The following is a 57,671-nucleotide window of genomic DNA, read 5'->3' on the forward strand; positions in this document are numbered from 1 at the left end:
TACCTGCTCCGCCAGGACTGGGACGAGGGCTTCGCGACCTCGATCCATCTCGTCCTGGACCTGGACTCCGGCGACTACGAGCTCTACTCCGCGGGGCACCCGCCGGGCCTTCAGCTCAGCGCCGGCAGCGGCCGCTGGGAGGAGAAGGCGGCGGAGGGCCCGCTGCTGGGTGTGTACGACGGTGCCCAGTTCGACCCCGTGAAGGGCTCGCTGCGTCCGGGGGACGTGTTGATGCTGTTCACGGACGGTCTGGTGGAGACCTCGGACCGTGACATCGTCGAGGGCATCGACCGCCTCACCGGCGAGGCCGACCGCTATGTCTCGGGCGGTTTCCACGGCGCCGCCTGGCATCTGATCGAGGCGGTCGCGAAGGACGTCAACGACGACCGCGCGCTGCTGCTCATCTGCCGCGAGGGTCCCACGGTGACGGCGCAGGCGGGCGTGCACGCATGAACCTCTCCGTCATCGAGTCCACGGCCCGAGCCGCCCACGAGGGCCAGACCGACAAGGCGGGCCGCCCCTACGCCGAGCACCTGGCGGCGGTCGCCGCCGGAGTCCGCGCCCGCGGCGGCGACGAGGACCAGATCGCGGCGGCCTGGCTGCACGACGCGATCGAGGACGACGCCCTCTCCGAGCACTGGCTGCACGAGGCCGCGCTGAGCGACCGTACGAAGGCCATCGTCCTGGCCCTCACCAAGCGGCCGGGGGAGCCGCCGGAGGCGTACGCGGCGAGGATCCTCGCCACACCGGGCGCCCTGCTGGTGAAGGAGTCGGACCTGGCGCACAACGCGGATCCGGCGAGGCTGGCGGTGCTGGACGAGCCGACGCGCGGACGCCTGACCGAGAAGTACACGAGGATGCGCGCACTTCTCGGCCTGGACTCCGGCTGAACTAGACCCCGGCCTTCTGCCGTTCCCGTGCCAGCTCGGCCGCGTCCCGCCTGAAGGCCCACTTCATCTCGGGCTCCATCACGCACCGGAACACCCGCCGCACCGGCGCGGTGCACAGCAGGGTCACCCCCACCGCCGCGAGCACGGTGACGAAGACCTCCCCGAGCGGCCGATGCAGCCACCCCGGCTCGAACCAGCCGAGATAGTCCCCGGCCTTCACCACGAACCCGTGCAGCAGGTAGCCGTAGAGCGTGCCCGCGCCCAGCGCGGTGAACCACATCTGCCGCCGCGGCACCCACGCGAAGAAGCACGCCGTGAGCACCAGCGAGCAGCCGAACAGGGCGAGCAGCATGACGGGCCCGGTCCACCACGGCGCCCCCAGCTCCTGCGCGGAGTCGCGGTGGTAGAACCAGCCGGTGTTCATCCGCGGTACGGACCACCAGCCGACGGCCAGCGCCGCCGCGAACACCGGCACGGACAGCATCCGCACCGAGCGCCGGCGCGCCCAGTGGAAGTGCTCGGCCTTCATGCTGAGGCCCAGTACGAAGAACGGCAGGAACTGCAGCACCCGCTGGAGGTCGAGGTCGTCGCCGATCTCCGGGGTGACGGAGGCCAGCATCGCGATACCGAGCGCGACGGGCAGCGGCCACCGGATCAGCTTCCAGATCGGCGTGGTCAGCCGCCAGACGAACAGCGCGACCAGGAACCAGGTGAGGTACCAGGGATCGAGCAGGCTGATCTCCATGCCCGGGTCGTGGTCGATCACGCGCTTGAACAGGGGATAGGCGGTCTCGAAGACGATGTACGGCACCGCGACGCCGGTGATCAGCCGGCGCAGCCGGTCGGGGCGCATGTCGAAGCTGCGGGAGAAGTAGCCCGAGATGATGATGAACGCCGGCATGTGGAAGGCGTACACGACGGTGTACAGCCCCTCCAGGATCCGGCTGTCGCCCTTCAGCGGCTCCCAGGAGTGGCCGATGGCCACCAGCACGATCGCCAGGAACTTGGCGTTGTCGAAGAAGGCGTCGCGCTGCTTGCCGGCGGGGGTGTTCGGTCTCTGCTGTTTCTGCGGCGAGCGCGGACTCGGCACGGTGAGGGACGAGGCAGCGTGGAACATCTGAGGCACCCTAGCGGCGGCTGTGCGTATTCGTAAAACGAGCGACGTCATTAGCGCTTATACGAGATGAACGAGCCACTACGACACTCGACTTACGTCCGGCTTGTCCCGAAGAATCCCTACTAAATGGGGCATAGGGTCAGGTTTGGCGGGTAGGAGAGGGCACCCTGTGATGACAATTCGAAATGCCCGCGAACGAGTTGTGTGGACGTGGAAACGATCACGTCGAATTCCCCGTACGGGGGTGGGTTCGAATTACCGTGCGGGGCGCGCTGGATGGTCGCCCGCGCGGACCGGTACCGCCTGCACCGGACCGAGTTGTGGCCACTGATGCCCCACCCGCCGCATACGGCGGGCCCGTTGGTGGCACGATGGTTCTGGCGGGGGTGTGCGGGGATGGCGCCCCTGGGCCGGGAGAGCGGACCGACCGAGGGTGTGATCAGTTGTGGCCATTTCGCTGTCAGTGGTGCTGCTGTTGGCGATCATCATGGTGGTGTTGATCCGTGGCGGCTCCCTCAAGGCCGGCCCCGCCGTCGTCGCCGTGCTCTTCGGCTTCTTCCTCGCCTCGACCGGCATGGCCGACGACATCCAGCGGTTCCTGGACTCGATAGCCGAGACGATCAACTCGATCCAGTTCTAGGCCTGCGTCCGCAAACCGGTTGCCGCGCACCGCGGGCGCCCGCGCATACTGCGCCATGAGCAGATTCGCGCAGGTCGTGGTGCTGGCCTTGTACGCAGGCGAGGTCATGGAGCCGCTCACGCGGGATGACGACACGCGCACCTGGCGTGGCCGGTTCGTCCCGATCGAGAGTCAGTGGGGCCGCTCTTTCGGGGTCGGCTGGGCGACGGAGTTCGAGCGCATGGGGTCGCGCACCGGCCTGCTGCGACACCTGGAGTCCCTGCCCTGGCCATACCCCGAGAGCGTCCAGGTCCTGATCCACGACCAGGATGACGACTGCTTCGGCCTCTGGATGATCCACGACGGCAGGCTGGTCGAGGTGCCGCTGCCGCGCACGGAGCGCTTCCACCAGCCGGCCCCGCCCACGGAGGAGTTCGCGCCCGACCCCGGAGAGCTGCTCCGCACGGATCTGGGCCGCCCCCTGCCGGACCGGACCCCTGTCGAGCACCAGGACCCCCGACCGTCCTGGTGACGGCCCCCGGAAACGATCAGGGCCAGGCGGAGGAATCTTCCTCTGACCTGGCCCTGAGCCATACAGAGCGGGCGACGGGAATCGAACCCGCGTAGCTAGTTTGGAAGACTAGGGCTCTACCATTGAGCTACGCCCGCACAGGACGCGCCGCAGGTCAGGTGACCGCGGCACTGGAGGCATCGTAGCGGGTCGGCGCCCCTCGGCGCACACCCCATAAATGCGGCAACCCCACTGCCTGCGGCCATGTACCCTACGTGTCGCACCAGACGGGGTGTGGCGCAGCTTGGTAGCGCGTCCGCTTTGGGAGCGGAAGGCCGTGGGTTCAAATCCCGCCACCCCGACCACCTGCTCGATCGTCGGCGGTCGTCCCCAGTGATCGCCTTTGGGTCGTTCAGCGCCTGCGGTTACTATGCAAGCTGCGCGCCCGTGTGTCTCTCACTCCCTGAAGTCCTCCGGGCGGCGAATTTGCCGGACCAGTCTGGCTCCGGCAGAAACCAAGAAGTCAGCCACAAGGAGACCGAACCGTGAAGAGCGCCGTGGAGACCCTGAACCCGACCCGGGTTCGGCTCACTGTCGAGGTGCCCTTCGAGGAGCTCAAGGACAGCCTCGACGCGGCGTACAAGAAGATCAACCAGCAGGTCACGGTGAAGGGCTTCCGCAAGGGCAAGATCCCCGCCCGGGTCATCGACCAGCGGTTCGGCCGTGGCGCCGTGCTGGAGGAGGCCGTCAACGACGCGCTTCCGAAGTTCTACACGGAGGCGGTCAACGAGGCCGAGCTCAACGTCCTGGGCCAGCCCGAGGTCGACATCACGGAGCTGAAGGACGGCGAGACGCTGAACTTCACCGCCGAGGTCGACGTCCGCCCGACCATCGAGATCCCGGACTACTCCGGCATCGAGGTCGAGGTCGACGCCGTCGAGGTCACCGACGAGGACATCGACAAGTCGGTCGAGCAGCTCCGCGAGCGCTTCGCGTCCACCTCCCCGGTGGAGCGCGCCGCCGAGGACGGCGACGTCGTCACCATCGACCTGGAGGCCAAGGTCGACGGCGAGGTCCTGGAGGACGGCGTCGCCGCCGGCGTCTCCTACACCATCGGCTCCGGTGAGCTGCTGGACGGCATCGACGACGCCGTGAAGGGCCTGGAGGCCGGGGCCGAGGCCACCTTCACCTCCGAGCTCAAGGGCGGCTCCGCGGCCGGCAAGGAGGCCGAGGTCACCGTCAAGGTCACCCAGGTCGCCGCCCGCGAACTCCCCGAGCTGGACGACGAGTTCGCGCAGCTTGCCTCCGAGTTCGACACCCTCGACGAGCTGAAGGCCGACAGCCGCAAGCGCCTCGAGAACATGAAGCAGTACGACCAGGCCACGCAGGCCCAGGAGCGCGTCCTGGAGAAGCTGCTCGAGCTGGTCGAGGTCCCGGTCCCCGAGAAGCTGCTCGAGGACGAGATCAACACCCGTAAGCACAACCTCGAGCACCACCAGCTCGGCCAGATGGGCCTCGACCTCGGGAAGTACCTGGAGATCCAGGGCAAGACCGAGGAAGAGTTCGACGCCGAGACCAAGGAAGCCGCGGTCAAGGGCATCAAGACGCAGTTCGTCCTCGACGAGCTCGTCAAGCAGGAGAAGCTCAACGTCAACCAGGAGGAGCTCACCGAGCACCTCATGCGGCGCGCGGCCTCCTCCGGCATGTCTCCCGACCAGTTCGCCCAGGCGGTCGTCGAGGGCGGCCAGGTTCCGCTCCTGGTCGGCGAGGTCGCCCGCGGCAAGGCCCTGGCCGTCGTGGTCGAGAAGGCCACGGTCAAGGACACCAACGGCGAGATCATCGACCTGGACGACGAGGACGAGGTCGAGGCCGCCACGGACGTCGCCGCCGAGGCCACCGAGGCCGACGCCACCGAGGCCGAGGCCGAGGAGAAGACCGAGGGCTGAGCGACGCCCTCGGCACCGGTAACGCCGTAGGAAGGGCCCTGGGGACACACTCCCCGGGGCCCTTTCCCGGTTTGCGGCCCCGCACTCGCCCGCACACCGGAAGTGACCACCGCGCTACGCCCCCGGCGAACACTCCCCACTCCGGGATTCCCCGAAGGGACCAGCGCGTTAGGGTCCATGAATAGGGAAACGTGAGACGGCCCGGCGCCGTCGTAAGACGAGCAGGTGGATACGTGACGAATCTGATGCCTTCAGCCGCCGGCGAGCCTTCCATCGGTGGTGGCCTCGGCGACCAGGTCTACAACCGGCTGCTCAACGAGCGGATCATCTTCCTCGGCCAGCCGGTCGACGACGACATCGCGAACAAGATCACCGCGCAGCTGCTGCTCCTTGCCGCGGACCCGGACAAGGACATCTACCTCTACATCAACAGCCCGGGCGGTTCGATCACGGCCGGTATGGCGATCTACGACACCATGCAGTTCATCAAGAACGACGTGGTGACCATCGCCATGGGCCTCGCCGCCTCGATGGGCCAGTTCCTGCTCAGCGCGGGCACGCCCGGCAAGCGCTTCGCGCTGCCGAACGCCGAGATCCTGATCCACCAGCCGTCCGCCGGCCTGGCGGGCTCGGCCTCGGACATCAAGATCCACGCCGAGCGGCTGCTGCACACCAAGAAGCGCATGGCCGAGCTCACGGCCCAGCACACCGGCCAGACCATTGAGCAGATCACCCGCGACTCGGACCGCGACCGTTGGTTCGACGCCATCGAGGCCAAGGAGTACGGCCTCATCGACGACGTCATTCCCACGGCCGCCGGTATGCCGGGCGGCGGCGGCACCGGGGCCTGAGCCCCGTCGCGGGGCCGGCGACAGCCCCGCTCAGCCCTTCAGCCGACCGCCTCAGCCCCTAGGAGACAGACAGTGAACGACTTCCCCGGCAGCGGCCTGTACGACCGCGCGCGCGCCGAGTACACGGGCCCGGCCGCCGAGTCCCGGTACGTCATCCCCCGCTTCGTCGAGCGCACCTCGCAGGGCATCCGCGAGTACGACCCGTACGCGAAGCTCTTCGAGGAGCGCGTGATCTTCCTCGGCGTGCAGATCGACGACGCCTCCGCCAACGACGTCATGGCGCAGCTGCTGTGCCTGGAGTCGATGGACCCCGACCGGGACATCTCGGTCTACATCAACAGCCCCGGCGGCTCCTTCACGGCGCTGACGGCCATCTACGACACGATGCAGTTCGTGAAGCCGGACATCCAGACGGTCTGCATGGGCCAGGCGGCCTCCGCCGCCGCCGTCCTGCTGGCCGCCGGTACGCCCGGCAAGCGCATGGCGCTGCCGAACGCCCGCGTCCTGATCCACCAGCCGTACAGCGAGACGGGCCGCGGTCAGGTGTCCGACCTGGAGATCGCCGCGAACGAGATCCTGCGGATGCGCTCGCAGCTGGAGGAGATGCTGGCCAAGCACTCCACCACGCCGATCGAGAAGATCCGCGAGGACATCGAGCGCGACAAGATCCTCACGGCCGAGGACGCCCTGTCGTACGGCCTGATCGACCAGATCATCTCCACCCGGAAGATGAACAACGCGGCCGTGCGCTGACGCGGAGGCTGTATCGTCGGCCGCTCCTTGGCACGGTGCACGACAAAGTGAACCGTGCCAAGGGGGGCCCGAACGAGGGCCCCGGCAAGGTACCGTCGGACATAAGGCAGCACCAGGAGCCGCTGGATTCGAAAGCGTCCAGTCGTCTCCCAGGCGAAGGGGAAGCACACCGTGGCACGCATCGGTGACGGCGGCGATCTGCTCAAGTGCTCGTTCTGCGGCAAGAGCCAGAAGCAGGTCAAGAAGCTCATCGCAGGGCCCGGTGTGTACATCTGCGACGAGTGCATCGACCTCTGCAACGAGATCATCGAGGAAGAGCTCGCGGAGACCAGCGAGGTGCGCTGGGAGGAGCTCCCGAAGCCTCGCGAGATCTACGAGTTCCTCGAGGGCTACGTGGTCGGCCAGGAGGCGGCCAAGAAGGCCCTCTCCGTCGCGGTGTACAACCACTACAAGCGGGTCCAGGCCGGTGAGAACGGCGGCGGTCAAAGCCGCGAGGACGCCATCGAGTTGGCGAAGTCGAACATCCTCCTGCTGGGCCCCACGGGCTCCGGGAAGACCCTGCTGGCCCAGACCCTGGCCCGGATGCTCAACGTCCCGTTCGCGATCGCCGACGCGACGGCGCTGACGGAGGCCGGCTATGTGGGCGAGGACGTCGAGAACATCCTGCTCAAGCTGATCCAGGCGGCGGACTACGACGTCAAGAAGGCCGAGACCGGGATCATCTACATCGATGAGATCGACAAGGTCGCCAGGAAGAGTGAAAACCCCTCCATCACCCGGGACGTGTCGGGCGAGGGCGTGCAGCAGGCGCTGCTGAAGATCCTGGAGGGCACGACCGCCTCGGTCCCGCCCCAGGGCGGCCGCAAGCACCCCCACCAGGAGTTCATCCAGATCGACACGACGAACGTGCTGTTCATCGTGGGCGGTGCCTTCGCGGGCCTGGAGAAGATCATCGAGTCCCGGGCCGGCGCCAAGGGCATCGGCTTCGGCGCGACGATCCGCTCCAAGCGGGAGCTGGAGGCGAAGGACCAGTTCGAGGACGTCATGCCCGAGGACCTGGTCAAGTTCGGCATGATCCCCGAGTTCATCGGCCGCCTCCCCGTCATCACCTCGGTCCACAACCTCGACCGCGAGGCCCTGCTCCAGATCCTGGTGGAGCCGCGTAACGCCCTGGTGAAGCAATACCAGCGGCTGTTCGAACTCGACGGTGTGGAACTGGACTTCGAGCGCGAGGCCCTGGAGGCCATCGCCGACCAGGCCATCCTCCGCCAGACCGGCGCCCGCGGCCTGCGCGCCATCATGGAGGAAGTCCTCATGTCGGTGATGTACGAGGTCCCCTCCCGCAAGGACGTAGCCCGAGTGGTCATCACGGCAGACGTCGTCCACTCCAACGTGAACCCGACCCTCATCCCGCGCGACGCCCGAGGGCGGGGCCCGGGGGAGCAGAAGACGGCGTAACAGCGCCAGCCGCACGAGAAGGGGCCCCGGTCGACCGACCGGGGCCCCTTTCGGCGTTGCTTCCGACGACGAGCGTCAGATCTTGACGCGGACTTCCTTGCGGAGGTCGGAGGTGATCTTGGCTACCTCCGTCGGGTCGGCGTCCTTGCCGGCCGCGATGTCGGCGAACTCCAGCGGCAGGACGAATCCGATCGTGCTGTAGTCGCCCCAGATGCAGTACGTCATGTTCATCTCGGTCGGCTCACCCGAACCCGCGGTGGCGTCCTCGTTCTTCATCACGGCCTGCTGGCACTTCAGGACGGTGCCGTCGAAGCCCTCGGGGGTGTACGCCTTCGGCTCGCCCTCGATGGTGACGCCGTCCTTCTCCGCGTCCTTCTTCATGTAGGCGAAGAGCCCGTCGACCGCCTTCTCGGGGTCCTCGATCTCGCCGTAGACACCGCCGAACGACAGCAGCTTGCCCGCCAGCGGGTTGTCCTCGTCCGCACCCGCCTCGTAGTCCCCGTTGACGTCCTTGGGGTTCTTGACGCCCCAGTCCTCGGCGTTCTCCAGGTCTTCCTTGGTCATCGCGCCGCCCGAGCCGTCGCTCTCGGACTTCTTGTACTCGGTGAGGACCGTGGCCGGCGCGGTGAGCTTGTGCGGGCCGTCGTCGCCGGCGTCCGTGCCGCTGCCGCCACCCCCGCCGATGACGAAGTACGCGCCCACCGCGATAGCCGCGACGACCGCGACCGCGCCGAGGATCAGGCCCGTCTTCTTCTTGCCGCCGCCGCCGCCCGGGGCCGGGGGGTGCGGGACGGAGCCGTAGGGGGGCTGCTGGCCGTAGCCCTGCTGGGGCGGCGGGGCCTGCTGCGGGTAGCCGTAACCCGGCTGGGGAGCCTGCGGCTGCTGGGGGTAGCCGTAGCCGGGCTGCGGAGCCTGCGGCTGCTGGCCGTACGGACCCGGCTGGCCGTACGGTCCGGGCTGCTGGGGCTGCCCGCCGTACGGGCCCGGCTGGTTGTAGCTCATTACTGGGTTCCCCTCCAGATGCTTATGTGTTCCTGACATCCTGGCGCAGACATGGCGACCGGAAGGCATCGGGGTCCCCACCGTTACAGAACAAAGGCGTTTCGGGACACGCCCGAGACACCCCTAAACTGAGCCCGTGACCGAGAACGCTCAGCAGCAGCCACCAGCGCCCGACACCGAACTGCCGACCCAGTACGCGCCGGCCGATGTAGAGGGGCCGCTGTACGAGCGCTGGGTAGAGCGCGGTTACTTCGAGGCCGACGCGAAGAGTGACAAGCCGGCCTACACGGTCGTCATCCCTCCGCCCAACGTCACCGGGTCCCTGCACCTCGGGCACGCCTTCGAGCACACCCTCATCGACGCCCTGACCCGCCGTAAGCGCATGCAGGGTCACGAGACGCTCTGGCAGCCCGGCATGGACCACGCCGGCATCGCCACCCAGAACGTCGTCGAGCGCGAGCTCGCGAAGGAGGGCAAGTCCCGTCACGACCTCGGCCGGGAGGCCTTCGTCGAGCGCGTCTGGCAGTGGAAGGGCGAGTCCGGCGGGCAGATCTCCGGGCAGATGCGCCGCCTCGGTGACGGCGTCGCCTGGTCGCGTGAGCGCTTCACCATGGACGAGGGGCTCTCGCAGGCCGTCCAGACCATCTTCAAGCGGCTCTACGACGACGAACTCATCTACCGCGCCGAGCGCATCATCAACTGGTGCCCGCGCTGTCTGACCGCCATCTCCGACATCGAGGTCGAGTACCAGGACGACGACGGCGAGCTGGTCTCCATCCGGTACGGCGAGGGTGACGACTCCATCGTCGTCGCCACCACCCGCGCCGAGACCATGCTCGGCGACACCGCCGTCGCCGTTCACCCCGAGGACGAGCGGTACAAGCACCTCGTCGGCCGCGAGATCGAACTGCCGCTCACCGGCCGCCGTATCCCCGTCGTCGCCGACGAGCACGTCGACCCCGAGTTCGGCACCGGTGCCGTCAAGGTCACCCCGGCGCACGACCCGAACGACTTCGAGATCGGCCAGCGGCACAACCTGCCCGCCGTCGCCGTGATGGACGAGCACGCCGTCATCACCGCCCACGGCCCCTTCCAGGGCCTGGACCGGCTCGAGGCGCGGTCGGCGATCGTCGCCGCCCTGCGCGCCGACGGCCGGATCGTCGCCGAGAAGCGGCCGTACGTCCACAGCGTCGGCCACTGCTCGCGCTGCAAGACCACCATCGAGCCCCGTCTGTCCATGCAGTGGTGGGTCAAGGTCGGCCCGCTGGCGAAGGCCGCCGGTGACGCGGTCCGCGAGGGCAAGGTCAAGATCCATCCGCAGGAGATGGAGAAGCGGTACTTCGACTGGGTCGACAACCTCCACGACTGGTGCATCTCGCGGCAGTTGTGGTGGGGTCACCGGATCCCGGTCTGGTACGGCCCGAACGGCGAGGTCGTCTGCGTCGGACCGGACGACGAGGCCCCCACCGGCGAGGGCTGGCACCAGGACACCGACGTCCTGGACACCTGGTTCTCCTCCGGCCTGTGGCCCTTCTCGACCCTCGGCTGGCCCGAACAGACCGAGTCGCTCGCGAAGTTCTACCCGAACTCCGTCCTGGTCACCGGCTACGACATCCTCTTCTTCTGGGTCGCCCGGATGATGATGTTCGGCCTGTACGCGATGGACGGCACCCCGCCGTTCCACACCATCGCCCTGCACGGCATGGTCCGCGACCAGTTCGGCAAGAAGATGTCGAAGTCCTTCGGCAACGCGGTCAACCCGCTGGACTGGATGGACAAGTACGGCTCCGACGCGCTCCGGTTCACCCTCGCGCGCGGCGCCAACCCCGGCGTCGACGTCCCGATCGGCGAGGACTGGGTCCAGGGCTCCCGCAACTTCGCCAACAAGATCTGGAACGCCACGCGCTTCGCGCTGATGAACGGCGCGACGGTCGACGGCGAACTGCCCGACGCCTCGCGCATGTCGGCGACGGACCGCTGGATCCTGTCCCGCCTCAACTCCGTCGTCGCCGAAGTCGACGCGCTGTACGAGGACTTCCAGTTCGCGAAGCTCTCCGACGCGCTGTTCCACTTCGCCTGGGACGAGGTCTTCGACTGGTACGTCGAGCTGTCCAAGACCACCTTCCAGGCGGGCGGCGAGCCGGCCGAGGTCAGCAAGCGGGTCCTCGGCGAGGTCCTCGACGTCACCCTGAAGCTGCTGCACCCCGTGGTCCCGTTCGTCACGGAGACCCTGTGGACCACCCTCACCGGTGGCGAGTCCGTCGTCATCGCCGAGTGGCCGACGGACAGCGGCTTCCGGGACGCGGCGGCCGAGCGCGAGATCGAGTCGCTCCAGTCCGTCATCACCGAGGTCCGCCGCTTCCGCGCCGACCAGGGCCTCCAGCCGGGGCAGCGGGTTCCGGCCCGGCTGTCCCTGGACGGCACGGCGCTCGCGCCGCACGAGGCCGCCATCCGCCAGCTGCTGCGCCTGCAGCCGGAGGGCGAGGACTTCACGGCGACGGCGACCCTGCCGGTCGCGGGCGCGGAGGTCGCGCTCGACCTCTCGGGCACGATCGACGTCGCGGCGGAGCGCAAGCGCCTTGCGAAGGACCTGGCGGCGGCCGAGAAGGAGAAGGCCCAGGCCACGGCCAAGCTCGGCAACGAGGCGTTCCTGGCGAAGGCCCCGGACAACGTGGTGGACAAGATCCGCGGCCGCCTGGCCAAGGCGGACGAGGACATCGCCCGGATCCAGGCCCAGCTGGACCGGCTGCCTTCTGTCTGACAGTTACGACGATGGCTCCCGGTGCTGTGGAAGCGCCGGGAGCCTCGGCAGGCCCAGGGGCTCGGGGAACCGCGCGACCAGCCACGCACGCGCCCGCACCCGCCGGACGAGACCAGCCACCCTCCCCCCTGGGCCCCGCCTTAGACTGACCCCGTGAGTGAAAGCGACCCGTTCGACGAGATCATCGCGGAAGAGACCGACCGCGACCCCGATCTCGCGGTCATCGAGGCCGGCAGCCGTACCCTCCGAACCCAGGGCGGCGCGCCGCAGGCAGACGTGCCCGGACGACCCGAGGACCCCGAGGTCGACAAGGCCCTGCGCGAGGTGGAGGCGGACCTCGCCACGCGGTGGGGCGAGACCAAGCTGGAGCCCTCGGTCAGCCGGATCGCCGCCCTGATGGACGTGCTGGGCGAGCCGCAGCGCTCGTACCCCTCGATCCACATCACCGGGACGAACGGCAAGACCTCCACCGCCCGCATGATCGAGGCGCTGCTCGGCGCCTTCGAACTGCGCACGGGCCGCTACACCTCGCCGCACGTGCAGTCCATCACCGAGCGCATCAGCCTCGACGGCGCTCCCATCGACGCTGAGCGGTTCATCGAGACGTACAACGACATCAAGCCGTACGTCGAGATGGTCGACGCGGCGCAGGAGTACCGGCTGTCCTTCTTCGAGGTGCTGACCGGCATGGCGTACGCGGCCTTCGCGGACGCCCCCGTCGACGTGGCCGTCGTCGAGGTCGGCATGGGCGGCTCGTGGGACGCGACGAACGTCATCGACGGTGACGTCGCCGTGGTCACCCCCATCGACCTGGACCACACCGACCGGCTCGGTGAGACGCCCGCCGAGATCGCCGTGGAGAAGTCCGGCATCGTCAAGCAGGACGCGACCGTCATCCTGGCCCAGCAGCCGGTGGACGCGGCGCAGGTGCTGCTGAAGAAGGCCGTCGAGGTCGACGCCACCGTCGCCCGTGAGGGCCTGGAGTTCGGGGTCGTCGCCCGGCAGGTCGCCGTCGGCGGACAACTGGTCACCCTGCGCGGACTCGGCGGCGAGTACCCCGAGGTCTACCTCCCGCTGCACGGCGCCCACCAGGCGCACAACGCCGCCGTGGCGCTCGCCGCGGTGGAGGCGTTCTTCGGCGTCGGCGCGATGCGCGCCGAGCCGCTCGACATCGACACCGTCCGCAAGGCCTTCGCGGCGGTCTCCTCGCCGGGCCGGATGGAGGTCGTACGCCGGTCGCCGACGATCGTGCTGGACGCCGCGCACAACCCGGCGGGCGCGCGGGTGACCGCCGAGGCGATCGGTGAGGCCTTCGACTTCAGCCGGCTGATCGGCGTGGTCGGGGCCAGCGGTGACAAGAACGTGCGCGGGCTGCTGGAGGCCTTCGAGCCGATCTTCGCCGAGGTCGTGATCACCCAGAACTCCAGCCACCGCGCGATGAACGCCGACGAACTGGCCGCCGTCGCCGTGGAAGTGTTCGGCGACGATCGGGTGCAGGTCGAGCCGCGGCTGCCGGACGCCCTGGAGGCCGCGATCACGCTGGCCGAGGAGGAGGGCGAGTTCACCGGTGGCGGGGTGCTCGTGACCGGTTCCGTCATCACGGTCGGCGAGGCACGACTGCTGCTCGGGAAGGGCTGAGGTTTTCGCATGCGTACGCTCTGTGCGTCGACGCTGATCGGCGAGTTCTTCGTGATCGGCTTCGCCGGTCTGGTCGCCATGAAGGATCCGGATCTGTCCATGTCGACCGTGTGGACGGTCAGCGGCATCGCCATGTTCCTGTGCCTGGTGCTGTGCGGCCTGGTCACCCGGCCGGGCGGCATCGCGATGGGCTGGGCGCTCCAGGCCGTGCTGATCGCCTCCGGCTTCGTCGTCCCGACGATGTTCGTCCTGGGCGCGGCCTTCGCGGCCCTGTGGTGGGCCTCGGTCCACTACGGCCGGCAGATCGACGAGTCCAAGGCGAGATTCGCGGCGCAGGCCGAGGCCTCCACCCCCGACGCGGCCTGACCCTCTACACCTGACGCTGCGTAACGCAGTCCCGGACACGCCGGGTAACCTTCGTCTTCCCGCACACCTTGATGTCTTAGGAGCCCGTCGTGACCCAGCGCACCCTCGTCCTCCTCAAGCCCGACGCCGTCCGTCGTGGCCTGACCGGCGAGATCATCAGCCGCATCGAGCGCAAGGCGGGCTGGCGGATCACCGCGCTGGAGCTGCGCACCCTGGACCAGGAGACCCTGGAGCAGCACTACGGCGAGCACAAGGGCAAGCCGTTCTACGAGCCGCTGGTGGAGTTCATGTCCTCCGGCCCGGTCGTGGCCCTGATCGTCGAGGGCGAGCGGGTCATCGAGGGTGTGCGCGCGCTGGCCGGCCCGACCGACCCGATCGCCGCCGCGCCCGGCTCCATCCGCGGCGACTACGGCGTGATCGTCCGCGAGAACCTCATCCACGCCTCGGACTCCGAGGAGTCCGCTGAACGCGAGGTGAAGATCTTCTTCCCCGGCCGCGCCTGAGCCGTAACGCCTGAAGCAGCAGACCGGAGAGCCCGGGGGCAAAGCCTCCGGACTTTCTGGCATATGCGGGGCGTTCGGGGGAACGAGAGTCCCCAAACGCTCGTCTCCAGGAGCGAACCCGCACATCATCTGCTGACAATGGCGAAGGACCCTCACGCCGTGTTCGCGAAGGCGCGTCTACGATGGAAGCCTTCACGTCACAGCACCCACCTCGCCGACCTGAAAAGCCCTCAAAAGCCAGCGGGAAGGCCAGACGAATCTCGATGGGGAACTCAATGTCGTTCATCGGCCGTGACATGGCTGTCGACCTCGGGACCGCCAACACGCTGGTGTACGTCAGGGGTCGCGGGATCGTACTCAACGAGCCGTCCGTCGTCGCCATCAACACCAACACCGGTGGCATCCTCGCGGTCGGCGCCGAAGCGAAGAAGATGATCGGGCGCACGCCCGGCAACATCGTTGCCGTGCGTCCGCTGAAGGACGGCGTGATCGCCGACTTCGAGATCACCGAGCGGATGCTCCGCTACTTCATCCTGAAGATCCACAAGCGGCGGTATCTGGCTCGCCCGCGGGTCGTCGTCTGTGTGCCCTCGGGCATCACCGGCGTCGAGCGCCGCGCCGTCATCGAGGCGTCGTCCCAGGCCGGCGCCCGTCAGGTGCACATCATCGAGGAGCCCATGGCCGCGGCCATCGGCTCCGGCCTGCCGGTCCACGAGGCCACGGGCAACATGGTGGTCGACATCGGCGGCGGCACCACGGAGGTCGCGGTCATCTCCCTCGGCGGCATCGTCACCGCCCAGTCCATCCGGGTCGCGGGCGACGAACTGGACAACGCGATCATCCAGCACATCAAGAAGGAGTACTCGCTCCTGCTGGGTGAGCGCACGGCCGAGCAGATCAAGATCACGATCGGTTCGGCGTACGACCTCGACTCCGACGAGCACACCGAAATCCGCGGCCGGGACCTCGTCTCCGGGCTGCCCAAGACCGTCGTCATCTCCGCCGCCGAAGTGCGCAAGGCGATCGAGGAACCCGTCAACGCCATCGTGGACGCGGTCAAGACGACCCTCGACAAGTGTCCGCCGGAGCTCTCCGGCGACATCATGGACCGGGGCATCGTCCTGACCGGCGGCGGCGCGTTGCTGCGCGGCCTCGACGAACGGCTGCGCCGGGAGACCGGCATGCCGATCCACATCGCGGAGGACCCGCTGGACAGCGTGGCGCTCGGCTCCGGCAAGTGCGTCGAGGAGTTCGAGGCGCTCCAGCAGGTCCTGGACGCCCAGCCGCGCAGATGACGTAACTCTTCGATTCCGCCGTACGAGACGATCTCCTCTCGTACGGCGGATCGTTGATATAGAGGCATAAGCTCCCACAAAGCAGCCCCTCGGGTTTCCCTGGGGCTCGAAGAATTCCTATGAGGAAGGGCACGGCCGCCGCACGTGAGGGACACACGAGAGAGCCGGCTGCTCCTGGTGCTGCTGATCGCCATCGCGTTCGCACTGATCACGGTGGACATCCGCGGCGGGGAGGACTCCCCGGTCGACGGTGCCCGGCAGGCCGCGGCGACGGTCTTCGGCCCGATCGAGAACGGCGTCTCGGCCGCGGTCGATCCGGTCGGCAACGCGGTCTCCGCGATCCGTGACTCCGGCGAACGCCACGACCGGATCGCCGAACTGGAGAAGGAGAACGCCGCCCTCAAGGCCAAGCTCGGCAGCGACGACCGCAACCGCAGCAGACTCAAGCAGCTCGACAAGATGCTCAAGATCGCGGGCGAGGGCCAGTACGGCATCAAGGGCGCTGAGGTCATCGCGATAGGAGCGGCCCAGGGCTTCTCCTGGACCATCACCATCGACGCCGGCGCCAACGACGGCCTCAAGCGCGACATGACGGTCCTCAACGGCGACGGTCTGGTCGGGCGGGTGACCACGGTCGGCCCGAACACCGCGACCGTACTGCTCGCCAGCGACCCCGACTTCACCGTCGGCACCCGCATGGAGGGCAACGACGAACTCGGCTTCGCCTCCGGACAGGGCGACGGACCGCTGCGCGTCGAACTCCTCAACGGCAAGGCGCAGATCAAGCGGGGCGACCGTCTCGTCACCTTCGGCTCGCAGGCGGACAAGCCCTTCGTGCCCGGCGTCCCGGTCGGTGTCGTGAGCCGCGTCGACCCCTCCGGCGGCGACCTCACCCGCACCCTCTACGTCACGCCGTACGTCAGCTTCACCAAGCTCGACATCGTCGGTGTCGTCGTCGAGGCCCCGAAGAAGGACCCGCGCGACACGGTGCTTCCCGCCAAGCCCAAGCCGACCCCCACGCCCACCGTGACGGTGACCGTCACCCCGTCCGGCCAGGCGCCGGTCGATGGTCAGTACCCGCAAGAAGAGCAGTAGGAGCTGAAGCCACATGCGCGTCAACCGGATCCTGCTCTCCTCCTCGTTGGTCGTCGTCGCCCTGGTGCTCCAGGTCAGCGTCCTCGCCCGGCTCCATCTCCCCGGCGCCGTCCCCGACCTGCTCCTGCTGACGGTCCTCGCGCTCGCCATGGTCTACGGCCATGTCGGCGGCGCCCTCATCGGCTTCGGCGCGGGTCTGCTCGCCGACCTCGCCCCGCCCGCCGACCACGCCGCCGGCCGCTACGCCCTGGTGCTGTGCGTCATCGGCTACCTCGCGGGCCTGATCAAGCCGGAGAACGGCCAGCTCAAGTCGGCCACCGGACCCATGGTCGTGGTGGTCGCGGCGGCCATCGGCTCCACCCTGCTCTACGCCGGTGTCGGCGCCCTCGTCGGCGACACCGCCGCCCGCCATGTCGGCCTCACCAGCCTGCTGTTCACGGCCGCGCTCTACGACCTGCTGCTCGCGCCGTTCGTCGTGCCGGGCCTGATGGCGCTGGCCAGACGCGCGGAGAACGATCCGCTCGCCGAGACCAGTTCCTCGGCGAAGACGGACATCTCCACCGGCTGGCTCTCCGGCGGCACCGGACTGCGCATCGGCAGCCAGCGCGGCGGGCTCGGGGGCCTGAAGGTGAAGGCGGCCCGGGTGCGCACCGCCCGCGCCGGGCGCATCAAGGGAGTCAAGCGGCTGTGAAGGCGCCTCAGTTCACCCGAACGGGTTCACGAACGCGGAACGCCGATTCACAGGTCGGCCGTTCATCATTCGTACGCGCACACACGCCCGCGCACTGAGAGGGGGAGGGCATGACCAACATTCCCGAGACGGGACGGACCCCACGGGTCCAGATCCGGCTCGTCGTCATCCAGATTCTCGTCCTCTCCCTCCTCGGCACCCTCGGCGGCAGGCTCTGGTACCTCCAGATCCGCGAGGGCGAGGCCTACGCCAAGGAGGCCTCCGGCAACCACGTCCAGCAGGTCGTCGACCCGGCCGTGCGCGGCTCGATCCTGGACGCCCGCGGAGTGGCCCTCGCCGACAACGAGACACGTCTGGTCGTCTCCGCCTCCCGCACCGACCTGCTGAAGATGAAGGACGACGGCAAGGCCGTCCTCACCAAGCTCGCCGGCGTCCTCGGCATGAAGCCCAAGGACGTGATGGAGAAGGTCCGGCTCTGTGACGCCGAGACCCCCCAGCCCTGCTGGAACGGCTCGCCGTACCAGCCGATCCCCATCACCGACGAGGCCACCGCCAAGCAGGCCCTGCAGATCCGCGAGCGCGCCGAGGACTTCCCCGGCATCACCGCCGAACCGCAGGCCGTCCGGCGGTACGCGGGCCCCGGCGGCTCCAACACCGCCCAGGTTCTCGGCTATCTCTCCCCGGTCACCGACGAGGAGATCACCAAGGCCCAGGACACCGACTCGCCGTATCTGCGCTCCGACCAGGTCGGCCGCTCCGGCCTCGAGCGCCAGTACGACAAGGAGCTGCGCGGCAAGGCCGGCGTCACCCGCTACGAGGTCGACAACCTCGGCCGGGTCATCGGCGAGGCCGAGGCGGACGCCGCCCAGCCCGGCTCCAACCTCGTCACGAGCATCGACGCCCGCGTCCAGCGCGTCGCGGAGTACGAGCTGAACGAGGCGATGAAGGACGCCCGCGACGTCTGGGACCGCAACACGGGCGAGAAGTACAAGGCCGACGCGGGCGCGGTCGTGGTGATGGAGGCCAAGACCGGCCGGATCGTCGCCATGGCCTCCAACCCGACCTACGACCCGAACGCCTGGGTGGGCGGCATCTCCGCCAAGGACTACAAGAGGCTCACCGGCAAGTCCTCCAACTACCCGCTGCTGAACCGCGCCATACAGGGTCAGGCGGCCCCCGGCTCGATCTTCAAGGTGGTCTCCACGGCCGCCGCGGTCCAGGCGGGCTACGACTTCGACGGACGCTACAACTGCTCCAGCTCCTACTCCGTCGGCGGCCAGGTCTTCAAGAACTTCGAGTCCCAGAACCACGGCGCCATCGACCTCGGCCGGGCCCTGGAGGTCTCCTGCGACACCGTCTACTACTCGCTGGCGCACAACGAGTGGAAGAAGGACGGCGGCATCAACCCCAAGAAGGGCCAGCCGAAGGACTACTTCTACAAGGCCGCCCACCAGTTCGGCCTCGGCGCCGAGACTGGCATCGACCTGCCCAACGAGGTGGCCGGCCGGGTGCCGGACCGCGAGTGGAAGCAGTCCTACTGGGAGGCCAACAAGGACGCCTGGTGCAAGACCGGCAAGAAGGACGGCGACTACGTCGAGAAGATCTCCTACGAGAACTGTCTCGAGGGCAACAAGATGCGCGCCGGTGACGAGATCAACTACTCCATCGGCCAGGGCGACACCCTGGTGACCCCGATCCAGATGGCCACCATCTACGCGGCCATCTCCAACGGCGGCACCCTGTACGACCCGACGGTCGGCAAGGCCGTCGTCAGCGCCGATGGCAAGCAGGTCTCCGAGATCAAACCCAAGGCGCACGGCAAGCTGCCGGTCAGCAAGCAGACCCTGGCCCAGATGGACGACGCCCTGGAGGGCGTCGCCACCCGCGGTACGGCCGCCTGGCGGTTCGGCGGCTGGCCGCAGGACGAGATCCCGATGCACGCCAAAACCGGTACCGCCGAGGTCTACGGCAAGCAGACGACGTCCTGGTTCGCCACGTACACCGAGGACTACGCGATCGTGATGACGATCTCCCAGGGTGGTACGGGCTCCGGCGCCTCCGGTCCCGCGGTCCGCAACATCTACGACGCGCTGTACGGCGTCTCGGACGACGGCGCCATCAACAAGAAGAACGCCCTGCTGCCGACCCCGCAGAAGAACCTGCCGAAGATCCAGGCGGACGGTTCGATCCTCGCCCCGAAGGTCGCCAAGGACCCGGCGAAGGAGCAGCGGGCCAGCCAGGAGGGCGTGCCCGAGGAGGACGGCCTGCAGCAGGCCGCGACGGTGGGCACACCGACGACGGAGAACCGTGAGACACGCCGCCGCCGACCGGGCCGCGGGCGGCGCCCGAGGAGGCTGACGTGACCGGCGCCAACAGCTTCCAGATCTCCGGGTACGGGCCCGAGCGGGCCGGCTGGACCCGCCTGTTCGCCCGCGACTCGCTCGCCCGCCGGCTGGACTGGCCGATACTGCTGTCCGCCCTCGCGCTGTCGCTGATCGGCTCGCTCCTGGTCTTCTCGGCGACCCGGAACCGCACCGAGATCAACCAGGGCGATCAGTACTACTTCCTGATCCGGCACATCCTGAACACCGGCATCGGCTTCGCGCTGATGATCGGCACGGTCTGGCTCGGCCACCGCACCCTGCGCACGGCGGTGCCGATCCTGTACGGCGTCTCGGTCTTCCTGATCCTGCTGGTGCTCACCCCGCTGGGCTCCACCATCAACGGCGCCCACTCCTGGATCAAGCTGCCCGGCGGATTCTCGCTCCAGCCCTCGGAGTTCGTGAAGGTCACGATCATCCTCGGCATGGCGATGCTGCTGGCGGCCAGAGTGGACGCGGGCGACAAGCCCTACCCCGACCATCGCACCGTGCTCCAGGCGCTGGGCCTGGCCACCGTGCCGATGCTGATCGTGATGCTCATGCCCGACCTCGGCTCGGTCATGGTGATGGTGGTCATCGTGCTCGGCGTGCTGCTGGCCTCCGGCGCCTCCAACCGCTGGGTGTTCGGACTGCTGTCGGCCGGGGCGCTCGGTGCGGTCGCCGTGTGGCAGCTGCACATCCTGGACGACTACCAGATCGCCCGCTTCGCCGCGTTCGCCAACCCCAGCCTCGACCCCGCCGGCGTCGGCTACAACACCAACCAGGCCAGGATCGCCATCGGTTCCGGCGGGCTGACGGGCTCCGGACTCTTCAACGGCTCCCAGACCACCGGCCAGTTCGTGCCGGAACAGCAGACCGACTTCGTCTTCACGGTGGCGGGGGAGGAGCTGGGCTTCGTCGGCGGCGGGCTCATCATCGTCCTGCTCGGCATCATGCTCTGGCGGGCCTGCCGGATCGCCCGGGAGACGACCGAGCTGTACGGCACCATCGTCGCGGCCGGGATCGTGGCCTGGTTCGCCTTCCAGTCCTTCGAGAACATCGGGATGACCCTCGGCATCATGCCGGTCACCGGTCTGCCGCTGCCGTTCGTGTCGTACGGCGGATCGTCGATGTTCGCAGTGTGGGTGGCGGTTGGTCTGCTGCAGTCGATCCGGGTGCAACGCCCGATGTCCGCATAGCCGCCGGTCACCCCCTGTTTCCGGCGGGTTCGCATCCAGTAGGCCCTGTTGTGCCGCCATGACTCCGATTAGATTCGGGTCATGGCGGACACGAAGCGTGAAATCGAGCGGAAGTACGAGTCCGACGACAGCGGGCTGCCCGACCTCACCGGCGTCGCCGGGGTCGCGGCCGTCATCGACAAGGGCGTCGCCGAACTGGACGCCACCTACTACGACACCGAGGACCAACGCCTGGCCGCGTCCTCGATCACCCTGCGCCGCCGCACCGGCGGATCCGACGCGGGCTGGCACCTGAAGTTCCCCGTGGCTCCCGGAGTCCGGGACGAGATCCACGCACCCCTGTCCGACACCGTGCCCTCCGACCTCACCGCCCTGATCCGCTCCCGCGTCCGCAACGCTGAACTGCGCCCCCTGGTCCGGCTGCGCTCCGACCGCGACGTGCGCCACCTCGTGGACGCCGACGGGCAGTTGCTCGCGGAGGTGTCCGTGGACGCCGTACGCGCCGAGCGGATCGGCACCGGGGCCGGCGCCCAGTGGACCGAGATCGAGGTGGAACTCGCCGACGGCGGCGACCCCGCCTTCCTCGACACGATGGACAAGCGGCTGCGCAAGGCGGGCGTACGCCCTTCCGCGGCCGCCTCGAAGCTGGCCAGGGCGCTTGCCGAGACGGCCCCGAAGAAGAAGCGGAGCAAGGAGGCCGCAGGGGAGCCCGGCACAGGGGGCGATCATGTCCTGGCCTACGTCCGCGAACAGCGGGACGCGATCGTCGGGCTCGACCCCGCCGTGCGCCAGGACGTCGAGGACTCCGTGCACAGCATGCGCGTCGCCACCCGGCGCCTGCGCAGCACCTTCAAGTCCTTCCGCAAGGTCCTGGACCGCGCGGTCACCGACCCGATCGGCGACGAGCTGAAGTGGCTGGCCGGTGAGCTGGGCGTGGACCGGGACCGGGAGGTGCTGAACGAACGTCTGCTGGCGGCGCTGGACGAGGTGCCCCACACGCTGGTCTACGGTCCGGTCGCCGAGCGGGTGCGCCGCTGGGCGGGCGAGCGGCCGGGCGGGGCGAGCAGCCGGCTGATCGGGGTCCTCGACTCCGGGCGCTACCTGGCCCTGCTCGACGCGCTGGACGGCGTGCTCACCGATCCACCGCTGCTGAAGGCGGCCGGGAAGAACCCCGACAAGGTGCTCGCCAAGGCCGTGCGGAAGGACTTCGGCAAGGTGTCCGCGCTCGTCGAGGAGGCGCTGGAGCTGGACCCCGGCACCGACCGGGACGTCGCCATCCACGAGGCCCGCAAGAAGACCAAGCGCACCCGCTACGCGGCGGAGGCCGCCACGCCCGCCCTGGGCAAGTCGGCCAAGGGCCTGACCAAGACCATGAAGGCCCTGCAGAACCTGCTCGGGGAGCACCAGGACAGCGTCATGGCCCGCCAGACCCTCTCCGAGCTGTCCGCCGTGGCGCACGCGGCGGGAGAGAACGCCTTCACCTACGGGCTGCTCTACGGGCGCGAGGAGCACCGGGCGGTGACCGTGGAGGCCGAGCTGCCCGGTTTCTGGGCCGAGAACAAGGACGCGACGGACGCCCTGTGAGCCTTCGGACGTGCGGGGGGTGTCCGCGGTCGCGTTAGGCTAGATGGTCACCCCTGTCCGTTCAGTCCAGCTCATGAAGGTACGCGAGATGCCTGCCGAAGTCGCTGCGTCGGTGTTCCCGCAGCTCGAAGCCCTGCTCCCGCACGTGCAGAAGCCGATCCAGTACGTGGGCGGAGAGCTCAACTCCACGGTCAAGCCGTGGGAGAGCTGCGACGTCCGCTGGGCGCTCATGTACCCCGACGCCTACGAGGTCGGGCTGCCCAACCAGGGCGTCATGATCCTCTACGAGGTCCTGAACGAACAGGAGGGCGTCCTCGCCGAGCGCACCTACAGCGTGTGGCCGGACCTGGAGGCCCTGATGCGGGAGCACAAGGTCCCGCAGTTCACGGTGGACAGCCATCGGCCCGTGCGCGAGTTCGACGTGCTGGGCCTGAGCTTCTCCACCGAGCTCGGCTACACCAACATGCTCACCGCCCTGGACCTCGCGGGCATCCCGCTGGAGTCCAAGGACCGCGGCATCGACGACCCGATCGTCCTGGCCGGCGGCCACGCGGCCTTCAACCCCGAGCCGATCGCGGACTTCATCGACGCGGCGATCATCGGCGACGGCGAGCAGGCCGTCCTCGACATGACGAAGATCATCCGCCAGTGGAAGGCCGAGGGCCGCCCCGGCGGCCGCGAGGAGGTCCTCTTCCGGCTGGCGAAGACGGGCGGGGTGTACATCCCGGCCTTCTACGACGTCGAGTACCTCCCGGACGGCCGGATCGCCCGCGTCGTACCGAACAAGTCGGGTGTCCCGTGGCGTGTGTCGAAGCACACGGTGATGGACCTCGACGAGTGGCCCTACCCCAAGCAGCCCCTCGTCCCCCTGGCCGAGACGGTCCACGAGCGCATGTCGGTGGAGATCTTCCGCGGCTGCACCCGGGGCTGCCGCTTCTGCCAGGCCGGCATGATCACCCGCCCGGTGCGCGAGCGCTCGATCACCGGCATCGGCGAGATGGTCGACAAGGGCCTGAAGGCGACGGGCTTCGAGGAGGTCGGCCTGCTGTCGCTGTCCTCGGCCGACCACAGCGAGATCGGTGAGGTCGCGAAGGGCCTGGCGGACCGGTACGAGGAGGACAAGATCGGCCTGTCCCTCCCCTCCACCCGCGTCGACGCCTTCAACATCGACCTGGCCAACGAGCTGACCAGGAACGGCCGCCGCTCCGGCCTCACCTTCGCCCCCGAGGGCGGCTCGGAGCGCATCCGCAAGGTCATCAACAAGATGGTCTCGGAGGACGACCTGATCCGGACCGTCGCCACGGCCTACGGCAACGGCTGGCGGCAGGTGAAGCTGTACTTCATGTGCGGCCTGCCGACCGAGACCGACGACGACGTCCTGCAGATCGCGGACATGGCGACGAAGGTCATCGCCAAGGGCCGCGAGGTCTCCCGCTCCAACGACATCCGCTGCACGGTCTCGATCGGCGGCTTCGTCCCCAAGCCCCACACGCCGTTCCAGTGGGCCCCGCAGCTGAGCGCGGAGGAGACGGACGCGCGCCTGGAGAAGCTCCGGGACAAGATCCGCGGCGACAAGAAGTACGGCCGCTCGATCGGCTTCCGCTACCACGACGGCAAGCCCGGCATCGTCGAGGGCCTGCTGTCGCGCGGTGACCGCCGCATCGGCGCCGTCATCCGCGCGGTGTACGACGACGGCGGCCGCTTCGACGGCTGGCGCGAGCACTTCTCCTACGACCGCTGGATGGCCTGCGCGGACAAGGCGCTGGCCCCCTTCGGCGTCGACGTCGACTGGTACACCACCCGCGAGCGCACCTACGAGGAAGTCCTCCCCTGGGACCACCTCGACTCCGGTCTCGACAAGGACTGGCTCTGGGAGGACTGGCAGGACGCCCTCGACGAGACGGAGGTCGAGGACTGCCGTTGGACGCCTTGCTTCGATTGCGGGGTGTGCCCCCAGATGGACACCCACATCCAAATCGGCCCGACCGGTAAGAAGCTGCTGCCTCTTGCGGTCAAGAACGCGGCACCGACGCCTGGCGGGCACTCTCACTGAGGTGGGCGGGCCACTCGATCGGGTGATGGAGGCGTTGGCAGGGGCAAGCGAGCACGAGATCCTCGCTGCGTTGGTGGCCGTCGGGGCTGCGGACCGTCGAAAGCTGGTTCAGTCGGACGGACCTCGTACGCCCTTGCCGCAGCCCGGCGTCCCCTCGGACATCCACTCTGAGGTGGAGTGGGGCTGATTCTTTGCGGCGCCTGGGCCCCTTGAAGGCCTATAGGAGCCCTCTTCGATTCGGAGAGGGCTCCTGGTGTTTCTGGTGGGCTCTCACGTCCGGCAGGACGCGGTCTTCTTCTCCAGCTCACACGCTGGTGACCTGCGTGGACAGGCGATTCCAGTTGCCATTGGCAAGTTGATATCCCGGACGGCGATTGCTGGATAAAGTCGGTTTGTTACACCTGGTTGCGGGGGCGATCAGGGTTCGGTCGGCGCTGCCGACGTCCTGGGGAGGGCCTGAGCGCATGAGTCGTCGCTCTGCTGGTTTCATCGGTACTTGGGCTGAAATGCAACGTCAGCATCAGCGTCAGATCGAGTCTGAAGAAAGGCGGCGCCGGGAAGAGGCTCGGCAAGCGCGGATCTACCAGACACGTGTCGCTCAGGGGTACCGGGAGCATCGGCAGGCGGAGGCCCGACAACGGACGGCAGAGTTGGATGCGCAGGTAGCGACCTTGCAGGGCCTCCTGCTCACCGGTTGTCAGGCGTCGGCGTTCCGAGCGTCGTCGTTGACGCGTGCGGAAGAGGTGCCGCCGTTTGACCCTGGACAGCTCGCCTTTCCTGTTCGTATGCCGGATCCGAACCAGTACCAGGCTCAGGGTGGCTGGACGGCGAACCGGCGGGCCCAGGCGCAGGCTGAGGCACGGTCCCGCTTCGAGCGCGACTGGCATGCGGCACAGGCCGCAGAAGCACAGCGGCAGCAGCGGTTAGCCGCGGCGCAGCGGGACCATGACCAAAGGGCGGAAGCGCAACGTGCTGAGGTGAGGCGGCACAACACCGGCATCACCGAGGCGGTCGCCGGCGTCAGGCGCGGTGAACCCGAAGCTGTGGTCGAGTACTTCTCAGCTGCTCTCTACTCGTCGACGGCCTGGCCCGAAGGATTCCCTCGTCAGGTAACGGCGGCTTTCGACTCGGCAGCACGCCAGTTGGTTCTTGATTGGGAACTGCCGGGGTACGACGTTGTTCCGGCTGCGAAGTCGGTGAGGTACGTCCAGTCCGAAGACCAGGACAGGGAGGCGGCCCGTCCGGCGACGCAGCGGCGGGCGCTGTACCGCGAGGTACTGGCACAGAGCGTGCTACTGGTCCTGCACCAGCTCTTCATGGCGGACGAGTACGGCATCCTCGACTCGGTGGCGCTGAACGGCTTCGTAGACGCACCCGATCCCGCGACCGGCAGACAGGCCCACATCTTCCTGGCCACGGTGATGGCGCAGCGAGCAGCCTTCACGGATCTCCACCTGGAACAGGTGGACCCGACCAGCTGCCTCACGGACGCGCTACGAGGGCAGCTGGCGACCCGCCCCGATCAGCTCACCTCCGTACGGCCCACTCGTCAGCCTCAGGACGTCGGCAACCAGATCATCACCCACGGCAGCAGCCACGATGAGCCGGACCTGTACGAGATGGACCCGATCGCCTTTGAGTCCCTTGTCGCAGACCTCTTCCGCGCCATGGGGATGCAGGCTGTCACGACGCAGCGTTCCAACGATGGCGGAGTGGATGTCGACGCGCTGGATCCCACTCCCATCCGAGGCGGCAAGATCGTCGTGCAGGTGAAGCGCTATCGCAACACCGTGCCGCCCACCGCCGTACGCGACCTCTACGGCACGGTCCAGGACGCGGGCGCCAACAAGGGCGTTCTGGTGACGACGTCGGGCTTCGGCCCCGGCTCGCACACCTTCGCCCGCGGCAAGCCGCTGGAGCTGATCTCGGGCGGTGAACTTGTCGACCTGCTGCATCGGCATGGGCTGCGCGGACGCTTGGGGGAGCGCGGGCAGCCGACCCCAGCACAGCCGCAGCCGTCCGGGTCCGCGACTCCGCCCGATGACTACAACGTGCTGGGCATGACGTGGTCCGGCAGCGTCGCGTTGGACGTCTGCGCTCTCGTCTGCCACGGCAACCGAGTGCTGAGTGAGGACCACTTCGTCTTCTTCAACAACCCAGAAACTCCGGACGGTTCGGTGCGCACGGTGCCGGCCGTGGCACCCGACAAGGCAGCGGTTCGTGTCTCCTTCGATGCGCTACCCCAAGCTGCGGATCGATTCGTGTTGGTGGCCGCCATCGACCCGGAGGTGAACCCGGACACCGATCTTTCCGGGTTCACCGATGCCTGCATCCGGCTGCTGGACTCATCGATGGCCGAACTCGGCCGCTTGGAGGTCTCCGACGGACGCTCCGGCGAGACGGCGCTGGTACTCGGTTCCTTCAGACACCGGCCCAGCGGGGACTGGGACTTTGTGCTCGGCGGTAAGGGCTACTCGGGAGGACTGGAGCAACTCGTCCAGGACTACGGCATCGAAGTGGAGTAGCGCTTCTGCGTCCAGGTGTGGGTTCGGACGCGCCCCCAGATGGACACCCACATCCAGATCGGCCCGACCGGTAAGAAGCTGCTGCCACTTGCGGTCAAGGACGCGGCGCCGGCGCCTGGCGGGCACTCTCACTGACGCCTTTGTTCCTCGGAGAGCGGCACACGACGGCTGTCGCCTGAGTGGCTGCTCTCCGTTCGCGGCGTGGCTTACAGCTTCCTAGCGTGGCGGTATCCGCTACGGAGGAGGCGACATGTCACGGAGTGAGCCGCCTGAGAGCGGGCCACGGTGGGGAAGTGCGGGCGCCGGCTCTACCCCTTCCGGGCAGTGGGCACCTCCGCCCGGGCCGCGGAAGAAGCAGCGGGGCCGTGGCTGCCTATGGGGGTGTATCGGCGCCTTGGCCGTGGTGATCGTCGTCCTCGTTGTCGTGCTGGTGGTCGCGCTGGGCGATGACGATGAGAGCACCACTCCTGCGCCCACAAGGACCCCCACCACGAGGACGGCGCAGGAGCAGACGCAGGCACCCCAGGGTGAACGCGCCGACCTCACCAGCTTCGAGCTGGACGACCGCTCGGAAGCCGGTATCACGAATATCTGGCTGACCTGGACGATCAAGAACAGCAGCAGCGAGAAGTCCAACTACTCATGGGAATGGGAAGCGGTCGACTCCGGCGGGACGCGCGTGGCGAACGGTTCGCAGTTGGAGACCGATGTGCAGCCCGGCCAGACAGCCCGCGGTGAGTTCCCCACGACGCTCAAGACTGTTGAGGGCATCAAGCTCAACATCACCAGCTTCAACCGCACCCTCAGCTACTGAGCGGCTGGAAGGGGTGGAGGGCGTCCTCGCCCGGGTGGACTATGCCGTAGCTGCTCTCGGGGACCTCGTTCCAGGAGCCGGGGAGGTTGCCGAGGGGTTCGGAGACGACGAGGCGGGTTTCGTCGCCCACCTCGCGGAGGAACGCGGTGTCCGGGTGGAGGGCGCGGAGGGATTCCACCCGGGTGCTGTAGTAGAGGGACCGTGAGGCGCCCTCGCTGGAGTAGCGGAAGGCCCACAGGCGCTCGCCGTCGGCCACCGCGACCGTCATCTGCAGCGGGTGCCGCACGCCGTGCCGGCGTCCCGTCTCCTCGACCATGCCGGCCATCCGCGCCACGGCACCCGGCGGATCCTCGGTGAGGCCGTACGTGAGCGCCAGGAAGAACATCAGCTCGGAGTCGGTGGAACCCTCGATCTCGGCGTAGAGGGCGGGGTCGACGGCCACCGCGAGGTCGCGTTTCAGCTGGTGGAACTCGTTGATCGCGCCGTTGTGCATCCACATCCACCGGCCCCTTCGGAACGGGTGGCAGTTGGTCTGCTGTACGGCCGTCCCCGTCGTCGCCCTGATGTGGGCGAAGAACAGACCCGCCCGGATGTGGTGGGCGACCTCCTGGAGGTTCCGGTTGTTCCAGGCCGGGCCCACGTCCCGCAGCACCGCCGGGGTGGTGAGGTCCTGTGTGTACCAGCCGATGCCGAAGCCGTCACCGTTGGTGGTCTCCACACCCATGCGGGAGTGCAGGCTCTGGTCGATCAGATTGTGTTCAGGCTCGAACAGGACGTGGCTGAGCAGGACAGGCGTGCCCGAGTAGGCGATCCAGCGGCACATCTGCGCACCCACCTTCCTCTGGGGGAGGACGGCGACATTTCTACGACAAGTATCCGCTGGCCCGGAGGGTGCGGCACGCCCGGCTTCGGTCACGTGTCCGCTGGTTCGGCCCGCCGCTGTGACGGCCCTGAGACAGACGTGATGGCATCGCAACCCCCGCGGCGCACCCGGAAGGCCACGTGCCGCGTCTTGTCCGGTATGGAATCGCACAAGCCACTGCCCGAGCCCCGGCAACCGGAAGGATGCCTGGTCACCGCCGTCCGCATCCCCGTACGGATCATCGTGCTGGTACTGGTCGTGCCGGTGCGCATGGTGTGGGACGCCCTGGTCGTCGCGTGGCGGTTCCTGAACGACACCGTGTTCCGGCCGGTCGGGCGGGCGCTGCTGTGGGTGGGGCGGGCGCTGTTCGTCTGGCCCTTCGTCGGACTGTGGCGGTATCTGCTGGTGCCGCTCGCGCGTGGCCTGGCCTGGCTCGGGAACGTGCTGGTCGTCGTACCGCTGGGATGGCTGTACCGGTATGTGCTCACCCCCGTCGGGCATGCCCTCGCCTGGGTGGGCCGGGGAATCGCGGCCGGGTTCGGATGGCTGTACGCGCGCGTGCTGACGCCCGTCGGACATGCCGTCCTGTGGGTGCTCAAGGGGATCGGCGTCGGGCTCGCGGCGCTGGGGGTCGGGGTGTACGCCGTCGTCGCCTGGCTCGTGCGGTACCTGGTCGTCGTTCCCGCGGTGTGGCTGTACCAGTGGGTGCTCACGCCCGTCGGGCACGCCTTCCTGTGGGTCGTGCGGGCGATCGGCGTCGCGCTGTACTGGATCACCCGGGTGCTGTTCGTGCTGCCCGCGCTCGCCGTGTGGCGGTACCTCCTGGTGCCCGTCGGGCGGGTCCTCGCCGTCGTGGGGCGGGAGATCTGGGACGCGCTCGGGCACGCCTGGCGGGTCGCCGGGCGGATCTCGCTCGCCGTCGGACGGTTCCTCGGGACCCTCTTCCGGTGGATCTTCGTGGAGCCCGTGCGATGGGTGTACCGGACCGTCCTGACTCCGGTCGGACATGTCGTACGGGATGCCGTGCTGCGGCCCGTCGCCGAGGCCGCGCGGAGCGTGGGACGGGCCACCCGGCAGGCGCTCGCCGCGGCCCGGGAGTCCGCCCGGCAGGCCCGCGCGGACTTCCGGCGCATGGTGTTCGGTGAGCCCCGGAAGCGGGAGGCGGTGGCCCGGCGGGAACCGCGGGGCGCCGAGGCACGTACTCTTGGTAGCAGTAAGACCGCTCTCACGAAGGACTAGGACACTGGGCAAGCGACAGCCCGAAGGCCCGCCGCCCGCACCCGCGGTGCAGCGCATCCGACTGCGCTACACCAAGCGCGGCCGCCTGAGGTTCACCAGCCACCGAGACTTCCAGCGCGCTTTCGAGCGTGCGCTGCGCCGTGCCGAGGTGCCGATGGCGTACTCGGCGGGGTTCACGCCGCATCCGAAGGTGTCGTACGCCAATGCCGCACCCACCGGCACGGGCAGTGAGGCGGAGTACCTGGAGATCGCGCTCACCGCGGCGCGGGATCCGGAGCAGCTCAGGACGCTGCTCGACGAGTCGCTGCCCGCCGGGCTCGATGTCGTCGACGCGGTCGAGGCCCGCACCTCCGGGCTCGCCGACCGGCTGACGGCCTCCGTGTGGGAGCTGCGGCTCGACGGGGTGGATCCGGCCGAGGCCCAGCGGGCCGTGGCCGCGTTCAACGCCGCCGAGTCCGTCGAGGTCCAGCGCATGACCAAGAACGGCGTCCGCACCTTCGACGCCCGCCCCGCGGTCGTGGATCTTGAGACGCACAGTTCGACGGCTGATAGGCCGACCGACCAGCCCTGTGCGATACTGCGGCTGGTTGTTCGGCACGTGACGCCTGCCGTACGACCCGACGACGTCCTGTCCGGTCTCCGCGCCGTGGCCGACCTGGCGCCGCCGGTCCCCGCAGCGGTGACCAGGCTGGCGCAGGGGCTGTTCGATGAAGAGACCGGCACGGTGACCGACCCGCTCGCGCCCGACCGCGAGGCGGCGGAGGCCCAGGTGGCCGGATCCGCTGCCGCCGCGAAGGCGTCGGCGTAAGGAAGGTCCCGCGAAGGGACGGACGTCGAAGCGCCGCCCTCGTACTCGGGAGCCACCTGGGTCGGGCAGCGCACCGACCAGAAGACTTTCGCCAGGCCGTGCGCATTCGGCGTACGGAACCGGCGAGACAGGACACAGAGAGCTCCCGTGCGGCGCCCGCGCCCCGGACGGCGGCAGTCGCGTACGACGCGAGCCGCGGACGTCACCGGCACACCGCCGGACCAGGCGCGGCGCCCGGGAGCCTGACGGGAGAAACGCCCGCATGCTCGAGCCGATCGAACCCACTGAGGGTTCCGAACCGAATACACCCAGCGACACCCTGCCGCCGCGTCGTCGGCGCCGTGCCGCATCCCGTCCGGCGGGTCCGCCGGTCGCGCCCGCCGCCTCCGCCGAGACCGAGGTCGCGCCGGCCATACCGGGCGCCGCGGACGAGAAGGCCGAGGTCGACGAGACCGTGGCCGCCGTGACTCCGGAGGCCGAGGAGACCGTCGAGGTCAGCGCGGTCGAAGAGACCGCTGAGGCCGAGGAGACGGCAGAGGCCGAAGAGACGGAAGGGGCGGGCGAAGAGGCCGCCCCGGTCGCCGTGGCCGACGACGGTCCCGCCCTCGGCCGTACGCGTCGCCGTGTGGTCCGCCGGGCGTCCGCGCCCGCCGGTGCGCCCGCCGCGGCCGAGGCCGCCGAGACCATCGTGCCCGCGAGCAGCTCCGCCGAGGAGAACGCGCCCGCCACCGAGGGCGTCGAGGCAGGCTCGCCCGCCGTCGCCGTGGAGGACGCCGCGCCGCGCCGCCCCCGCCGACGCGCCACCCGCAAGGTGACCGCGCCCGCCGGTGCCCCCGGGGCGGCGGAGGTCGTCACCCCGGAGCCGGTGCCGGCGCCGCTCGCCGCCCAGGTCGAGCAGCCCGACGAGGCCGCCGCTCCGGTCGAGGCCCCCGAGCCGGCCGAGGACGCGGCGCCGAAGGGACGTACGCGTCGCCGTGCGACCCGCAAGGTGACCGCGCCCGCCGCCGCCCCCGAGGCCGCCGCCCCCGAAGCCGTGGTCGCTCCCGAGCCCGTGGAGACGGCGCAGGCCCCCGTCGGAGCCGCTGCCGAAGAGACCCCCGCCGAAGGCACCCCCGCCGAAGACACCCCGGCCGCGTCCGAGGACGTCGCCCCCCGTCGTACCCGTCGGCGTGCCACGCGTCGCGTGACCGCGCCCTCCGGGGCGCCCGAGAACGTGGAGGCGACCGTGACCCCTGCCGATGAGGGCAAGCCGACCGAGACCGAGGCCCCCGCCGCCGAGGCCGGGCAGCCCGCCGAGGACGCAGCCCCCCGGCGCCGGCGCCGTGTCGTCCGCAAGGCCGCCACCGGCTTCTCCGCGCCCGCGCGCCCCACCGCCGAGGAAGAGGCCGAGGAGGACGCCGACACCCCGCGTCGTCCGGCGCGGCCCGCCGTCGCCGTCTTCCAGCCGCCGGTCTTCACCGAGCCGCAGTTCCAGACTCCGGAGCGCGCCGCCGCCGAGGCCGCCGCCGTGGCGTCGGACGAGCCGGCCGAGGCCGAGGAGACCGAGGAGTTCCCGGAGGAGCAGGCGGGTGGTCGCCGTCGCCGCCGGCGCCGGGGTGCCGTCGCCGCGGAGGAGCCCGAGGCCCGTACCGCCGAGACCGAGGTCGAGGACGAGCCGGAGGAGGCCGAGGAGTCGGCCGAAGACGCCGGCGAGGGCGACGAGACCGAGGAGACCGGGGCGCGCCGTCGCCGCCGTCGCGGTGGCCGTCGCCGTCGCCGCGGTGAGTCCGCCGAGTCCGACGCCGAGGGCGGCGAGTCCGCCGACGAGTCCGACGAGGCCGCCGCCGCGCAGGCCGCGCAGGACGCCGAGGACACCGCCGAGCAGGAGGAAGAGGACGCCGAGGAGGCCGACCAGGGCGAGGAGCCCGGCGGTTCGAGCTCCAGCAGCCGCCGCCGGCGCCGCCGTCGCCGTAGGGCCGGAGACTCCGCGGGCGAGGGCGAGGCGTCCGCCGACGACCCGGAGCGCACCGTCGTGAAGGTGCGCGAGCCGCGGGCGAAGGCCGGGCCGTCCGACGAGGTGCAGTCCATCAAGGGCTCGACCCGGCTGGAGGCCAAGAAGCAGCGCCGCCGGGAAGGCCGTGAGCAGGGCCGACGCCGCGTCCCGATCATCACCGAGGCCGAGTTCCTGGCCCGCCGTGAGGCCGTCGAGCGCGTGATGGTCGTCCGGCAGCACGGCGACCGTACGCAGATCGGCGTCCTCGAGGACAACGTGCTCGTGGAGCACTACGTCAACAAGGAGCAGTCGACCTCGTACGTCGGCAACGTCTACCTGGGCAAGGTGCAGAACGTCCTGCCGTCGATGGAGGCCGCCTTCATCGACATCGGCAAGGGGCGCAACGCCGTCCTGTACGCCGGTGAGGTCAACTTCGAGGCGCTCGGCATGGCCAACGGGCCGCGCCGCATCGAGTCCGCCCTCAAGTCCGGCCAGTCCGTGCTCGTCCAGGTGACGAAGGACCCGATCGGACACAAGGGCGCACGCCTGACCAGCCAGGTCTCGCTCCCGGGCCGCTACCTCGTGTACGTCCCCGAGGGCTCCATGACCGGCATCAGCCGCAAGCTGCCCGACACCGAGCGGGCGCGGCTGAAGACCATCCTCAAGAAGATCGTCCCCGAGGACGCGGGCGTCATCGTGCGCACCGCCGCCGAGGGCGCGAGCGAGGACGAGCTGCGCCGGGACGTCGAGCGGCTGCAGGCGCAGTGGGAGGACATCCAGAAGAAGGCCAAGAGCGGCAACGCCCCGACGCTGCTCTACGGCGAGCCGGACATGACCGTCCGGGTCGTCCGGGACATCTTCAACGAGGACTTCTCCAAGGTCATCGTCAGCGGTGACGACGCCTGGTCGACGATCCACGGGTACGTCTCCCACGTCGCCCCGGACCTCGCCGAGCGGCTGCAGAGGTGGACCTCCGAGGTCGACGTCTTCGCCACGTACCGGATCGACGAGCAGCTCGCCAAGGCGCTGGACCGCAAGGTCTGGCTGCCCAGCGGCGGTTCGCTGGTGATCGACCGGACCGAGGCGATGGTCGTCGTCGACGTCAACACCGGCAAGTTCACCGGGCAGGGCGGCAACCTCGAGGAGACGGTCACCAGGAACAACCTGGAGGCGGCCGAGGAGATCGTGCGTCAGCTGCGGCTGCGCGACCTCGGCGGCATCATCGTCATCGACTTCATCGACATGGTGCTGGAGTCCAACCGGGACCTGGTGCTGCGGCGCCTGCTGGAGTGCCTGGGCCGGGACCGTACGAAGCACCAGGTCGCCGAGGTCACCTCGCTGGGTCTGGTGCAGATGACCCGCAAGCGGGTCGGCCAGGGTCTGCTGGAGTCGTTCTCCGAGACCTGCGTCCACTGCAACGGCCGCGGTGTCATCGTCCACATGGAGCAGCCGACGGCTGTCGGGGGCGGCGGCAAGCGCAAGAAGCGCGGGCGTGGCGGTGAGCACGAGCACGAGGCCGCGGCGAGCGCCGTGGAGACCGTCGAGCCGGTCGAGCCGGTCGAGCTTGTCGAGCCGTTCGGATCGGAGACCGCCGCCGAGGTCGCGGCCGAGGTCGCCGAGCCGGTCGCGCTGCCCGCGCCGGAGTTCGCGCCGGACGAGGAGCTGTACAGCAGCGTCGCCGAGGCGGAGGCCTCGGTCTCCCGCGGCGGTCGTTCCCGGCGCCGGGCGAGCCGTCGCGCGTCTGCCCCGGCCGGGGCGCCGAAGACGGAGGCTGTGAAGTCCCAGGCGGTGCAGGCCGAGGTGCCGACCGCTCAGGACGTCACCGTCGCCGAGGAGGTCGAGCGTCCGGTGCAGCCGGAGTCGGCCGCCGAGGCGAAGGCCGCGCCCGCCGCCGTGGAGGACGCGGTCGTGCAGACCCCGGCCGCCGCGACCGAGGAGGCCGCGCCGAAGGGCCGTACGCGTCGGCGCGCCACCCGTAAGGCCACCGCGCCCGCCGGTTCGCCGGAGGGGGCCGAGGCCGCCGTGGTGACCGTCAGCAGCGAGGAGGCGCCGGCGCCCGCGCCGGTCGCCGAGGCGCCCGCGGAGCCGGTCGCCGAGCCCGCCGCCCCGGCCCGTCCGCGGCGCCGTGCCGTGCGCAAGGCCACCGCGCCCACCGCGTCCGAGGAGGCGGCCGTCGTGGTCGTCCCGGCGGTCGCGGAGGAGGCCCCGGCCGACGGGACCGCCGTAACGGAAGAGGCGGCCGAGGAGGAGGCCGCTCCGGCCAAGAAGGCGGCCGCGCGCAAGACGGCGAAGAAGGCGACGGCGAAGAAGGCCGCCACCAAGAAGACCGCGGCCAAGAAGACGGCCGCCAAGAAGACGACGGCCAAGAAGGCGGCCAAGACCGCCACGGCCGCCAAGAAGTCGACGTCGAAGAAGACCGCGGCGGCGGCGCAGCAGACGCTGCCCTCCGTCTCGGCCTCCACCGACGAGGGCTGAGCGGTACCCGGGGTGTGCGGCCGAGTGATCAGCCGCACACCCGCGGGGCCCGGCCCGGTTTGACCCGTTCGGCCGCCGCCCCGTAACCTTGACCGTCGGCATGTCCACTGACGTGCCACATCCCCGTAAACCTCTTCCTCCCGGGCATGCGTGGCCGGGAGAGGCCGTTCGCCCTGTGCGGGCGGCTGGACTGCGGGGGTGCCGTTCCCGAGCGAGAGAGTGAGATCCGCGTGTACGCCATCGTGCGCAGCGGTGGTCGCCAGCACAAGGTTGCTGTCGGCGACATCGTTGAGGTTGACAAGATTTCCACTGCCAAGGTTGGCGACACGGTCGAGCTCTCGACCCTGCTCGTTGTCGACGGCGACTCCGTGACCAGCGACCCGTGGGTGCTGGCCGGTATCAAGGTTCAGGCCGAGGTCGTGGACCACCACAAGGGCGTCAAGATCGACATCCTTCGCTACAAGAACAAGACCGGCTACCGCCGTCGTCAGGGCCACCGCCAGCAGTACACGGCGATCAAGGTCACTGAGATCCCCGCGGCTGCGAAGTAAGGGACTGAGGAGAGATGGCACACAAGAAGGGCGCATCGTCCACCCGTAACGGTCGTGACTCCAACGCTCAGCGCCTCGGCGTGAAGCGTTACGGCGGTCAGGTCGTCAGCGCGGGTGAGATCCTGGTCCGCCAGCGCGGCACCCACTTCCACCCCGGCTCGGGCGTCGGCCGTGGCGGCGACGACACGCTGTTCGCGCTGAACGCCGGTGCGGTGCAGTTCGGCACCCACCGTGGCCGCAAGGTCGTGAACATCGTTCCGGTCGCCTGATCGGAAGCTTTTCGCGAGGCGGACCTCACTTCCCGGTCGGGAAGGCGGGTCCGCCTTTCGCGTGTTGACATAGGTAAACCCGTACTTTCTGGAGGCACACACCATGACCACCTTCGTGGACCGCGTCGAGCTGCATGTCGCCGCGGGTAACGGAGGTCACGGCTGTGCCTCCGTCCACCGTGAGAAGTTCAAGCCGCTCGGCGGCCCCGACGGCGGCAACGGCGGGCGCGGCGGCGATGTGATCCTCACCGTCGACCAGTCCGTGACCACGCTGCTGGACTACCACCACTCCCCGCACCGCAAGGCGACCAACGGCAAGCCCGGCGAGGGCGGCAACCGGTCGGGCAAGGACGGGCAGGACCTGATCCTTCCGGTGCCGGACGGCACCGTCGTGCTGGACAAGGCGGGCAACGTCCTCGCCGACCTGGTCGGCCACGGCACCTCGTACGTCGCCGCGCAGGGCGGCCGGGGCGGTCTGGGCAACGCGGCCCTCGCCTCCGCCCGCCGCAAGGCGCCCGGCTTCGCGCTGCTCGGTGTGCCGGGGGACCTCCAGGACATCGTGCTGGAGCTGAAGACCGTCGCCGACGTGGCGCTGGTGGGCTACCCGAGCGCCGGCAAGTCCTCGCTGATCTCCGTGCTCAGCGCCGCCAAGCCGAAGATCGCCGACTACCCCTTCACCACGCTGGTGCCGAACCTCGGTGTCGTCACCGCCGGTTCGACCGTGTACACCATCGCCGACGTGCCGGGTCTGATCCCGGGCGCCAGCCAGGGCAAGGGCCTCGGCCTGGAGTTCCTGCGGCATGTGGAGCGGTGCAGCGTGCTGGTGCACGTCCTGGACACGGCGACGCTGGAGTCCGAGCGCGACCCCGTCTCCGACCTGGACATCATCGAGGCGGAGCTGAGGGAGTACGGCGGCCTCGACAACCGGCCGCGGATCGTCGTCCTGAACAAGATCGACGTACCGGACGGCAAGGACCTCGCCGAGATGGTGCGGCCGGACCTGGAGGAGCGGGGCTACCGCGTCTTCGAGGTGTCCGCGGTCGCGCATCTCGGGCTGAAGGAGCTGTCCTTCGCGCTGGCCGACCTGGTCGGCAGGGCGCGGGCCGCGAAGCCGAAGGAGGAGGCGACGCGGATCGTCATCCGGCCCAAGGCCGTGGACGACGCGGGCTTCACCGTCGTACGCGAGGACGACGGCCTGTTCCGGGTGCGCGGCGAGAAGCCGGAGCGCTGGGTGCGGCAGACCGACTTCAACAACGACGAGGCCGTCGGCTATCTCGCCGACCGGCTCAACCGCCTCGGTGTCGAGGAGGAGTTGATGAAGGCGGGCGCCCGCTCGGGCGACGGTGTCGCCATCGGACCCGAGGAGAACGCGGTCGTCTTCGACTGGGAGCCGACCGTCATGGCCGGTGCGGAGATGCTCGGCCGGCGCGGTGAGGACCACCGGTTCGAGGCACCGCGACCCGCGGCCCAGCGTCGCCGGGACAAGCAGGCCGAACGGGACGAGCACGAGCGGGAGTTCGACGACTTCGATCCCTTCGAGGGCTGACGGTCCCTGGATCGATTTGAGGGCTGACGGCCTTCGATCGCTTCGAGGGCTGACGGCCTTCAATCGCTTCGAGGGCTGACGGTTCCTTCGAAGGGCTGACGGCGGCTCCTGCGATCCCCGCGAGGGTTAACTCCGGGGAAAGCTGGGGCGTACGGCAGGGCAACCAAGCGTCGGGGTGGTGAGTCGTACTGGGCGCGTGGCTGAGGATCTTGGTCCTCGGCCACGCTCAACCGCCCAGCCGATTCCCGGAGTCGACGTGCCCAAGCCCGTTTCGCGCAGCATGCGGCGGACCGTTGTGGTCGCCATCGCCCTACTGGCGGGAGGCGTGACCGCGCTGCCGGTCGCCCATGCCCGGCCCGCTGCCGCCACCACCCCGGTGAGCGTGCGGCAGGACTTCAACGGGGACGGGTACGAGGACCTGGCGGTCGCCGCTCCGTACGCGACGGTGAGCGGTAAGGCCGGGGCCGGGTACGTCGCCGTGCTCTACGGGTCCGCCGGCGGACTCAACCCCTCGGTCCGGAAGGTGTACTCGCAGGCGACGGCCGGCGTCCCCGGTGTCCCCGAGGGCGGCGACCGGTTCGGGCACAGCCTTACCGCCGCCGACCTGGACGGGGACGGATACACCGACCTGGTGGTCGAGGCGGCCAGGGAGTTCTGGCAGCGGGACGGCATCGGCCGTGAGGGCAACCGGACGGTGCTGTGGGGCGGTCGCTCCGGCCTCGGCTCCGGAACCGTCCTGCCCGCGGTCGGCGACGGCCGGTACCAGGGCGGTGTGACCGTCACCGGTGACTTCGACGGCGACGGCCGACAGGACCTGGCGCAGAAGAGCCGCGCGGAGTTCGGCCCCTTCACGCGTGACGGGCGCCCGGCCTCGGTCCAGGACGACGCGGAACTCGTGGGCGAGGGCCTGACGATGGCCGAGGTGTCGGCCGGTGACGTGGACGGCGACGGCATCACCGATCTGGTCACGCGCTCCGTCGGCGGACTGGACGAACACGATCGGTACATCTTCCGCCTGCACTATGTGCGCGGCGGCGGCGACGGGCTGGCGGCGCCGGTCACCCTGAAGGACGCGCAGGGCCGGTTCGTCGATCCGCTGGACTCCACCCTGGAACTCGGCGACCTCAACGGCGACGGCCGCGCCGACCTCGTCCTCGGCCGCAACTCGCTCACGGTCTTCGACGGCACCGCGGACGGTCCGGGCACCACCACCGCGCCCCGGGTCATCGACCAGGACACGCCCGGAGTCCCCGGCACCCAGGAGACGGAGGACAGCCTCGGTCGTGCCCTCGCGATCGGGGACGTCAATCGGGACGGCTACGGGGACGTTCTCGCCGGCCTCCCGGGCGAGAACCTCGCCTCGATGGGCTTCCTGGGCAATTCCGCGGGCTCCGTCGTCGTCGTGCTCGGCGGGCCGGACGGGCTCACCGGTGCCGGCGCCAGGGGTTTCCACCAGAACAGCGCGGACGTCCCCGGCACGGCGGAGAAGGGCGACCGCTTCGGCGGCATCGTCCACCTCGTCGACGGCAACGGCGACGGCCGCGCGGAGCCCGTCGTGGCGGCGTACCCGGAGAACGACCACGCAGGCGCCGTCTGGGTGCTCCGCTCCACCTCCACCGGGGTCACGGCCAAGGGTTCCTTCAGCTTCGGCGCGAGTGCCCTGGGCACGGTCGCGCGGGAGGGCTGGCTGGGATCCGCGTTCCCGACGAACTGACCTCTTCCTCCCACCGCCCCTTCCTCCCACTCGGCCGTACAGGAGAACTGAGATGAGCAAGCAGCGCAGAACCTGGCGCACCGGCCTCGCCGTGGCCCTGGCCGCCACCGGGGCCGTGGCCCTGCCGACCGCCTCTGCCGGACCCGCCTTCGCAGGGCCCGCCGCAGCCGGATCCGCCTCCGCCGCGCAGAGCGTGCGGCAGGACTTCAACGGCGACGGGTACGAGGACCTGGCCGTCAGCGCCGCGAGCGCAACGGTGCAGGGGCGGGCCGGGGCCGGCTATGTCGCCGTGGTGTACGGCTCCGCGAGCGGGCTGAAGACCTCGACCCGGCAGGTCTATTCGCAGGCCTCGCCCGGTGTCCCCGGCGCCTCCGAGAAGTACGACCACTTCGGGTCCGGCCTCGACTCCGCGGACCTGGACGGGGACGGGTACACCGATCTGCTGGTGACGGCCCTCGGTGAGCGCTGGACGGCCGGCGGCGAGGAACGCCGGGCCAGGGTGACCGTGCTGTGGGGCGGCTCGGGCGGCTTCGCCTCCGGGACGGCCCTGTCGGCCGTGGGCATCAAGTCGTACCAGGACAGCGACCTCGCCTCCGGTGACTTCAACGGTGACGGGCACCAGGATCTGATCCGCAGGGACCGGGTGGAGTTCGGTCCCTTCGGGCGGGACGGCAGCCCCACGTCCGTCCAGGACCCCGGGCTCGTCGGCGCGAGCGAGACGGCGCACGAGGTGGTGGCCGGTGACGTGGACGGCGACGGCATCACCGACGTCGTCACGCGCGTCATCGACTCCCACCTGGACGACAGGGACCCGCGGTACGTCCTGCGCTACCTCCGGGGCGGCGCCGACGGCCTGGCGGCGCCCACCGAGCTCAAGGACGCCCACGGTGTCCCCGTGGACGCCCAGGGCTTCGACCTGGCGCTCGGCGACCTCAACGGCGACGGCCGGGCCGACCTCGTCAACGGCGACTACACGGTCGAGATCTCCTTCGGCACCGAGAACGGCCCGGACACCACCGCGACCCGGGTGATCGACCAGGACACCCCTGGCGTGCCCGGCTCACAGGAGCCGGGGGACACCTTCGGCAACGAGCTGACCGTCGGAGACGTGGACGGCGACGGCTACGGCGACATCCTGGTGGGCAACCCCTTCGAGGCGATCGACACGGTGAGCGAGGTGGGCTCCATCGCCGTCGTCCCCGGCGGAGCGGACGGGCCGACGGGTGCCCGCACCCGGGTCCTGAGCCAGCAGACCGCCGGTGTGCCGGGTGCCCCGGAGGCGGGGGACCGGTTCGGCTGGGGCTTCGACCTGGTGGACGGCAACGGTGACGGCCGGGCGGAACCGGTCGTGGGGGCCTACGGCGAGAACGGCTGGGACGGCGCCGTGTGGGTGTTCCGCACGCGGCTGTTGGCCGGCGTCACGAACCAGGGGTCCTTCCTCTTCGGCGCGGGCACCCTCGGCACGGTCGCCGACAACGGGCGGCTCGGGGAGCACTTCCCCAACTGACCGCCGGCGCCTGAGAGGTCCCCGGGACCCGTTGCGGCAAGGACACGTTCGCCGTGTTGTTCCCGTGCCGCAACGGGGCCCCCGTTGTCTGCCTGGTTGTCATGCACGCGATCCCTGAGATTCAGCGCGCGGACCCGCCGGGAGCGTGAGCTTCCAGTTGTCCAAAGGGCCCGCGACGCAAGGGAGTTCGCCGATGACCGAAGCGAGGACCGAGGCCGAGGCCGAAGCGAGGACCGAGGCCGAGGCCGAAGTGAGGGCCACCGCGGGATCGCCCGACCGGCGCCGCTTCCTGACGGCCGGCGCCGCCGTGCTCGGTGCCGCCGCCTCCGCCCAGCTGTGGCTGCCCGCCACCGCCCGCGCCGCCGAAACCTCCCTGCCCGAGGGCGTGTTCAGCCTCGGCGTGGCCTCCGGCGACCCGCTGCCGGACGGCATCGTGCTGTGGACCCGGCTCGCCCCGGACCCGCTGAACGGCGGCGGCATGCCGGACGCGGTCGTGCCGGTGCAGTGGGAGCTCGCGGAGGACGAGCGGTTCCGCAAGGTCGCGCGCCGCGGCACCGCCCAGGCCCGGCCCGAGTACGGGCACAGCGTCCACGTGGACGTACGAGGGCTGCGCCCCGGTCGCCGCTACTGGTACCGCTTCCGCGCCGGCGGCCGTATCTCGCCCGTGGGCCGCACCCGTACCGCGCCCCACCCCTTCAGCTCCGGCGGCGATGTGCGCTTCGCCCTGGCCTCCTGCCAGAACTGGCAGCACGGGTACTTCACGCCGTACGCCGACATGCTGGACCAGGACCCCGACGTCGTGCTGTTCGTCGGGGACTACATGTACGAGTCGGTGCCCTCGGCGACCGCGCTGCGCAAGCACGAGGGGGCGGGGGAGCCGTACACCCTGGAGCAGTACCGCAACCGGTACGCCCAGTACCGCTCGGACCCGGACCTCGCGGCGATGCACGCGGGCGCCGCCTTCGTGGTGACCTTCGACGACCACGAGGTGGACAACGACTTCGCGGGCGAGATCCCGCAGGACCCGGCCAAGCAGCCGCACGACGCCTTCGTGGCCCGGCTCACCGCGGCCTACCAGGCGTACTACGAGCACATGCCGGTGCGCGCCACGGCCGTGCCGAACGGACCGCACATCCGGATGTACCGCCGCCTGGAGTTCGGCCGGCTCGCCCGGCTCAACGTGCTCGACACCCGCCAGTACCGCAGCGACCAGGCGACCACCCAGGCCGGGGCCATGGACCCCTCGCTCACCATGCTCGGCGCCGCGCAGAAGCAGTGGCTGCTGGACGGGCTGAAGGACTCGCCCGCCCGCTGGAACCTGATCGCCTCGCAGATCATGATGGCCGAGACCGATCTGCTGGTCGGCGAGGGCAAGCAGTGGTTCTACGACGCCTGGGACGGCTACCAGGCCGAGCGCAACCAGTTCCTCCAGGAGTTCCGCGGCGTCCGCAACCCGGTCGTGCTCACCGGTGACCGGCACCTGACGATGATCAGCGATCTCAAGGAGGACTTCGCGGACCCGGAGTCCGCCGTCGTGGGCGCCGAGTTCGTCGGCACGTCGATCTCCTCCAACGGCGACCAGGACCAGGAGGCGTTCCGCCGGGAGTGGGACCCGCGCCGGGCGGACAACCCGCACTGGAAGCTGCTGGACGCCCACCGCGGCTACCACCTCTTCGACATCCGCCGCGACGGCATCGACGCGCAGGTCAGGGTGGTGGACACGGTGCGGCAGCCGACGGCGGTGCCGAGCACGCTGGCCAAGCTGCGGGTAGAGCCGGGACGGCCGGGCGTCGAGCTCGCGTAGTGGCGCTCATCACTGTCCCATCCCGCTCTTAGCCAACCCTCAGGTACAGGTCTTACCGTCCTCTGACCATGGAGACGGACTGTACGAGAGATGAAGTCCCGGCCAACAGCGCGCTCACCCCGCTGCCGGCCGGGACACGGCTGCTGCACATCGGACCGCACAAGACCGGGACCACCTCGATCCAGGGCGCCCTGTTCGCGGCCAAGGACGTGATGGCCGGGCACGGCGTCGACTTCCCGGGCACCAGCAGGCACCCCATGTCGGCCGCCCTCGCGGTCTGCGCCCGCCCGGGGATGCTGGGCAACAGCAAGCCCACCGACCGGCACTGGGAGACGCTGGTCGACCAGGTCGCCGCCACCGGCCGGCGCACCTCGGTGATCAGCAGCGAGTTCTTCGCCGACGCCCCCGACGACGAGACCATCGCGCGGATCGTCGAGGACCTGGGCGGCGACCGGGTGCACGTCCTGGTCACCCTGCGTCCGCTGGCGAAGATCATGCCCTCGCAGTGGCAGCAGTACGTGCAGAACGGCCTGCGCATGGGCTACGAGAGCTGGCTCGAGCACATGCTCAGGAAGCCGCCGTACGAGAAGCCCAACCCCAGTTTCTGGCGCCGGCACCGGCATGACCGGCTGGTCGAGCGGTGGGTGCGGGTGGTCGGCGCCGAGCGGGTGACCGTCGTGGTGGTCGACGACCGGGACCGCGGTGGCCTGATGCGCACCTTCGAGGCGCTGCTCGGACTCCCGGAGAATCTGCTCCAGGAGGTTCCGGACACCGCGAACCGGTCACTCACCCTCGCCGAGACCGAAATGCTGCGGAATCTTAATGTGGAATTCCGCGGGAATGAGCTGCCCGAGGAACTTTATTCGCAGCTCATCCGATATGGCGCCATCATGCATATGAAGAATGCGTGCGCGCCGGGCCCCGACGACGTGAAGATCAGCACCCCGCGATGGGCCGCCGAGGCCGCCGCCGGGATCGGCGCCGAGATGGCGCAGCGGATCGCCGCGATGGGAGTGCGGGTGCTGGGCGACCCGGCCCTGCTGTCCACCGTACCGAAGTCCGTGGACCCGGCCGGGGCCAGGCCGCGCATCGATCCCGAGGTCGCCGCGCAGGCGCTGTACGGCGCCCTCGCCGCGGCCGCCGCGGCGCCGATCCGGAACACCGTGCCCGTGCAGGCGCGGACGGTTCACCAGACGTCGTCCAAGGAACTCGTGAAGGTGCTCGGCCACCGCTGCCTGAAGAAGCTGCGCCGCCGCTGACCTGTGCGGTTACTCACAGCAATTCCACGGGAACCATGGACCCTTTCCGGACCGTCACCAGGAGTGCAAGGTGAATGACAGGTTGCGCGCACATATGCGGCGGAGGACGCTCACCTTGCACTGCGGTAACCGGAAGTGGGACCATTTCCAAGTTCCCAGTCGCCACAAGGTAGGTCACCTGTGTCCCAGCACATAGCCAAGCCCCGTACCACCGCAGTGATCCTGGCCGGTGGTACCGGTCAGCGTGTGGGTCTCTCGATCCCCAAGCAGCTGCTGAAGATCGCCGGCAAGGCAGTCATCGAGCACACCCTGACCACCTTCGAGAAGGCCGACTCGATCGACGACGTCATCGTGCTGATGGCGCCGGGCTACGTCCCCGACATCGAGAAGATCGTGGCCAAGGCGGGGTTCACCAAGGTCAAGAAGATCATCGAGGGTGGGTCCACCCGCAACGAGACCACCGAGCGCGCGATCTCCGCCCTCGGTGAGGGCCTGGCCGAGGGTGAGGACCTGAACGTCCTCTTCCACGACGCCGTGCGCCCGCTGCTGTCACGCCGTGTGATCGACGACTGTGTCGTCGCCCTGGAGCGCTACCAGGCCGTCGACGTCGCGATCCCGTCCGCGGACACCATCATCGTGACCCGCACCCACGGTGAGGACGGCGAGTTCATCACCGAGATCCCGGACCGCTCCCGGCTGCGCCGCGGCCAGACGCCGCAGGCCTTCAAGCTGTCCACGATCAAGCGGGCCTACGAGGTCGCGGCCGGCGACCCGAACTTCCAGGCCACCGACGACTGCTCGGTCGTACTGAAGTACCTGCCGGACGTGCCGATCCACGTCGTCGCGGGTGACGAGTACAACATGAAGGTCACCCAGCCCGTCGACGTCTTCATCGCCGACAAGCTGTTCCAGCTGGCCTCCACCGCCGCCCCCGAGCAGGTCTCGGAGGAGGCCTACCGCGAGCTGCTGACCGGCAAGACCGTCGTCGTCTTCGGCGGCTCCTACGGCATCGGCAAGGACATCGCCGAGCTGGCCGAGTCCTACGGCTCCAAGGTCTACGCCCTGGGCCGCTCCACCACCGGCACCCACGTGGAGAACCCGGAGGAGGTCGACGACGCGCTGTCCAAGGCCTACGCCGAGACGGGCCGCATCGACTACGTCGTCAACACCGCCGGCGTGCTGCGCATCGGCAAGCTGGCCGAGACCGACAACGCCACCATCGAGGAGGCGCTGAAGGTCAACTACCTCGCGCCGGTGCAGATCGCCCGCTCCTCGTACAAGTACCTCGCGGAGACCAACGGCCAGCTGCTGCTGTACACCTCCAGCAGCTACACCCGCGGCCGTGCCGAGTACAGCCTGTACTCCTCCACCAAGGCCGCCATGGTCAACCTCACCCAGGCGCTCTCCGACGAGTGGGCCGGCGACGGCATCCGGGTCAACTGCATCAACCCCGAGCGCACCGCCACGCCCATGCGCACCAAGGCCTTCGGCCAGGAGCCCTCGGGCAGCCTGCTCTCCTCCGAGGCGGTCGCACGCACCTCGCTCGACGTGCTGCTGTCCGAGCTGACCGGCCATGTCATCGACGTCCGCCAGCAGGACCCGACGGCCGCCGCGGGCCAGGCCTCCGGCTTCGAGCAGGCGCTGGCCAGTGTGCTGGACCGCCAGGACGGCGTGGCATAATCAACTGACAATAGCCTTACGGAATTCAGGCCTCTGCGTTTCTTCATTCACGAAGAATTCACAGGGGCCTGAGTCCTTCGGCCTCTCGTGCAGCGAGACCTTCCTCAAGACCGGCAACCCCTCCCAGAGCAGGTTTATCCGTGATCTCCACCGCTATACGCGTCGCCCGGGTGGGCAGCGCGGCCGAGCTGGCCGCGGCGGTCCTCGTGATGCTGGGCTTCCCCTGCCTCATGGTGGCCGCGCTCGTCCCGAGCGTTCCCGCCTTCGCGGCCGCGGCGGCCGTGACGTACCTGGCTGACCACTATCTGCACCGCAAGGGCAGCTACCTGGTCAACCGCCTGAGCAAGGTGCGCGCAGGACTGTCGATCCGCTTCCTGATCCGACAGCTGCTGCTGGTCCTGCTGCTGGCCCGGCTGGACCTCTCGGACAACCTGGTCTTCTACGCCGCGGTCGCCGGCTTCATCGCCTTCTACGGCCTCCAGGCCCCGCACGGCGCCCTGGTCACGCTGATCCGCAACCGCCGCCGGATGCCGGTCGCCACCCGCAACATCGACCTCGCCTCGCGGATCCGCATCCCCGACGCGCCGCCGCAGGTACTGCTGCACCGCTCCGCCGAGAAGATGCTCCACCTGGATCTGTTCGCCGTCATCGGCGTGCTGGTCTCGGCCTTCCTCGACGAGCCCCTGGCCGGGTTCATCGGCATCGCCGTCACCCTGTTCCTCGGCTGCCTCTACGTCCTCGCGCTGGTGCCGTACGTCCGCGGCGCCAAGATCCCGCCGAACGCGGACACCGTGCTGGCCGCCATGGACGACTGGCTGGCCGAGTACCGCCCGGAGACCGTGCTGTACTTCTCCGGCTCCAAGGACTCCGCGTACCAGGTCAACATGTGGCTGGAGACGATGGAGCAGCTGGACTCCAGGCCGCTGATCATCCTGCGCGAACGGGTCATCCTGAACAACCTGGCGCCGACCACGGTCCCCGTCATCTGCGTGCCCGGAGGGGTGCACCTGATGAACCTGGACCTGACGACGGTGCGGGTCGCGCTGTACGCGGCCAACGTCGGCAAGAACATCCACCTGCTGCGCGTCCCCACCATGAAGCACGTCTTCATCGGCCACGGTGACAGCGACAAGCTGGCCAGCGTCAACCCGTTCAGCAAGGTGTACGACGAGGTGTGGACCGCGGGCCGCGCGGGCCGCGACCGGTACGCCATAGCCGACGTCGGCGTCCGCGACGACGACATCGTCGAGGTCGGCCGTCCGCAGCTGGCGCCGATCCAGACCTGGCAGGGCGTCCCCGAGGGCCGGATGCCGACCGTGCTGTACGCGCCCACCTGGGAGGGCTGGGACGGCAACCCGGGCAACACCTCGATCGTGCTGGCCGGCGAGAACATCGTGAAGCGCCTGGTCACGGCCGATCCCCCGGTCCGCGTGCTGTACAAGCCGCACCCGTTCACCGGCACCGTCAGCGCCGAGGCCAAGGCCGCCCACCTGCGGATCACCGCTCTGGTGGAGAAGGCCGGCGCCGAGCGGGTCGCCGACCGGCGGTTCGCCGTCGACCCCGCCGCGCAGACGGCCGCCAAGGCCGAGCTGACCCGGATCGAGGCCCGCCTCGCCGAGCTGGCCGGCAACGGCAAGGACCGCGGTGACGAGGCCGAGGCCACCCGCGACGGCCTGGTCGACGTGGCCCGGCACGAGGAGGTCGCCCGGCTGCGCGCCGAGTGGAACGACGCCTACTGGCGTTCCTTCGGCGCCCACGAGCACCGCGTCATCACCGGTGCCGAGCCGCGTCTGTACGACTGCTTCAACGTCTCCGACGCGATGGTCTCCGACATCTCCAGCGTGGTCTCCGACTTCATCGCGAGCGGCAAGCCGTACGCGGTGACGGACTCCGGCGAGCTGGGCGAGGAGGAGTTCAAGCGGCAGAACACCGCGGTGCGCGCGGCGGTGATCCTCACCAACAGCGCGGCCGAGCTGGGCGGGCTGCTGGACGCCGTCCGCGACCCCGCCGCCGACCCGCTGGCCGAGGACCGCGGCGAGCTGAAACAGTACCTGCTGGGCCCGGACGAGCCGACCTCCATCGACCAGTTCAACACCGCGGTGTCGAACCTCTCCCTGAAGGCGGAGACCCGCAACCTCGGCCAGGAGGCGCGGATCGCGTCGACCGAGGCGGCGGAGTCGCCGGAGCTGGCCGGCTGACGCCCTCGATTCCTTCTGATTCGGCCCCCTGGGAGTCCAACTCCCCGGGGGTCGAACGCTTTTCACACCGGGAACGTACTGTGACGTGAGTCACTAAACGATAGCCGGGGGGCAACCGCCGCCCTCATCGAACCGTCTTCTAGGTAGCGAAAAGGAGATACGGGAGAAAACCTTCCGTTTACTAGGGGGAAACGTGACCGTGACGCAGCCTGATGTGAGCGTCGTCATCGGGGCGTACGAAGCGATGCCGTACCTGGTCGAGTGCCTGGCGTCCGTCGAGGCGCAGACCATCGACCCGGGGCGCGTCGAGGTCATCGCGGTGGACGACGGCTCGTCCGACGGTACGGGCGAGTACCTGGAGGAGTTCGCGGCCCGCGCCCCCATGCCGGTGACGGTGATCCGGCAGGAGAACTCCGGCGGGCCCAGCGGCCCGCGCAACGTGGGCCTCGGCAAGGCCGCCGGGCGGTACGTCTTCTTCCTCGACGCCGACGACCGGCTCGGCCCCGAGGCCCTGGAGCGGATGGTCGCGATGGCCGACCGCAACGGCACGGACGTGGTCCTCGGCCGGGTCGAGGGCGTCAACCGCAATCCGCCGCAGTCGATGTGGGGCCGGACGCTGGAGCGCACCGATGTGTACTCCTCCAACATCAAGTTCACGCTGAGCGCGCAGAAGCTGTTCCGGCGCGAGCTGCTGACCCGGCACGCGATGCGCTTCGACGAGTCCCTGTGGACCGGCGAGGACGCGCTGTTCACGATGGAGGCTTATCTGCGGGCCGACGGCGTCTCGGTGGTCGCCGACTACACCTGCTACTACCTGGTCGGCCGCGAGGACGGCAAGCACGTGACGAAGAGCGGGAGTTACACCCTGCGCTTCGACTCCGCGCGCGCCCTGATGAACCTGATCTCGGAGATGGTCCCGCCGGGCCCCAAGCGCGATGTGCTCATGGTCCGCCCCTTCGTCGTCACGCTGCTGCCGCAGTTCGGCCCGAAGTTCCTCAAGGACAGCGAGAAGATCCGGCGGCACAAGCTCGAACTGGCGGCCCCGCTGCTGGCCGCGCACTGGAACGAGGGCGTGTCCCAGCGGCTGAAGGTCGAGGAGCGGCTGCGGCTGCATCTGGTGGCCGGCCGGCAGGCCGAACGCCTGCTGGAGGTCCTGAGGTTCACCAAGGCCAAGAAGCAGCCGACGGCCCTCCTGGAGAAGAAGGGCCGCCGGGTCTACCTGGCGTATCCGTACTTCCGGGACGCCGAGGCCGGGATCCCGGACTCCGTGTACCTCGCCGAGCCCCGGGAGGCCCGGGGCGTCCCCGGCTACCGCGAGGGCGGCACCGACTACTTCATGCGCCGGGTGCTGCGGAAGGCGCGACGGACGCTGCGGCGGACGGTCCGGCGCCCCGCACCGGCGACTCGCTGAGGCGCTGCTCCGGGACCAGCCGGGCCCGGCGCTCCTCGGCGGCCGAACCGAGCTTCCGTACGGCCGCGTTGAAGCGCTCCTGAGCGGTCGGTTCGTCCGGGCCCAGCAGATGCCGCTTCAACTCGGCGCGCTCCCGTACCAGTTCGTCCTTCTCGGGATCCCGCACCGACTCCAGCAGCGCGGGCACCCCGGCCGCGTCCGGCGCCAGCACGGTCGCCGCCCGCACGGTCGGGAAGGTCTTGCGGTAGACGTCCTCCGCGAGGCCGCTGGTGTTCGCCACGGCGTACGGCTTCCCGCTCGCCAGGAAGTCGCTGACCACGCTGGAGACATCGCTGATCAGCAGGTCGCAGCGGTTGAAGCAGGAGAACAGCGTGGGCCGGGGGCCCAGCACGACCTGGTGCTCCCATTCCGGCAGCGCGCCCCAGTAGGCCTCCTCCCAGGCGGCCGTGGCCGCGGCCACCGCCTCGGCCCGCCCCGGCTCGGGCGTCGACTGCGCCAGCATCCGCTCGACCTGGTCGGCGCCGCCGCGGAACGCGGTCACGGTGAGCCGGTCCAACTCCGCCGTACGCCGGTCGAGTTCCCCGTCGTCCGTGGGCCGCGGCCCCGAACGCTCCCGGTTCGCGGCCCGGATCAGCTCCCGGATCCGCAGATCGGCCGCCCCGGCCCGCGGATCGACCGAGCCGGTCAGCGGATGCGGCTTGTACAGCAGCCGGACGCCCGGATCCGCCAGCAGCGCCCGTACGACGTTCTCGCCGGCCTCGATCACCGAGGTGTTCCCGGGGTTGCCGTCCCAGCCCTCCCAGGTGGGCGCGTACAGGACGGACGTGAACCGTCCGGTCGGCGGGCCCGAGTACGGCCGTACGGCGTCCAGTTGGGGGCGGCCGATCTCCACCACGTCCTTGTCCTCGACGCCCACCTCGGCCTGCGCGTACCGCTCGCGCGCCGCGGGTCCGGCCACCCACACCTCGTCGTAGGCCTTCGCGTACGGGTTGCAGGAGGACAGCTTGTCGCTCTCCCCGTGGTTGACGAAGGTGTGCTTCAGCGTCGGGATGCGCAGCACCTGGGAGGTCTTGCCGGAGTTCGAGGGGTGGATGAGGACCTGGAGCGTGGACTGCTCCAGCCGCATCAGTGTGGAGACCTTCGGCAGACAGATGACGGGTACGTCGGTCGCGGCGAGCTTCTGGACCATGAACCGCTCGCGCAGCACGATCACCGGCCGCCCGTCCAGCTTCGCCAGCGGTTCCAGCCACATGTTCGCCTGGTACGCCGAGGAGGTGCCGCCGGAGAAGTACAGGCCGACGGTGGGGCGGTACTCCGCGAGCCACCGGTCGAGCCACTCCAGGGCCTGCCGCTCGCCGACCGGGCGGCGGCCCGGCAGCAGCCGGAGCAGCAGGTCGGACAGGCCCAGCACGGCGAGGCCAAGGGAGAGGGCGATGCCGAGGGCCGCGGCGCGCGGGTCGGCGACGGCCGCCGTGGTGAGCAGGCCGGCCGTCGCGGGCAGGCCGTGGACCAGCAGGCGCGGGCCGGGGCGGCGCAGCAGCAGGGGCGGGGCGGGGGACAGGCGCAGGGCGGAGGCGTCGATGTTCCGGGTCACCACCGGCAGGGTGCGGGTGCGGCGGACCAGGACCGAGACCGCCTGGATCAGGCAGTGCAGCGCGTAGAAGGCGAGCAGACCGGCCACGAGCGGGGCGTACGACGACTCCCGGTCCTGTCCGCCGAGCCGGAGCAGGGCGACCACCAGCAGCAGGTCCCGCACCACATGGCGCACGGTGATGTCCATCTGCGACTTGGCGAAGACCGACAGCATGCCGCGCTGCCAGCGGTACAGGACGCCCTCGGCGGCGAGCGAGATGGCCGTCGCGGCGATCAGCAGCGGGATGTGCGGGCGCAGGGCTGCCACGGCCTGGGCACAGAAGGCGGCGGCCAGGGCCGCGGCCGGGAGCACCTTGACCGGGATCCGGATGCGGGGGAGGGGTAGGGGCACTGCGGTCACTCCAAGGTCGGCGCAGGGGTGCGTCCGGGTTAACGCGCGCCTGCCTCCGGACGACACGCGGGTGTCGTCCGGAGACCTTGGAGTGACGGTGTGTTACTGACGTCCGTCGCCTGTCACTGACGGCCGGACCGGGGTCCTTCTACCGGGGGCCGGACCAGGGTGCTTTTACTGGCGGCCGGACTGGAGCGCCTTGCGCAGCGGGCGGACCACGCGGCGGGCCCGGCGGTAGACGGACGACGGCACGGGAGCGGCGGGGGACGCCGTCGCCTTGCTGCCGCTCTGCGCCAGTTCCCGCTTGAGCTTGGCGTTGTCCTCGGTCAGCTTGCTGATCCGGTTCTGCAGCCAGCCGAAGCGGGTGGCCATGGCGACCGGGTCGGCGTCGTTCCACGGGCCGATGCCGGCCGGGAAGGACAACGAGCGCATCCGCTTCTCGAACGCGGCGCCGCCGTCACCGTGCGTGAAGGTGTTCCGCAGGCCGTTGCGGTCCAGGAACGACGTGAACCGCTCGAACCGCTCGGAGTGGCCGCCGATCAGCGCGCCGAAGTCGGCCTCCGCGTACAGCTTCGCCGGGTCCACCGTCTCGCCCTTGGCGAGCTGGTCGATCCGGTGGTGCGGGATGTCGAAGTACCGGCACAGCTCCAGCGTCCGCGAGTCACCGCACAGCACGGTCGCGGGGGTGCCGGCCAGCAGCGCCGCGATGTTGCCGTGGATGCGGGAGCCGAAGGAGAAGTCGAACTCGCGCAGATCGTCGATCCAGGTGATCGGGTCGATGTAGACGCGGGCCTTGCCCTCCTGGTACATCGGGTGGCTCGGGTGCGTCGGCATCGCCGTGATCTTGCCGTTGGGGCCGGACACGTCCCGCCAGTGCAGCTGGACCGCGTCGCTGAGGTTCTGGCCGATGTAGCGCAGGTGCGGGTAGCGCGCGTGGGCGTCGGTGATGACCCGGTCCAGGCCCTGGGTCTGCACGGCGCTGTGCGAGCCGTTGATCGCGACCCGGGACTCGGCGGTGAGCTCCGGGGCCCGCTTGGTGATGTCGAGGTCCTTGCCGTACATGAACATCGACGGGCAGCCGATGACCTCGACGTCCCGGAAGCCCATGTCCTTGAGGTACTTCTCGGTGAACTCGCCGCGCACGCCGATCGAGGCGCTCTTGTCGAGCACCGCCGAGACGAACGCCCGTACGGCGGGCTCCATCGGCTTCAGCCGCGCCGGGTCGTAGGAGAGCCCGGTCTGGGCGCCGACGCCGACCACGACCACCGGGATCCTCAGCCGGGTGATGAGCTGCGTGAGGCGCTTGAGCTGGGGCTCGAACGAGGGGCGGAACGCGTTGGCGAGCGGCACGACGAAGGCGTCGTACTGCTCGTTGATCCTCCCGGCGGCCTGCACGTTCGTCCGGATGCCGTTGGACACGACCTCGGTGCCCGGGAGCTCAAGGATCTTGTGGGTGGCGTCGCTGAAGATCAGGTTGCCGGAGTTGGTGGCGATGACGTCGCGGTGGAGGGCTTCTTCCACGGGGACGACGTCGAAGGGGCTCTTCCCCGATCTGAGGAGGATGCGCCGCGCGGGGGGAACAGTCGTTGACACAAAGGTCATATTAAGTTTGATACTTCTTTCACTTCTATAAGCAACCCGTACAACCTTTTCGCCGGACGCACAGCGTGAGCGGATCACCACCGTCCCGGTGTCCGGCCTCCGGACCGCCGCGCGGCGGACCGCGCCCTTCGCGTAGATTGCGGTGCAGTCGACGTGCGAGGGGACGGAACAGCAGGTGACAGGCGCAAGGCAGGCCGTGACCGAGGCGCGCAGGGTCGTCGTCAAGGTGGGTTCCTCGTCCCTCACGACGGCCTCCGGAGGGCTCGACGCGGACCGGGTGGACGCCCTCGTCGACGTCCTCGCCAAGAGCCGCAGCGGCGGAGAACGTGAGATTGTTCTCGTTTCCTCCGGAGCCATTGCGGCCGGACTCGCCCCGCTCGGACTGCGCCGCCGCCCCAAGGACCTGGCCCGCCAGCAGGCCGCCGCCAGCGTCGGCCAGGGCCTCCTCGTCGCCCGCTACACCGCCTCCTTCGCCCGCTACGGCGTCCGCGTCGGCCAGGTGCTGCTCACCTCCGACGACATGAGCCGCCGCGCGCACCACCGCAACGCCTCCCGCACCTTCGACAAGCTCCTCGCGATGGGCGCCCTGCCGGTCGTCAACGAGAACGACACCGTTGCCACGGACGAGATCCGCTTCGGTGACAACGACCGGCTCGCCGCGCTCGTCGCCCACCTGGTCCGCGCCGATCTGCTGGTCCTCCTGTCCGACGTGGACGGCGTCTACGACGGCGACCCCAGCAAGCCGGGGACCTCGCGGATAGCGGAGGTACGGGGGCCGGCCGATCTCTCCGGTGTGGAGATCGGCAGCGCGGGCAAGGCCGGGGTCGGCACCGGCGGCATGGTCACCAAGGTCGAGGCCGCCCGGATCGCGGCCGCCGCGGGCATCCCCGTGGTGCTGACCAGCGCGGTGCACGCAGCCGAGGCGCTGTCGGGGCGGGACACCGGCACCTACTTCCACGCCACCGGCAAGCGGTCAGCCGACCGGCTGCTGTGGCTCCAGCACGCGTCCACTCCGCAGGGCTCGCTGACCTTGGACGACGGCGCGGTGCGGGCGGTCGTGGAGCGCCGCAAGTCGCTGCTGCCGGCCGGGATCGCGGCCGTGGAGGGTGAGTTCAGCGCCGGGGACCCGGTCGAGCTGCGGGACGGGGCCGGGCGCGCGGTGGCGCGCGGACTCGTCAGCTTCGACGCCAAGGAGATCCCGCAGCTCATCGGGCGGTCCACGCGGGAGCTGGCGCGGGAGCTGGGGGCGGCCTACGAGCGTGAGGTCGTGCACCGGGACGATCTGGTGCTGCTGGAGCCGTGACCGGGGCGCCGGGCGGGGGCGGAACGGGCTTCTGGGCGGGGGCCGTAACCGGGCACTCCCGGCGAGGGTCGTAACCGGGCTCCCGGCGAGGGTCGTGACCGGCCTCCCGGCGAGGGTCGTAACCGGTCTGTCGGCAGGGGACGTGACCGTTTTCCGGCAGGGGCCGCAACCGGCTTCGTGCGGGGGCCGTCCGAAAACAGGGTGAACGCCCCGGTGAAGTCGTCGCCCTGAGGTGGACGTTCCGCAAAAGCGCCACAGAACTGCTTGCGGGCTGCTCAACTTTGTCTCAGGGACATATTCCGAACGAGCGCTGCTCGCCGTGGCCGCTCGACCGTGGACGAAGGAGGCCGTCGTGAGACGAGTACGCCCTGGGGCGGCGGCGTCCGGCGGTGGGATCGGCGGTGCCTCCTCCCGAGCGGCAGGATCCCGGGCCCCGGGGGAGGAGCGCGCCCTGACCAGCGTCGCGACCGGCGAGCTGGCCGGAGGTGAGGAGGCCGAGAAGCCCGGGGAACTGCCCCGGCTGTGGCACGTCACCCTCAGCGTCTCCGGCGAGGAGGCCCCCCTGAAGGAGGTCCGGCGCGCCCTCGAGCAGCTCGCCCACGACCACCCCTTCCTGCTGACCAGCCGCTACGCCAACGACCACGCCGAGATCCGGTACTGGGAGGAGGCCCGCGACCTGCACGACGCGGCCGCCGTCGCGCTGCGCCTGTGGGGTGAGCACCGCCAGAGCGCGGGCCTGCCGCCCTGGGAGATCGTGGGTCTGGAGGTCATCGACCGCGAGACCTACCACCAGCGGATCGCGGAAGGGTACGGGCCGCCGCCGGCCAGTCCGGTGGGCGTGCACCCGTACTGAGCGGTCGTGCATCGCGTGGCGGGCGCTCGAGGATCCCTTTTGCGTGACCTTCGGACGGCTTGTCTCGCGGTGTGGGACGTCCGGTGAACCGGTCCGTCCGGCGCACTACCCTTCCCTCATGACCACGCTCTCGCCGTACGACTCGATGACCCCGGTCACCCAGGCCGCCTACCGCGCCAAGGCCGCCGCGGCCGACCTCGCGCCGCTGCCGCGGGCCGCCAAGGACGACGCGCTGCTCGCCATCGCGGACGCCCTGGAGGTCCGCACGAGCGAGATCGTCGAGGCCAACGCCAAGGACATCGCATCCGCCCGCGAGGCCGGCACCAGCGAGTCGATCGTCGACCGGCTGACACTGACCCCGGAGCGGGTCCGCGCCATCGCCTCCGACGTGCGGGACGTCGTCGCGCTGCCCGACCCGGTCGGCGAGGTCGTCCGCGGCTCGACCCTGCCCAACGGCATCGACCTGCGCCAGGTCCGCGTGCCGCTCGGCGTGGTCGGCATCATCTACGAGGCCCGCCCGAACGTGACGGTCGACGCGGCCGCCCTGGCCCTGAAGTCCGGCAACGCCGTCCTGCTGCGCGGCTCCGCCTCCGCCTACGAGTCCAACAGCGCCCTCGTCCGGGTGATCCGGGACGCGGTCGGCGGCGCCGGGCTGCCCGCCGACGCCGTACAGCTCGTGCCGGGCCAGAGCAGGGAGAGCGTGCGCGAGCTGATGCGCGCCCGCGGCCTCGTCGACGTCCTCATCCCGCGCGGCGGCGCCTCGCTGATCCAGACGGTGGTCAACGAGTCCACGGTCCCGGTGATCGAGACCGGCACCGGCAACTGCCATGTCTACGTCGACGCGCAGGCCGACCTCGACACGGCCGTCGACGTCCTGATCAACTCCAAGGCCCACCGGGTCAGCGTCTGCAACTCCGCCGAGACCCTCCTGGTCCACCAGGACATCGCCCCCGAGTTCCTGCCGCGGGCCCTGGACGCCCTCGCGGAGGCCGGGGTCACCGTGCACGCCGACGAGCGGGTCATGGCGTACGCCAAGGACTCCCGGGCCACCGTGGTGGAGGCCACGCCGGAGGACTGGGAGACGGAGTACCTGTCGTACGACATCGCCGCGGCGGTCGTCGACTCGCTGGACAAGGCCGTGGAGCACATCCGGCTGTGGAGCTCGGGCCACACCGAGGCCATCGTGACGACCTCGCAGCAGGCCGCCCGCCGCTTCACCCAGCTGGTCGACTCCACCACGGTCGCGGTCAACGCCTCGACCCGCTTCACCGACGGCGGCCAGTTCGGCTTCGGCGCGGAGATCGGCATCTCCACCCAGAAGCTGCACGCCCGCGGTCCGATGGGCCTGCCGGAGCTGACCAGCACGAAATACATCGTCACCGGCGACGGGCACATCCGGCGCTGATCCCCGTGCGGGCTGTGAGCGCCTGAGCGGTCAGAGTCGCCCGAGCGGTTTGAGCGGCGCATATGCGGGGGGCACGCGCCCCTCGCGTACCCGTGCGCCGCTCGAAAGCCGCACGAGCGACGGCCCGCCGGACGGATGAATTTCCATACGGTCTGCCCAAATTGACCCCCCAGGACTACTCTGGAGCCGTGCCGGAGGACGTGGGGGGCACGCCGTTCCCGGACGGCTGGGAGCCCGACGACGACCACGACCGCGGGGTGTCGGACGAAGAGTTCGCCTCCGTGGTCTTCGACGAGGCCTTCGTACAGGCGGCGACGCTGCACGAGCCGACCGCCGTCGAACGCCTCCTGGCCGCTGCCCAGGCCAGAGCCGAGGCCTCCGAGGCGGAGGCCCGCCGGGCCCACGGCGGGGGCGAGCGGTACGAGGACGGATACGGCGCCGAGGACCCCCGCGGGTTCGGCCATGATCCGGACTTCGACGACCTGGACGACACCGGGGTCCTGGACGGCCGCTACGGCGCCCCGGGCACCTACGGCAAACAGGTGGTCCGCTGGCACCGCCCCGTGGCCTGGATGCTCGCCCTGCTGATGGGCATCGGCATGGTCGCGCTGGCCTTCACCGCGGTCTACCGCGGCGCCTCCTCGGGCAACCGGGAGCAGGTTCCGCCGCCCTCCTCGACCGGCCTGGAACAGGGCGGAGCGGGGTCACCCTCCGCCTCCGCCGACCATTCCCAGCCGGCCATCTCGGCAGTCCCGCGACTGCCCTGAGCGGACCCCGGCCGGAACCCGCCATTTCTGGTGAGGACCTGTCAGAACTTGTCGTACAGCAGGGCGTTTACCTGAGCGCCCCGCGACCTACCCTGAAGATATGGGCAGGCCTGGAGACCCACCTGAGGGGACACCCGAGGGCGGACCCGGCGGTGGCGAGGACGAGTACCGATCCGTCGTTTTCGACGAGTCGTTCGTCCGAGCTGCCCGCCTCCAGGAGTTCTCCGCGCAGGAGCGCATCGACGATCACGCGCCGGCCGTCCGCCGCCGTCCGCCCCTGCGCCGGGGCCTGTCCCGGCAGGCGCTGATCCTCGTCGTGCTCATCGCCGTCGCCTTCGGCACCGCGATCTACATGGGGGTACGGCACCCCTACCAGACCCCGCCGGAGCCGCAGCCCGTGGAGCCGCTGCGGATGACCGTGATCCCGCTCG

44 protein-coding genes and 2 tRNA genes (1 of these 46 running past the window's edge) are annotated in these 57,671 nt (G+C 70.0%); 40 read left to right on the forward strand and 6 right to left on the reverse strand.

Annotated features, from left to right (window positions below; all coding sequences use genetic code 11):
• Nucleotides 1-453: PP2C family protein-serine/threonine phosphatase (locus AC068Z_RS22680; RefSeq protein WP_478558320.1), on the forward strand; the 453-nt coding region annotated here is incomplete at its 5' end.
• Nucleotides 450-890, forward strand: coding sequence for an HD domain-containing protein (locus tag AC068Z_RS22685; RefSeq protein ID WP_478558323.1), 441 nt, complete (start codon nt 450-452; stop codon nt 888-890). The genes AC068Z_RS22680 and AC068Z_RS22685, both read left to right, overlap by 4 nt.
• A 1-nt stretch (nt 891) precedes the next feature.
• Here the strand turns inward: AC068Z_RS22685 and AC068Z_RS22690 are convergent, their stop codons facing one another.
• Nucleotides 892-2,007 (reverse strand): acyltransferase family protein, encoded by a 1,116-nt coding sequence (locus AC068Z_RS22690; protein ID WP_478558326.1) that lies wholly within the window; start codon nt 2,005-2,007, stop codon nt 892-894.
• Nucleotides 2,008-2,452: 445 nt separating this feature from the next.
• On the opposite strand from AC068Z_RS22690, the gene AC068Z_RS22695 reads away from it, so the two are divergent.
• Both AC068Z_RS22695 and AC068Z_RS22700 read left to right on the forward strand, forming a co-directional pair.
• Complete coding sequence (locus AC068Z_RS22695) at nt 2,453-2,647, forward strand: hypothetical protein (protein ID WP_093723671.1); 195 nt, start codon at nt 2,453-2,455, stop codon at nt 2,645-2,647.
• Between the two features lie 55 nt (nt 2,648-2,702).
• Nucleotides 2,703-3,158 carry a hypothetical protein gene (locus tag AC068Z_RS22700; RefSeq protein ID WP_478558331.1) on the forward strand — a complete coding sequence of 152 codons (456 nt, stop codon included), beginning with the start codon at nt 2,703-2,705 and terminating at the stop codon, nt 3,156-3,158.
• Nucleotides 3,159-3,224: 66 nt separating this feature from the next.
• Here the strand turns inward: AC068Z_RS22700 and AC068Z_RS22705 are convergent.
• A tRNA-Gly gene (locus AC068Z_RS22705) sits at nt 3,225-3,295 on the reverse strand.
• 130 nt (nt 3,296-3,425) lie between these two features.
• Between AC068Z_RS22705 and AC068Z_RS22710 the strand changes: the two genes are divergently transcribed.
• The 5 genes from AC068Z_RS22710 (at nt 3,426) to clpX (ending at nt 8,145) form a co-directional block, all read left to right on the forward strand.
• Nucleotides 3,426-3,502: transfer RNA gene (locus tag AC068Z_RS22710), tRNA-Pro, on the forward strand.
• A gap of 180 nt (nt 3,503-3,682) precedes the next feature.
• Nucleotides 3,683-5,083 carry a trigger factor gene (tig, locus tag AC068Z_RS22715; protein WP_478558334.1) on the forward strand — a complete coding sequence of 467 codons (1,401 nt, stop codon included), beginning with the start codon at nt 3,683-3,685 and terminating at the stop codon, nt 5,081-5,083.
• A gap of 245 nt (nt 5,084-5,328) precedes the next feature.
• A complete protein-coding gene (locus tag AC068Z_RS22720) occupies nt 5,329-5,934 on the forward strand; it encodes an ATP-dependent Clp protease proteolytic subunit (RefSeq protein WP_478558643.1) in 606 nt (201 codons plus the stop codon).
• A 72-nt stretch (nt 5,935-6,006) separates the two neighbouring features.
• Entirely contained in the window at nt 6,007-6,687 is a 681-nt protein-coding gene (locus tag AC068Z_RS22725) for an ATP-dependent Clp protease proteolytic subunit (RefSeq protein ID WP_478558337.1), read from the forward strand.
• Between the two features lie 171 nt (nt 6,688-6,858).
• Nucleotides 6,859-8,145: an ATP-dependent Clp protease ATP-binding subunit ClpX gene (clpX, locus tag AC068Z_RS22730; protein ID WP_126392213.1), complete on the forward strand. Its 1,287-nt coding sequence runs from the start codon at nt 6,859-6,861 to the stop codon at nt 8,143-8,145.
• 75 nt (nt 8,146-8,220) lie between these two features.
• On the opposite strand, the gene AC068Z_RS22735 is transcribed toward clpX, so the two are convergent.
• The gene (locus AC068Z_RS22735) at nt 8,221-9,147 is read right to left on the reverse strand and encodes a hypothetical protein (RefSeq protein ID WP_478558342.1); all 927 of its coding nucleotides are present in this window, start codon (nt 9,145-9,147) and stop codon (nt 8,221-8,223) included.
• Between the two features lie 136 nt (nt 9,148-9,283).
• Between AC068Z_RS22735 and AC068Z_RS22740 the strand changes: the two genes are divergently transcribed.
• The 13 genes from AC068Z_RS22740 to AC068Z_RS22800 all read left to right on the forward strand — a co-directional run bounded on the left by AC068Z_RS22740 (nt 9,284) and on the right by AC068Z_RS22800 (nt 28,031).
• Entirely contained in the window at nt 9,284-11,908 is a 2,625-nt protein-coding gene (locus tag AC068Z_RS22740) for a valine--tRNA ligase (protein WP_478558345.1), read from the forward strand.
• Between the two features lie 153 nt (nt 11,909-12,061).
• Nucleotides 12,062-13,546, forward strand: a complete 1,485-nt coding sequence (gene folC, locus AC068Z_RS22745) for a bifunctional tetrahydrofolate synthase/dihydrofolate synthase (RefSeq protein ID WP_478558348.1) — start codon at nt 12,062-12,064, stop codon at nt 13,544-13,546.
• Nucleotides 13,547-13,555: 9 nt separating this feature from the next.
• Entirely contained in the window at nt 13,556-13,912 is a 357-nt protein-coding gene (locus AC068Z_RS22750; RefSeq protein WP_478558351.1) for a DUF4233 domain-containing protein, read from the forward strand.
• 89 nt (nt 13,913-14,001) lie between these two features.
• Nucleotides 14,002-14,415 carry a nucleoside-diphosphate kinase gene (ndk, locus tag AC068Z_RS22755; RefSeq protein WP_478558354.1) on the forward strand — a complete coding sequence of 138 codons (414 nt, stop codon included), beginning with the start codon at nt 14,002-14,004 and terminating at the stop codon, nt 14,413-14,415.
• 275 nt (nt 14,416-14,690) lie between these two features.
• Entirely contained in the window at nt 14,691-15,710 is a 1,020-nt protein-coding gene (locus tag AC068Z_RS22760; RefSeq protein ID WP_004001297.1) for a rod shape-determining protein, read from the forward strand.
• 144 nt (nt 15,711-15,854) lie between these two features.
• Nucleotides 15,855-16,805, forward strand: coding sequence for a rod shape-determining protein MreC (gene mreC / locus AC068Z_RS22765; protein ID WP_478558357.1), 951 nt, complete (start codon nt 15,855-15,857; stop codon nt 16,803-16,805).
• Between the two features lie 13 nt (nt 16,806-16,818).
• Nucleotides 16,819-17,496 (forward strand): rod shape-determining protein MreD, encoded by a 678-nt coding sequence (mreD, locus tag AC068Z_RS22770; RefSeq protein ID WP_478558360.1) that lies wholly within the window; start codon nt 16,819-16,821, stop codon nt 17,494-17,496.
• Nucleotides 17,497-17,606: 110 nt separating this feature from the next.
• Nucleotides 17,607-19,859, forward strand: coding sequence for a penicillin-binding protein 2 (gene mrdA, locus AC068Z_RS22775; protein ID WP_478558363.1), 2,253 nt, complete (start codon nt 17,607-17,609; stop codon nt 19,857-19,859).
• Nucleotides 19,856-21,055: a rod shape-determining protein RodA gene (gene rodA / locus AC068Z_RS22780; RefSeq protein ID WP_478558366.1), complete on the forward strand. Its 1,200-nt coding sequence runs from the start codon at nt 19,856-19,858 to the stop codon at nt 21,053-21,055. The genes mrdA and rodA overlap by 4 nt, the downstream gene beginning before the upstream one ends.
• An 81-nt stretch (nt 21,056-21,136) precedes the next feature.
• Entirely contained in the window at nt 21,137-22,639 is a 1,503-nt protein-coding gene (locus AC068Z_RS22785; protein ID WP_478558369.1) for a CYTH and CHAD domain-containing protein, read from the forward strand.
• An 88-nt stretch (nt 22,640-22,727) separates the two neighbouring features.
• Nucleotides 22,728-24,692, forward strand: a complete 1,965-nt coding sequence (locus AC068Z_RS22790) for a TIGR03960 family B12-binding radical SAM protein (protein WP_478558372.1) — start codon at nt 22,728-22,730, stop codon at nt 24,690-24,692.
• 464 nt (nt 24,693-25,156) lie between these two features.
• Entirely contained in the window at nt 25,157-27,217 is a 2,061-nt protein-coding gene (locus tag AC068Z_RS22795) for a restriction endonuclease (protein WP_478558375.1), read from the forward strand.
• Nucleotides 27,218-27,617: 400 nt separating this feature from the next.
• Nucleotides 27,618-28,031, forward strand: a complete 414-nt coding sequence (locus AC068Z_RS22800) for a hypothetical protein (protein ID WP_478558646.1) — start codon at nt 27,618-27,620, stop codon at nt 28,029-28,031.
• Here AC068Z_RS22800 and AC068Z_RS22805 read toward each other — a convergent pair.
• Entirely contained in the window at nt 28,021-28,854 is an 834-nt protein-coding gene (locus AC068Z_RS22805; RefSeq protein ID WP_478558378.1) for a class II glutamine amidotransferase, read from the reverse strand. The two genes, AC068Z_RS22800 and AC068Z_RS22805, sit on opposite strands and share 11 nt — an antisense overlap.
• Before the next feature lie 198 nt (nt 28,855-29,052).
• Between AC068Z_RS22805 and AC068Z_RS22810 the strand changes: the two genes are divergently transcribed.
• The 13 genes from AC068Z_RS22810 (at nt 29,053) to AC068Z_RS22870 (ending at nt 49,326) form a co-directional block, all read left to right on the forward strand.
• Nucleotides 29,053-30,132 (forward strand): hypothetical protein, encoded by a 1,080-nt coding sequence (locus AC068Z_RS22810; RefSeq protein WP_478558381.1) that lies wholly within the window; start codon nt 29,053-29,055, stop codon nt 30,130-30,132.
• Between the two features lie 46 nt (nt 30,133-30,178).
• Nucleotides 30,179-30,940: a TIGR03936 family radical SAM-associated protein gene (locus AC068Z_RS22815; protein WP_478558384.1), complete on the forward strand. Its 762-nt coding sequence runs from the start codon at nt 30,179-30,181 to the stop codon at nt 30,938-30,940.
• A gap of 262 nt (nt 30,941-31,202) precedes the next feature.
• On the forward strand, nt 31,203-35,387 hold the full coding sequence (locus tag AC068Z_RS22820) for an Rne/Rng family ribonuclease (RefSeq protein WP_478558387.1): 4,185 nt from the start codon (nt 31,203-31,205) through the stop codon (nt 35,385-35,387).
• A 230-nt stretch (nt 35,388-35,617) separates the two neighbouring features.
• Nucleotides 35,618-35,938: a 50S ribosomal protein L21 gene (gene rplU / locus AC068Z_RS22825; protein WP_041819941.1), complete on the forward strand. Its 321-nt coding sequence runs from the start codon at nt 35,618-35,620 to the stop codon at nt 35,936-35,938.
• 14 nt (nt 35,939-35,952) lie between these two features.
• Entirely contained in the window at nt 35,953-36,207 is a 255-nt protein-coding gene (gene rpmA, locus AC068Z_RS22830; protein WP_478558392.1) for a 50S ribosomal protein L27, read from the forward strand.
• 103 nt (nt 36,208-36,310) lie between these two features.
• Nucleotides 36,311-37,753 (forward strand): GTPase ObgE, encoded by a 1,443-nt coding sequence (gene obgE, locus AC068Z_RS22835; protein WP_478558395.1) that lies wholly within the window; start codon nt 36,311-36,313, stop codon nt 37,751-37,753.
• A gap of 256 nt (nt 37,754-38,009) precedes the next feature.
• Nucleotides 38,010-39,467 (forward strand): FG-GAP repeat domain-containing protein, encoded by a 1,458-nt coding sequence (locus tag AC068Z_RS22840; RefSeq protein ID WP_478558398.1) that lies wholly within the window; start codon nt 38,010-38,012, stop codon nt 39,465-39,467.
• A gap of 52 nt (nt 39,468-39,519) precedes the next feature.
• Nucleotides 39,520-40,974, forward strand: coding sequence for an FG-GAP repeat domain-containing protein (locus AC068Z_RS22845; RefSeq protein WP_478558401.1), 1,455 nt, complete (start codon nt 39,520-39,522; stop codon nt 40,972-40,974).
• A 193-nt stretch (nt 40,975-41,167) separates the two neighbouring features.
• Nucleotides 41,168-42,778: an alkaline phosphatase D family protein gene (locus tag AC068Z_RS22850; protein WP_478558404.1), complete on the forward strand. Its 1,611-nt coding sequence runs from the start codon at nt 41,168-41,170 to the stop codon at nt 42,776-42,778.
• Between the two features lie 68 nt (nt 42,779-42,846).
• The gene (locus tag AC068Z_RS22855) at nt 42,847-44,037 is read left to right on the forward strand and encodes a hypothetical protein (RefSeq protein ID WP_478558407.1); all 1,191 of its coding nucleotides are present in this window, start codon (nt 42,847-42,849) and stop codon (nt 44,035-44,037) included.
• Between the two features lie 180 nt (nt 44,038-44,217).
• Entirely contained in the window at nt 44,218-45,717 is a 1,500-nt protein-coding gene (locus AC068Z_RS22860; RefSeq protein ID WP_478558410.1) for a D-ribitol-5-phosphate cytidylyltransferase, read from the forward strand.
• A gap of 140 nt (nt 45,718-45,857) precedes the next feature.
• Complete coding sequence (locus AC068Z_RS22865) at nt 45,858-47,915, forward strand: hypothetical protein (protein WP_478558413.1); 2,058 nt, start codon at nt 45,858-45,860, stop codon at nt 47,913-47,915.
• A 193-nt stretch (nt 47,916-48,108) separates the two neighbouring features.
• Nucleotides 48,109-49,326 carry a glycosyltransferase family 2 protein gene (locus AC068Z_RS22870; protein WP_478558416.1) on the forward strand — a complete coding sequence of 406 codons (1,218 nt, stop codon included), beginning with the start codon at nt 48,109-48,111 and terminating at the stop codon, nt 49,324-49,326.
• On the opposite strand, the gene AC068Z_RS22875 is transcribed toward AC068Z_RS22870, so the two are convergent.
• Both AC068Z_RS22875 and AC068Z_RS22880 read right to left on the reverse strand, forming a co-directional pair.
• A complete protein-coding gene (locus tag AC068Z_RS22875) occupies nt 49,250-51,310 on the reverse strand; it encodes a hypothetical protein (RefSeq protein WP_478558419.1) in 2,061 nt (686 codons plus the stop codon). The two genes, AC068Z_RS22870 and AC068Z_RS22875, sit on opposite strands and share 77 nt — an antisense overlap.
• A gap of 174 nt (nt 51,311-51,484) precedes the next feature.
• A complete protein-coding gene (locus AC068Z_RS22880; RefSeq protein WP_478558422.1) occupies nt 51,485-52,912 on the reverse strand; it encodes a polysaccharide pyruvyl transferase family protein in 1,428 nt (475 codons plus the stop codon).
• A gap of 175 nt (nt 52,913-53,087) precedes the next feature.
• On the opposite strand from AC068Z_RS22880, the gene proB reads away from it, so the two are divergent.
• From proB to AC068Z_RS22905, 5 genes are all read left to right on the forward strand, one after another.
• Entirely contained in the window at nt 53,088-54,215 is a 1,128-nt protein-coding gene (proB, locus tag AC068Z_RS22885; RefSeq protein ID WP_478558425.1) for a glutamate 5-kinase, read from the forward strand.
• Between the two features lie 352 nt (nt 54,216-54,567).
• Nucleotides 54,568-55,068: a hypothetical protein gene (locus tag AC068Z_RS22890; RefSeq protein ID WP_478558428.1), complete on the forward strand. Its 501-nt coding sequence runs from the start codon at nt 54,568-54,570 to the stop codon at nt 55,066-55,068.
• 118 nt (nt 55,069-55,186) lie between these two features.
• Nucleotides 55,187-56,473, forward strand: coding sequence for a glutamate-5-semialdehyde dehydrogenase (locus tag AC068Z_RS22895; RefSeq protein ID WP_478558431.1), 1,287 nt, complete (start codon nt 55,187-55,189; stop codon nt 56,471-56,473).
• A gap of 188 nt (nt 56,474-56,661) precedes the next feature.
• A complete protein-coding gene (locus AC068Z_RS22900) occupies nt 56,662-57,240 on the forward strand; it encodes an SCO2584 family spore wall biosynthesis protein (RefSeq protein WP_478558434.1) in 579 nt (192 codons plus the stop codon).
• Between the two features lie 100 nt (nt 57,241-57,340).
• Nucleotides 57,341-57,671 carry the 5' end (the start) of an SCO2583 family membrane protein gene (locus AC068Z_RS22905; RefSeq protein WP_478558437.1) on the forward strand. It continues 740 nt past the right edge of the window, so only the first 331 of its 1,071 coding nucleotides appear in the window; it begins with the start codon at nt 57,341-57,343; its stop codon lies off the right edge, out of view.

The sequence above is a fragment of the Streptomyces sp. NPDC043726 genome (genome assembly GCF_056436565.1).

Coding starts and splice junctions, on each gene's coding strand:
- AC068Z_RS22685 (WP_478558323.1), top strand. CDS start 450: ATGAACCTCTCCGTCATCGAGTCCACGGCCCGAGCCGCCCACGAGGGC.
- AC068Z_RS22690 (WP_478558326.1), bottom strand. CDS start 2,007: ATGTTCCACGCTGCCTCGTCCCTCACCGTGCCGAGTCCGCGCTCGCCG.
- AC068Z_RS22700 (WP_478558331.1), top strand. CDS start 2,703: ATGAGCAGATTCGCGCAGGTCGTGGTGCTGGCCTTGTACGCAGGCGAG.
- AC068Z_RS22720 (WP_478558643.1), top strand. CDS start 5,329: ATGCCTTCAGCCGCCGGCGAGCCTTCCATCGGTGGTGGCCTCGGCGAC.
- AC068Z_RS22735 (WP_478558342.1), bottom strand. CDS start 9,147: ATGAGCTACAACCAGCCGGGCCCGTACGGCGGGCAGCCCCAGCAGCCC.
- AC068Z_RS22750 (WP_478558351.1), top strand. CDS start 13,556: ATGCGTACGCTCTGTGCGTCGACGCTGATCGGCGAGTTCTTCGTGATC.
- AC068Z_RS22760 (WP_004001297.1), top strand. CDS start 14,691: ATGTCGTTCATCGGCCGTGACATGGCTGTCGACCTCGGGACCGCCAAC.
- mreD (WP_478558360.1), top strand. CDS start 16,819: ATGCGCGTCAACCGGATCCTGCTCTCCTCCTCGTTGGTCGTCGTCGCC.
- mrdA (WP_478558363.1), top strand. CDS start 17,607: ATGACCAACATTCCCGAGACGGGACGGACCCCACGGGTCCAGATCCGG.
- AC068Z_RS22785 (WP_478558369.1), top strand. CDS start 21,137: ATGGCGGACACGAAGCGTGAAATCGAGCGGAAGTACGAGTCCGACGAC.
- AC068Z_RS22790 (WP_478558372.1), top strand. CDS start 22,728: ATGCCTGCCGAAGTCGCTGCGTCGGTGTTCCCGCAGCTCGAAGCCCTG.
- AC068Z_RS22795 (WP_478558375.1), top strand. CDS start 25,157: ATGAGTCGTCGCTCTGCTGGTTTCATCGGTACTTGGGCTGAAATGCAA.
- AC068Z_RS22805 (WP_478558378.1), bottom strand. CDS start 28,854: ATGTGCCGCTGGATCGCCTACTCGGGCACGCCTGTCCTGCTCAGCCAC.
- AC068Z_RS22810 (WP_478558381.1), top strand. CDS start 29,053: ATGGAATCGCACAAGCCACTGCCCGAGCCCCGGCAACCGGAAGGATGC.
- AC068Z_RS22820 (WP_478558387.1), top strand. CDS start 31,203: ATGCTCGAGCCGATCGAACCCACTGAGGGTTCCGAACCGAATACACCC.
- rpmA (WP_478558392.1), top strand. CDS start 35,953: ATGGCACACAAGAAGGGCGCATCGTCCACCCGTAACGGTCGTGACTCC.
- obgE (WP_478558395.1), top strand. CDS start 36,311: ATGACCACCTTCGTGGACCGCGTCGAGCTGCATGTCGCCGCGGGTAAC.
- AC068Z_RS22845 (WP_478558401.1), top strand. CDS start 39,520: ATGAGCAAGCAGCGCAGAACCTGGCGCACCGGCCTCGCCGTGGCCCTG.
- AC068Z_RS22850 (WP_478558404.1), top strand. CDS start 41,168: ATGACCGAAGCGAGGACCGAGGCCGAGGCCGAAGCGAGGACCGAGGCC.
- AC068Z_RS22855 (WP_478558407.1), top strand. CDS start 42,847: ATGGAGACGGACTGTACGAGAGATGAAGTCCCGGCCAACAGCGCGCTC.
- AC068Z_RS22880 (WP_478558422.1), bottom strand. CDS start 52,912: ATGACCTTTGTGTCAACGACTGTTCCCCCCGCGCGGCGCATCCTCCTC.
- AC068Z_RS22895 (WP_478558431.1), top strand. CDS start 55,187: ATGACCACGCTCTCGCCGTACGACTCGATGACCCCGGTCACCCAGGCC.